The sequence below is a fragment of the Chitinophaga filiformis genome, assembly GCF_021646545.1.
Classification (GTDB): domain Bacteria; phylum Bacteroidota; class Bacteroidia; order Chitinophagales; family Chitinophagaceae; genus Chitinophaga; species Chitinophaga filiformis_A.
The window spans coordinates 173,014-230,684 of the sequence record NZ_JAKIRP010000003.1 but is presented as its reverse complement, the minus strand read 5'-3'; the positions used below and the strand labels follow the sequence as shown (position 1 = coordinate 230,684).

Here is a 57,671-nt window from a genome sequence, read left to right as displayed (position 1 = left end):
GCGATAAATGACGGTAAGCCTGGTGCCCCCATGCGAGCCGCTGTTCAACGTCAGCCTCCGTATGAGAGGCATATTCAGCTATTGTTTCCTGATTATATGGATTGATACTTCTGAAGGTGCTCATATAAAACAATTTACACTATTGCAGACAACATACATGCCGTCTGCAACAGTGTAAATGTAACGTTTATAAAGTATCTCCGGCCGAATGGATGATGTGTGGAAATTATAATGGATAACGGAACAGAAAGGGACTGCAATTGAAGTACTTTGTGAAAGCGGCAGCAAAGGATTTAAAGCTTTTGTAACCGACCAGCGGCGGAATATCGTTCAGCGGTATGTCCTGAATGGCCAGAAAGCCGGCTGCGCTTTCCATACGGTAAAGATGTATGAAATGATTGACGGAAATACCATTCAGCTGGAGGAAGCTTTTCGCAAGAAGGTCAGCGCTGATGTTAAATCGCTGAGCAAGGAATTGCAAAGTAAGCGGTCTGTCTACATATAGTTTGATATATTTTTTTACACTGTCCAGCAAAATAACATCATCAGCCGTCACTTCAATCCTGTTCTTCTTTTGAGGCAGCAGCTGCCGCATAAAATGTTCGAGCATCAGCATCGACTTTTTCTCGCGGTAAAAGATAGTAGCCAGCTCGTTAAAACAGCAACTCCGGATGTCCTGTATGAGCATCATGAAATATGCGTCCAGCACTACCTGGCGGGGAGCGTTGATCATGCCGCCTTTGTTCTTCTGTGCCTCCTCTACCTTCTGCCTGATATCGGCATGCAGCTTCCTGAATCGCGATTGTTTTAACACATAGAACAATGTGTCATTGTTGAAGCTAATGTGGAAAAAGCAATGCTTGCCTTTCGGAATAATGGCAACATTAACCGCTTCCAGGTAAAAGAGGTTCAGTTCCTCCTTTTTCAGCTCCACGTTGTCTGTACCGTTCACAAATGCATCCACATTGGTTTTGTCAAGGGAAATGTGCAGATGAAACGAGGGTTTCGACGGGGTAGGTAATACATCTAATTCGCGCGCTTTACATATTACCTGGTGTTCGAATACTTCAAACAAGCCCGCCTCCATTTTCTGCTGGAAAACAGTTTTCTGAGCAAAGCCATGAAGGACCATGGTCGAGTGTTCGATAACAGCGCCGGAAAATCTCCGGGGAACATCTGTAACAGAGAATATACCTTTAAAAAATTCAAAAGACGCCGAAAGCAGAAACATGTCAAGATTGGTTTTTGGATGATAAAATAATATAGAGGCATTCATCCCGCATGACACAGGTATGAACGTCGTCGGGATCTGCACAACGTGGTATCAGTTGTAGTGCTAACAACCATCTTGCGATGAAAAGGCGGCGGTAACCTTAGGATAACAAGACAGGGATATCGTTATTTAGGTTTAGTAATTTTCACAGTGACAAAAACTAGCATTCACATGATAGTTCTAATGGCTATCTGATCATAAAATTATTCTTTTGTTTATTGTTAAAAGTTAATAGCTCGTTAATGATAGCTGATCCATTTACCAGTTATTTTGTTTCAAAACGATCATCGTACCCGGGGTTTGTGTTAAACAAGTTTCGGGAGATAAGCGTTAATACTCATAGGCAATATGTTAATAGATGAGATATAAATGTTATAACTCTCAGTAATGAATACTTGAGTATAACAAGGTGATTTTATCTATATGCCTGAAATAGGTTATATTTAACAATAACCCAAACCAAACAAATAATGATGTCAACCAGGAGTCTAATTCGTATCGTAGTGTTATTACTATGCCTCTATGTATCAGTAGCAGCCGCATATGCTCAGAAACAAAGAATAACCGGTAAAGTCACAGATGCCACCACAGGAGTGCCGCTCGAAGGAATCACTGTGAGGGTGAAAGAAGCCAGTTCTGGTACGCTGACCGCGAAGGATGGTACCTTTTCTATTGAAGCAAAGTCAGATGACGTGCTGGAGCTCAGTGCGATTGGTTTCAGACCCTTATCTGTGCCTATAAACGGCCGTACAACGGTGGATATCCAGCTGGTTTCCACGGTGTCGGAACTTAGTCAGGTGGTGTTGGTGGGTACCCGGTCAGGCGGACGGGCAAAGATCGAAACACCCGTTCCGGTTGATGTCATTTCCCTGAGCCAGGCGGCTTATCCTACTGCCAAGATGGACCTGACAGCCCTGCTCAACGTGTCTGCACCTTCCTTTAACTACAACAAGCAAAGCGGCAGTGATGGTGCTGACCAGGTAGACCTCGCCACCCTCCGTGGCCTGGGACCAGATCAGACCCTCGTACTTGTGAATGGCAAACGCCGTCACCAGACAGCTTTCGTTGCCGTATACGGTACCCGTGGCCGTGGTAATTCCGGTACAGACCTGAACGCCATTCCGGAAGCGGCGATCGACCGGGTGGAGATACTTCGTGACGGTGCTTCCGCCCAGTATGGTTCAGATGCTATCGCTGGTGTGATCAATATCATTCTTAAGAAAGAGGTGAATCACCTCTATGTAAATGCCGGTTATGCCGGTTACTATGACCATAAATACAACACCTATTTCGGTAAGGAATTAAATCAATACAAAAATAACGGAGCAATTGATGGTAATGCAGTTTCCGTGGGATTAAGCTATGGCGTGCCTTTGGGCAAGAACGGCGGCTTCCTGAACTTCTCAGGCAATTTCCTGAAACAGGGCAAGACCTTCCGCCAGGTGCTGGATACCAATCTGGCCCACGAAGATGCTTTGCCTATCAACGTAGTAAGAAGGTCTTACGGGGATGCCTCCAAAACTACAGGTGGCGGTATGCTGAACCTCGAGCTGCCTTTCGCTGACGGACGTACTACTTTTTATGCCTTCGGCGGATATAACCATAAATTTTCCGACACATATGCCTATACCAGGCATTTTAACGGGAATAACCCTAATTCCAGTGCGCATTCCGATCGTTTCCCTACAGATGCGAACGGAAATCTGATCTTCTATCCGGATATCATGTATCCGGTTACATCTCCCGGAGGTTTACCTAACGATACCGTATTTGATCCACACATTCAGAACAAGATCAACGACTGGTCTGCGGCAGCCGGTATCAAAGGCGAATTCGGTAATGGCTGGACCTGGGACCTGAGCAATGTGCTGGGGCGTAACGATTTTCATTTCTATGGCGATAAAACCTTCAACGCCTCTATGGGCGCTAACACGCCTACCCATTTTGACGATGGAGGATTCTCCTTCCTGCAGAATACAGCCAATCTGACCCTGGGTAAGGACCTGCCTAACGTAGCCGCAGGCCTGCACCTGGCGTTCGGTGCGGAATACAGGTATGAGAACTACAAGATCTATGCGGGAGAAGAGGCGTCTTACAGAAACTATGATCCTACCTTCTTCAAAGCCACCGGTGCACAAGGTTTCCCGGGGTACCGTCCTTCCGATGAAGTGGATGCCAACCGTTCCAATGTTGCCGGTTTTGTGGATGCAGAGCTGGATGTAACAAAGAAATGGTTGATCGGGGCTGCTGTACGTGCAGAGAACTATAGCGATTTTGGGTTCACCAGCAATTATAAGTTTGCAACACGTTACAAAGTAACGCCCAACTTTAACATCCGCGGTTCTGTGAGCACTGGTTTCCGCGCTCCTTCGTTGCAGCAGATCAATTTCAGCTCCCAGTATACTAACGTACAGGGAGGCACGATCACTGAGGTGAAGATCGCTCCTAATACCAACAGTATTACCAGGGCTGCCGGCATCCCTGACCTGAAACAGGAAAAATCAGTGAACGCAAGCCTGGGCTTCACCTGGAAACCGGTTAGCGCACTGTCGGTAACTGTGGACGGTTATCTTGTGAAAGTAAAAGACAGGATCGTATTATCAGGTCAGTTCAGCGCCAGCGATACTACGCTGTCTCAGGAACTGTACAATACTTTGAACGAACTGCATATAGACAATGCGCAGTTCTTCGCCAATGCGGTAAATACCACCAACACTGGTATCGATGTGGTGATCGACTATAACAAACGTTGGGCGAACCAGCGCTTCAGGGCATTGCTGGCAGCTAACTTCCAGCACATGGAGATCGACAAGATCAATGTACCGGAAAGACTTAACGACAGCTATCTGCATAGAAAATCTTTCTTCAGCGACCGTGAGGAGCGCTTTGTATTGGCTTCTGCACCTCCGATGAAGATTGGCCTGAACCTGGACTATGGTATCAATAAATTTGGCGTAAGTGCGCACGTCACCTATTTCGGTAAAGTGGAACTGTATGGTTATGGCTGGAGCGGAGACCTGGCCGGTACAGGTATTAATCCGGTAGTAGGCCTGGATAACGATCCTAACAAACTGGTGCCTGAGCTATTTAAATATAAAGGCAAGGCTGTAACAGACCTGGCTGTAAATTATAAATTCACCAAACAGCTGAACTGGTTTATCGGTGCTGATAACATCTTCAATGTACACCCTTCACTGGGAGTTGCGGATGGAGCAAGGTTATCGGCTTACGACAGTGAGAGTGGTGGCGCATGGGATGCTGTGCAGATGGGCTTTAATGGTATCCGTCTCTTTACACGTTTTGTGCTGACACTATAATGGATGATGTAAGTATAAATAAAAAGGTCTCGTATTAAACGAGACCTTTTTATTTATACTATAATGTTGTTCCGTTCATGCTTATTCAACAACGGTAGAGATCTTGATCGTGTTGGTAGGCAGGTGTTCTGCTACTGGTGTGCTGCCGGTGTTTACTACAACATCCGCTGGTTTCACGAAACCTCTTTCTTTCAGGATGTTGATCTGGTCGGAGATGATCTCGTCCAGGCTTTCTTCACCATCATAGAAGAAGGCGCGTACACCCCAGCTCAGGCTCAGCTGATTAACCAGTGTTTTCTCCTTAGTGAAGATAAACAGTGGAGAGCGTGGACGGTAGCTGCTCAGCATGAAGCCGGTGTAACCGCTCTGGGTCATACCGATCAGCGCATCTGCATCCAGGTCTTCTGCCATCTTACAGGCATTGTAACACAGTGCATCGCTCAGGAAGGTAGGAGAGTGACGGTGAGGGATCAGGTTACGGTTGTAGATGATGTCTTCTTTCTCTACTTCACCAATGATCTTTCTCATGGTCTGGATCACCAGCTCAGGGAACTGACCTGTTGCGGTCTCACCACTCAGCATTACCGCGTCAGCGCCTTCCAGTACCGCGTTCGCTACGTCAGTGATCTCACTACGGTTAGGACGGGTGCGGTCTATCATGCTTTCCATCATCTGCGTAGCCACGATTACAGGCTTGGCACGGTGGATACATTTACGGATGATATCTTTCTGGATCATTGGGATCTGCTCAACCGGCAGTTCCACACCCAGGTCACCACGGGCAATCATTACGCCATCGCTTTCCCAGATGATTTCCTTCAGGTTCGCAATTGCTTCAGGTTTCTCGATCTTGGAGATCACCTTCATTTTGGAATTGCGCTCTTTCAGGCGTTTGCGGATCAGCTGGAGGTCATCTACGTGTCTAACGAAGGACAGGGCAACCCAGTCACATTCCTGATCGATGATGAATTCCAGGTCCACGATATCTTTTTCGGTCAGTGCTGGCAGGGAAACTTTAGTGTCTGGCAGGTTGAAGCCTTTCTTGGAAGACAGTACACCTGGCAGGGTCACTTCAGCTTTGATCTCGCCATCGGCAGTGATCTCTCTTACTACTGTTTCAATTTTACCGTCATCCAGGAGGATTTTCTGGCCTGGTTTAACGTCTTTATGCAGGTCTGCGTAGGAAACATAGATCTTTACAGCGTTACCCACCACTTTCTCATTCACGAAGGTCAGGATCTGACCAGCTACCAGTGGTAATGCATTGTTCTCGATCTCACCAACGCGCAGTTTAGGGCCTTGCAGGTCAGCCAGGATGGCTACATTGTAAGGCTCGGTTTTGTTGATCTGACGGATATATTGGATAATACGCAGTTTATCCTCGTGAGAGCCATGTGAAAAGTTCAGACGGAACACGTTAACGCCGGCTCTTACTAATGCCAGTAAGCCTTCATAGGTATCGCAGGCCGGGCCGACAGTTGCTACGATTTTGGTTTTGTGCTGGGAATGTGCACGTGAAGCTTCATGATCCATCTGTTTGTGTACGTATTTTGATAAATCTTTTGTACTCATAGCTCTATTTTTTAACTCGCAAGTATTTTAACCATCTTTAACCATTCCGGATCGAGGTGCTCTTTGGCTTTGATAGCCTGTTCCAGAGGGGTATATTGGATTTTGTTGTTTACAATGCCTACCATAACATTAGAAGTACCGTTCAACAGTGCTTCTACTGCTGCATAACCCATACGGCTGGCCAGGATGCGGTCCTGACAGGAGGGAGAGCCACCACGCTGTATGTGCCCGAGGATACATACACGTGTATCCAGCTGCGGACAGCTGGCTTTTACCTGGCGGGCTACTTCTTCAGCGCCGCCGGCGATGGAACCTTCAGCAACCACAATGATATTCACCAGCTTCCTGCGGCGCTCGTTGGTCTGCAGGTCTTCAATGATATCCTGTACATCGATCAGGTGTTCCGGGGTCATGATGTGCTCAGCACCAGTGGAAATACCACTGTGCAGGGCAATATAACCTGCATCACGTCCCATTACTTCTATAACAAATAAACGGTCGTGCGCATCAGCTGTATCGCGGATCTTGTCAATAGCATCCACAGCTGTGTTCACTGCCGTATCAAAACCAATGGTAAAATCAGTACCCGCAATATCCTTATCGATAGTGCCGGGTAAACCGATACATGGAATGTCGAATTCCTGGCTCATCTTATAAGCTCCGTTGAATGAACCGTCTCCCCCAATAACTACGATACCATCAATATTGTGTTTCTTGAGATTTTCGTAGGCTTTCTGTCTGCCTTCTGCTTCGTAAAACTCTTTGCAACGTGCGGTCTTTAGAATGGTACCTCCGCGCTGAATGATATTGGCCACAGATTTGGACTCCAAGGGAAATATTTCATTCTTCAGCATTCCCCTGTAGCCATACATAACACCATACACATTTAACTGATGGTAAATTCCGGTCCTTACAACTGCACGAACGGCGGCATTCATGCCCGGCGCGTCTCCACCTGATGTAAGGACTGCGATGTTAGAAACTTTTTTCATAGTTATGTTTATTTCCCTCTCTACGTTTTTATGTTGGATTCAGGGAATCCGGTGTCTTTTTAGCTTCCTATACCTCTAAATACCCCTAACGTGTGATATTGCATCCCCTGTTTTCCAACCCCCTGCTTTTATCTTTTTTCCTGAAAATCACGCTGCTTATGCATAAATTGCCAGGAAAATATCTAAGTGGCGCACAAAAATAACATTTTGCGTATTCTTTCTAATAGTATTCTGATGAATTACACGAAATTTTCATTTTTAATTAATCAACCAGATAATTTTTTTAAAAAATATACATAGATATAATTTAAATGTAAACCCAAACAATTCAAATGGAAGCAAGTAAACTCAGACGCCCTATCTTTACTTTTTTGTACTTATTTATGATAACAGGACCTGCCATTGCGCAACAGACGGGAATTATTTATCCGCAAACTAATAAAACAGACGTTACCGACAACTACCATGGTACCATCGTTGCTGATCCGTATCGCTGGCTGGAAGATGATAACAGTCCTGAAACAAAGGCATGGGTGAAGGCAGAGAATGCCGTTACCAGCGCTTATCTCGACAAGATCCCTTTTCGCGGAGCTGTTAAAAAGAGGCTCGAAGAATTGTGGAACTACCCCAAGATGGGTACACCATTCAAAAGAGGAGAATATTACTACCTCTTCAAAAATGATGGTCTGCAGAACCAGGCCGTGCTGTACCGCCAGCGATCGCTGACAGGCACTCCCGAGGTCTTTATCGATCCCAACAAGTTCTCGGAAGCTGGTACTGTAGCGCTTGGAAGCCTCTCATTTTCAAAAGATGCTAAATATGTGGCCTATCAGATCGCCAAGGCGGGTTCTGACTGGCAACAGGCTTTTGTAATGGACGTGGAAAGCAAGCAGCTGCTGAAAGACTCGATTGACTGGATCAAGTTCAGCAATATCTCCTGGAGGAAGGACGGCTTCTACTATAGCCGGTACGATAAACCTACAGAAGAGAACAAATTATCTAAAAAGAACGAATTCCATAAAGTATACTATCACCGCCTGGGTACCTCCCAGGACCAGGATGAGCTGATCTACCAGGACAAAGAACATCCGCTGCGTAACCTCGGCGTAGAGGCTACAGAAGATGAGCGCTTCCTCATTCTGCACGAGTCTGAAGGAACCTCCGGCAACCAGTTGTCTTACTGGGACCTGCAGGACCCAACCCAGAAAGAATTCAGATTGCTGGTGAAAGGCTTCGAGTTCGAGCCTAATGTGATCGACAATGATGGCGACAAGTTGCTGTTGCTCACCAACGAGGGCGCGCCAAATTATAAGGTAGAGCTTGTAGATCCGAAGAACCCTTCCAGTCGCAAGCTGATCATCCCTGAGCAGAAAGAGGTATTGAAGGAAGTAAGCACTGGTGGCAGGAGATTGTTCGCCACCTACCTGAAGGACGCTTCTTCCAGGGTCGCACAATATAGCTATGACGGTAAACTTGACTGGCAGATCGGTCTGCCAGGTATCGGTACCACCGGCGGTTTTGCCGCGACCGCTAAGGATAAGGAATTATTCTATTCCTTTACGTCTTTCGTTGCCCCGGCAACTATATATAAATATGACATAGCTACGGGTAAGTCAAATCTCTTCGCTAAAACGGAAGTGAAATTCCGCCAGGAAGACTATGAGACCAAACAGCTTTTCTTTGCCAGCAAGGATGGAACGAAAGTGCCTGTCTTCCTCTCTTATAAGAAAGGGCTTCAACTGAACGGTCAGAATCCCGTGCTGTTGTACGGCTATGGTGGTTTCAACATTCCCATGACGCCCGCGTTTAGTGTCTCAAACCTCTTGTTCATGGAGCAGGGAGGTATTTACGCTGTAGTATCTCTGAGAGGTGGTAATGAATATGGTGAAGCATGGCATAAGGCAGGTATGCTGGAAAAAAAGCAGAACGTATTTGACGACTTCATCTCGGCTGCCGAATTTCTGGTGAAATCTAAATATACCAGTCCTTCGAAACTGGCTATCCGTGGTGGCTCCAACGGAGGCTTGCTGGTAGGCGCCTGTATGACACAGCGCCCTGACCTGTTCAAGGTGGCATTGCCTGCAGTAGGGGTGATGGACATGCTGCGTTTCCAGAACTTCACGATTGGCTGGGCATGGGTGACCGAGTTTGGTACAAGCGCGAAGGCAGATCAATTCCCTTACCTGTACAAATATTCTCCGCTGCATAACCTGAAAGCGGGTACGCAGTATCCGGCTACCCTTATCACAACAGCTGATCATGACGACCGTGTAGTACCAGCGCACTCATTTAAATTTGCAGCTGCCCTGCAGGCCGCCAACGCCGGTACTAACCCAACGCTTATACGTATTGAAACCCAGGCGGGCCACGGAGCGGGTAAACCGACATCTAAAATGATCGAGGAAGCCGCCGATGTATGGGCATTCACGATGTATAATCTGGGTATGAGCTTTAAGTAAAATATATTAGATCATTAACGTCAATGGCCGTATCAAACCGATACGGCCTTTTTTATTCAGCTTACTTCCCTTGCCGTAGCCTTTTAACTGTTGACCATCAGCAATATTATGATCCCGACAGCTTGTATCTGGTTCACAGTAGTGTCGTCTTGCAGATGATACAATTCCTGGAAACGCTGGTATTGTCTTGCCAGGTGCTTTCCTGTCCGGCATTTATATGACTATTTTTAATAATTTTACATCAATACTAACCAAGAATTCCTATACATGACACACTTATACCTATGTGCTTTGACAGCAACCATGCTGTTAGCAACCGCCTGCAGTAAAGACGGCGGTTCTGAAACTCCTACCCCGGAACCGGCCCCCGACAAAACCCAGGTTACCTTTAATTATAACCAGATCGGAGCATTCGAGCTTTCTACTATGATCAACGGACCTGGCATCTATGCAACAATCAGCAATGGTGTATCTGGCCGGGCATTTACATATGAACTGGTTGGCAGCAATGGTCTGGAAAAGGCAACAGATACACTGGTGAAAGGCAGCGGTAAGCTGAATGCAAGTGGTGGCGCTACACTTGGATTAAATGGGTTGATACGTTACCGTGATGGTGAAATGACCCTGAAGGTAACACTTAGCGGCCCCGATACAACAATACAGGTAAAAACCGAGAAGGCTGAATACAAGATCAGGGATTACCGTGATTTCATTAATATGTACGCCATGCGTAATCCTGATGCATCAGATCATTATGTGCAGGTGCAAGATTTCGCTTTCCCCGATACAATGTTCAACAGGGCGCCTTGCTTTCGCAGCCTGAAAGGCACTTATGACGGCCAGGGGCATAAGATCACCAACCTGAAGATCAACGCACCACATAAAGAAAATCAGTCTTCATACATAGGCCTGTTCGCTGATGCAGACAGCGGCAGCACAATAAAGAATATCAGACTCGAACTTGCTCCGGAGGGTTTTGCAGGCGTAGAGGGACAATATGGAGGTATAGTAGGTTTTTCCTGGCATGCAAATATTATTGCCTGTTCGGTGAAAGGTGACATTGTGGTAGATAAGAGCGTATTTTCTTACGCGGGCGGCATTTCGGGATTTAACTACAATACCAATATGACAGGTTGTTCTTTCAGGGGACATCTGAAAGCAAGTAACGTGGGGGGCCTGATGGGCAGTTTTGGAGGGTGCAACATCAACATGTGTTACGCTTATTTCTCCTTCGATGCTTATGGTGCTGGCGGACTCGCCGGTGTGCCGGCAGGAGATGGCCATATCTCCAATAGTTATGCTATTGTACATGATTACAACGCAGATGTATCCCGCTTCCTTTCTATGGGGCCTTTAACGCCCACGAGCACTACTATTATCACCAATTGTTTCGCAACGGCAGGTACTCCCGAACCAGGCGTAAGAATGGCCACTAACATCTCAGAACTTGGTATACAGGCGGCTACGCTGGAAGTAGTGGAATGGCCGGCCGGTACTACTGCCCCCGCAGGTAAACGACCATTCAGACTGGATACAGATTTTGACCATCCGTTAAAATTATGGTGGGAATAAATCTGCTGCTTATCTGAGCCATGGATATTCAAAAAAACAAGGCTGACCGGTAGGTCAGCCTTGTTTTTTTGACCAGATATCTTTAACAATAATCGTATGTCCGTGTAAGCGATCTTCTTGTTTTGAGCTGATTTATATGCTTGCAGGCTTTCAAACCCGCTGCCCTCCATGCTTTCTTCCTTCCTGTCTGGCTGCAATCTGCCTGCTGCGCCGGTGTCCTTCATTGCAGAAGGAATCGATAATCCTGTTGTTCCGCAGTAATTGGTAATTCGGAATTGAAACTGAATTCGTAATTTTAGTAAAAGGCATAGAAATGAAGGTATTAATCACAGGAAGCAACGGATTATTGGGCCAGCACCTAATTCCAGTTTTTTTGGAGGATGGCCGGTATCAGGTAATAGCCAGCGGGCGAGGTCCTAACCGTTTGCCGATGCAGACGGGATATACCTACGAAGCTACCAATCTGCGGGATGCCACCAGCGTGCGGCACCTGCTGGAAAAGCATCAGCCGGATATACTGATCCATGCTGCGGCTATGACCCAGGTAGATGATTGTGAACGCAATAAAGACCTCTGCTGGGATACCAATGTAGCGGCAACGCGTTATTTATTGCAGGCTGCAGAAAAGCATAACACCTTCTTCATTTTCCTGTCTACCGATTTTGTATTTGATGGTTTACAGGGACCCTATGCAGAAGAAGATGCAGTCAACCCCATCAGCTATTATGGTTCCAGCAAGGTAGCGGCAGAAAGTATGGTCCGCAACAGTAAGCTTCCCTGGGCTATCGTACGTACGGTACTGGTATATGGCGTTGCGGCAGATCCCAAACGCAGTAATATTATTACCTGGGTAAAGAACAACCTGGAGCAGGGTAAGAAACTGAAGGTGGTGGACGACCAGTGGCGTACCCCAACGCTCGTACAGGACCTCGCCGTAGGATGTAAACTGGTAGCAGACAAGAAAGCCACCGGTATATTCCACATCTCAGGAAAGGAAACGCTGACCCCTTATCAGATGGCAGTACAAACTGCCGGTTATTTCAAACTGAACACACAGCTTCTTGAAAAGGTAGACGCCAAAAGCTTCACACAACCTGCCAAACGCCCCGCTAAAACAGGTTTTGTTATAGACAAGGCCGTGAAAGAGCTGGGTTTTGCTCCCCATAGTTTTGAAGAAGGACTGGAAATCGTTGCAAAAGAAATTTAGTGTATCTATAGCTCCAGGGTACACGTTTCCCCAATGTAATTCAGGATCAGAGCTGGCTGTAGTTCCCATCGAAAGGTATCTTGCCTTTGGGAGTGCCGTTGCCTGTTGGCAGGGAGATGTCCTGGGCAAGCACCTTGTCTCAGAGGCTTCTTGTCTCTCATGTATTTGTTGTGGACATCGGAGGTAGGCCTATGGGCCCGGGCATTCCATCCAAAGTGTTTCGCCAGGGCCACCACATGTAAGACGGCCGTATTTCAGGCTGCAGTTTGTATAAAAAGAGGCGGGGTAGTACTTCTTGTTTGGAAGTACTACCCCGCCTGGTATTATTTATCCGCCTGGGATAATCTATGATTACTTTTTGGGTGAATTCACCAGAAAGACTTTAGTAACCCCGTACTTTTTGGCTACTGAATCCTTCATCACAGCAGTATCGGCTGGAAGAGTATTGAAGTGTTCGCCCAGCATAAGCAATGTAGAATCATTATTGGTGTCCAGTACCACCGGTTGCCCCCATACATTTTTTCGCGTCTTGTACTTGGCCAATCCCGCCTTTTTGTTTTTAAATGTTTCAAAAACAACATCATATTCCAGCGTCGCCGGGTCTGCAGGTGTGGCGGCAGCTGCCTGAGATGAACTGTCCTCCGCTGGTGGCTGAGGTGCTGGCACTGCCTCAACAGGGGACGGATTAAGGGCGCTTTCCGCTCTTGTGATCTGTGGTCTGTTCTTGTTGACAGAATACCATACAATAACGGCCGTCGCTACTGAGGCTACCGGGATGGCAATCCACAGCCAGCGCAATTTGGAAGGTATTTCCCTGGTATATCCTTCATATTCATAGTCCTCCGTTGCAGCAGCAGTCGTCGCAGGCGGTTTAATTCCCTGATCCGAAGACGCTGCCGGCGGGATGGAAGATGCGGATGAGGTTGATGAAGGTGTGGAAGCCGGAGATGCAGCAGCAGAGGAAGAAGATGATGACGACGGTGATGCCGTCAGGTGATCCACCACCTGCTTATTCACTACCTCTTTCGTACCTACCGTTACCTTGTGACTCGCATCCTGCCTGATCACCGGGCTCACATGCAGTACATCCCTTGTGATGACCGGTGGTTCCTGTTCAAAGGAGATCCTGCCCACCGCATTGGCGAGCAGCTTTCCGACACCAGGTATCACCACAGGCTCGCCCTTTTTCAGCAGCTGCCTGAAATCATCTATGTACTTTTCCATCTTCAGCTGTGCGATGGCAGGCACCAGAAGCTCTTTCTGGGAGATCCACTCTACCAGACCTCCGTCGTTAGTCAATGTTTCCTCAAATGTGATAATCTCTCCCGGAGGGGATATTGTTTTATTGGTGACATCGTAACGTGCGGGGGTATGCGTCAGTTTGAATACGCCTAGTTGGGGCAGACAGCAGGTATGCTGCCTGAACAAAATTTCCTGTATGTATTGCTGTAGTACCAATTACGTAGATATTCCTATTATTATAAAATGACTCTCTCGAACGGAATCAGGAGCTAAGGATCAGGAATGGGGCAATATATTATGTTAATTCCTGATCCTTAAACCTTGATTATGACTGCAATTTTACGATTTTAAAATTTAATCATCACGCCTCCCAGTACATTCAGCCCGTAGGTGGGGTATCCGTACCAGCGCTGGTATTTGGTGTTAAACAGGTTATTGGCATTTACCCAGATGTTGAAATTCCTGCCAATATCGTAGTTCGCGCCAGCGCTCAGGTCCCATTTACCTTTGGTTTTATCGAAATCCTGCGTAGCAAATACCTGGTAGTAAGTACCGCCCAGATAATACAGGTTCGCATTCAGATGCAGCTTTTTAGCAATAGTGTATTGCGCGAAGGCGTCTGCCTGGAAAGGGATCAGGCCCCATGGCTTGATCTCGGTCTTCTGTTTGTTATAGTTGAACCAGTCGAAAGCTAACCTCATCTGGAACTTTTCCTCCTGTATATAGCCCACTTCTGCATGCAGGTTAAAGGCTTTCAGCTCCTCCTCATTTTTGGTGTAGAAGGTTTTACCGTCAATGCTGTCATTCACGAACAGCGGCAGGTTATGCCAGGTCACAGCGGCAAACTTGGTATTGTAGTTAAAATGGCTGCCGATCGTTCCTTTGATACCGGTGTATTTCTCTTCTACTCTCGTATTCAGGATCCCCGGGCCATAGCTGCCGATGAACGGATTCTGGTTAGCCAGGTTGCGGTAACTGTTCTTGTTAACGTAAGAGATCCATCCACTGCTCAGGATCACTTTCTTGTAGATAATATGCGACTCGTTCACGATGTCTGGCAGCAGGTAGAACTTACTGTTGGTCCAGGTAGGGTTCACACCTGCATGCAATACAAAGCGTGGCTTGATGATCTCCAATGCCGGATGAATGGCCACCACATTATTGTTGATCTGCTCATGATCGTCTTCTTTGAATGAAGACAGGTCAAAGATGCCCTCTGCTCTCAGGTAAATATCCTCAAACAGTTGCTTGGATACCGGGATCTTGAAGATAGCGGTAGGCTCTTTACGTTTATAGGAATCGCTGAAGTAAATGAATTTTGCAGAAGGCTCGAATTTAAATGCCCAGTCGTTCAGTGTCCTGTTCTTCGCGCCTACTTGTGCGGTGAACTGGTTAAAGGTCTGTCTGATATCATTTTTGGCGAACTCCAGTGTGGCATGATCATACCCATAATAATGCACCTGGTTGCGGTCGTACCCGATACTACCGTTTACTTCCCACAGGGGAGTGAAGTAGGTACCTGAACCCAGTACATTGAGCGCACTATAGTCCTGGTTCTTGATATCTCCTTTGGAGGAGGTATAGTTTACATACAATCCGAAGTTATATTTTTCCTGTCTGCCGGTACCAAAACCTGCCTGTACCAGGGGCGTGCTCAGATTACCATAACCGACCTTGATGAAGTTGTTCTGTAACCGGCTCAGTGAATCCTTACCCAGCGCCAGTGGCTTTAGCGGAATGGGCTGGTACATGAAATAAAGGTTCAGGGCCGGTACCTGGTACTGCAACCGCGGACGGGTAGTATCAAAACCGGGCAGGGAAGCTGTCAGGTTCAGTTTGGCTGCATCCCGCAGTTTGGGCCGGTAGTTGGAAATGATATCGATAGTTTCTTCCTTCAGGTTCTCCTGTGCGTAAGCCTGCTGATGCATCATGATACCTGCTGCACTGCAACCTGCTACTGCCAGAAACCGGTGAATATGTTTGATATAAGCGTTCATGCTAACGTAATTCGGAATTATTTATTGGATTTGATTTTAGAGGCAGACTTTTCTTCTGCTTCTACTTTCGCCAGTTTGTCCTTTGCTTCCTGTTTCAGCTCAGGTATCGGACAGTTCTCTGCAATGCTCTGGAAGGTAGCCTTTGCATTGAAGTAGTCTTTCTGACGCGCATATACATCACCCAGGAGGATGTAGGATTTAGCCACCCACACTTCGTATCCCGGTGTATTCTTTATTACATCAAAACCGGCTTTCTCTGCACCTGCCAGGTCGTTCTTCTGCAACAGGCAGTATGCCAGGTTATAACGGGCCTCAGCGCCTATTTCAGACTTGGTAAGGCCTGCAGCTATCTTATATTCTTTGATCGCTTCATCGTAGTTGCCCTGTTCCTGTTCTGCACGGCCCAGGTAAGCATGACCGATGATCTGATCGTCGGTACTGATATTGCTGCTGGACAACAGGATCTCAGCATAGCTGTTCACTTCATCCCAGTGTTTCAACTGATAATTACTACGCAATAGTCCGCGGGTAGCGGCGAAGGTGTTCTCTTTGGTGGTGGAAAGGTCCTGCAGCTGCAGATAGTAGGTGCGGGCCTTCTCATAATTTTTCACCTGGTAGAAGTTGATATTCGCAGCCTGCAAAGCGGCACGCTCTGCATACAGGCTATTGTTCTTTGTCAGTACGAACTCGTAACCGGGTAACGCACCGGTGTAATCCTTCGCATTGTAAGCACATTCTGATTTATAGAAGCTGGCCGGTAATACAAATGCGCCGTTCGGGAACCGTTGCAGGTAGCTGTTGAAAGCGATGGTAGCGCCGGCACAGTCCCCGTTGCTGAACTTCGTTTCTGCTGCTGCATAGCTCAGGGAGTCTTCCGCAGATGCACTTACCGACTGGCCTGTAGATCTCAGCAGGGCGATATAGGCATCAGTTTTACCCTGGCTCACGTAGATGTCTTTTACGGCTGCCAGTGCTTCATTTGCCTCGGGAGAGTTGGGATATTTCTCTACCACCTGGCGGTAATAGGAGATAGCCTTGTCATCATTATCCTTGTTGAAATAGCAGAGACCCAGTTTCAGCAGTGCACGGGGTGCATTCGGTCCGTTGGGCTGTTTCTGCAATACGTTTTCCAGGTAGGGGATGGCCTCATTGTATTTTTCTTCTGCCAGGTAAGTATTGGCTATTTCCAGGTCAGCATCGTTGCCGAAACCAGAAGAAGGGAATTTGCTGCCCAGCTGTTTCAGGAGGGCCACCTTTTCATTTGTTTTACCCTGGATACCGAGGATGATACTTTTCTGGTAGGTAGCGTAGTCAGATCCCGGCTGATTGTTGGCGATGATCTTATCATACATTCCCAGTGCCTTCCCATAATCTTTCAGCATATAATAACAGTCAGCAGCGCGGAGGGCAGCATCGGTCGTGATACGTGCTGCATTCGGGCCAGTGGTGCGCTGAGCTGCTTCAAAGTGCTGGAGGGCGCGGGTATAGTCCTCTTTCTTCAGGAGGCTGTAACCCATGTTATAGCTGGCCGTCTGCGCATTAGCTTCGCCGGAGGCAGGTACGCCGCCGGTGAGGTAAGCGTTCAGGTGACCAATAGCGGCATCTGTTTTATTCTGTCGCATGGCAATTTCGGCTTTCCAGAAATGTGCCAGTTGCACCAGGTTCTTATCGTAAGGATTCTTCAGTGAAACATCCAGCAGGCGGTCAGCTTCTGCCAGTTGCTGGTCGTTGATCAGTTCTGTGGCGCGGCCGTAGGCCACTTTCTGATAAGCCTTCAGTACCGTCGGTGACTTGTCCGGCGTAGCCTCAATGATGGTCAGTGCATCATTGTAGTTGTTGGTGTTCAGGAACAGGTTCACCAGTATCTCACGGGCTTCTTTGTTGTACGCAGATTGTGGATAACTGTTTACGAAACTGGTGAGTTCAGTGATGGCGGCATCCTGGTAGCCAAGTTCGTAAGACAGTTTGCCGTAGTTGAACCGCGAGATCTCCTGTTGCTGTGCATTGGTGCTGTTACGGGCGCAGAACGCAAATGCATTGCGGGCATTGGCTTTCTGGTTGGTACGCAGGTAGCAGTCGCCCAACAGGTACATAGAGTTCTGTCCCAGGGAATCCTGCTCACTGCTCAACTGCTTGAAACCATTGATAGCTTTATTGTAGTTGCCCGTCTGGTAGTAGCTGTATGACAGCTGGTAGATATCTTCTTTCCTTACTTCCTCGGCATTGTCCTGGAATTCCTGCAGATAAGGCAATGCTTTCTGGTAGTCTCTTCTTTCGAAATATGTCTGACCCAGTAATTGTTTCAGTTCTGCTTCATAATAAAGTCCGCCTTTTTTAACAAGCGGTTCTGCATAACTGATCAACTGGTCTTTTTTATTCTGGAAGTAATAGATCTCTGCGATGTAATAAGGAACGATAGTGCTGTATTTAGGATCGTTCACCACGCGCTGGAAGCTGGTGAGCGCGTCGTTGTACTGCCGGTTGTAGTAGGCGATGAAGCCATAGTAGTAGTTGGCAGGCAGGTAGTATTTGCCCTGCACCTCCCTGATGGAGCCAAACAGGGGTTGTGCCTTCTGAAAGTCTTTTACATTGAAATAGCAATAAGCCAGTTCAAACTTGGCTTCTGCGATCTCGCTGTTGGAAAGGTTTTCGATGTTGGCTTTTTCATACAGGGGAATGGCCTCTTTCAGCTTATTCTGATGGAAGTAGTACTTCGCCAGCTGGTAACTGACAAGCTGTTCCCTCGCGCTGTTGTTATAGAAGGCCAGGAAGTCCAGCGCCAGTTTCTCCGCGTTGGCCTGCCCCAGTTTCAGTGCACAAACGGTATAATAATACTGGGCGTCTGTTTTTACCAGGCTACGGCTGGTTTCCTGGAAATAGCTGATATTATCAATCGTTTGCCGGAACAATTGCATGGCCACTGCATATTTTTCCTGCTGGAAAAGTTGCTGGGCATCTTTGAAAACTTTATCCGGCTCGGTATAGACGCGCGTTTGCTGTGCTTTTGACACAGGCGCAGCCAGTATACAGAAAGACGCCAGGAATAAGTACCAATGTCCGGGAACAAGAAACTTTCTTATGAATTGCATGCTTTTAACCTGTTATATCTTAAATATGCGTTTAAAACGGATCCCGAACAGAAATTATTTTCTATTCAGAATCAATAATATATTGCTTTGAGGGAGACAAAAACAGCAACAAATATAGCTATTGCATTTAATTAAGCTATACGCCGCCCCGGAGGGACATGGCGGGAACCGGATGACCGGTACCTGGTACGCGGAACCTGCTTTCGGATTTGCCTTGCTGATCTGAAATTAAGGTGTTGACTTGCAAGAATTAAACCAACTTATCCAGGCAGCTGGAGATCGCAGTACCTCTTGTACCGGAGGCCTGGTTCTCAGGGCGCTTTACGCTGAAAAAATAATTGCCGGGGTCAATTACCGGAAGGGATGCTAACTAATAGAGAGTGTCTGTATATAACGGGGTTTTAATTGTTTATTATTAATCATATTTTTGGCGCAATCTGTAAACTGTTCATTAAAATTTAAAAACGCGCCTGCATGGTTCCTGTCGGCAAAACAGGAGGTAAACAGATCTGCAGGACTAAACCATTTTCTCTATGAGTAAACTATTTACATCACGTGTGAACACTGGCGCTGTCAACCTTGCGCTGCTGGTATTACGTGTAGTTTTTGGTGGATTGATGTTCACGCACGGCCTGTCAAAACTGAAGGGTTTTTCCCAGATGGTAGACAAATTCCCTGATCCGCTGCATGTTGGACAAACAGTATCCCTGTCCCTGACCATTTTTGCAGAAGCCCTCTGTGCGGCATTGGTTGTTGTCGGCTTGCTGACCCGTCTTGCTGCTATTCCACTGGTGTTTTGTATGGTCATCGTGGTTTTCGTAGTAATGAAAAATGCACCTTTGTCACAGATGGAAATGGGCATCCTGTTCCTGGCTGCTTTTACTGCAATATTATTCGCCGGACCTGGCAAATACAGCCTGGACCACCTGATTGGAAAATAATTTAAACAGCCGGGTGCCTGTATCTGCCATAAAACGCGGAATGCATTTTGCGGTGAATGCAGGCACCCAGGCTTATAAGACTGATATTATGTTCACACAGACGACACAGATACGCGTACGCTATGGAGAAACGGACCAGATGGGATACCTTTACTACGGCAATTATGCATTATACTACGAAGTAGGACGTGCAGAAGCCATCCGGACGCTGGGTTTTACCTATGCCGAACTGGAAAAACAGGGGATCATTATGCCAGTGGCAGAGTTGAATTCAAAATACCTGCGCCCGGCCTATTACGATGACCTTATAACAGTGAAGACTATATTGAAGGAGTTGCCGGTCGATCATAAGATCCGCTTCCACTCTGAACTATATAATGAAAAGGGCGAGTTACTGAACGTAGGCGTCACCACCCTGGTATTCCTGCATGCAGATACCAAACAGCGGTACGGGATGCCCCCGATCATGATGGAATGCCTGGCTCCTTTTTTTGAGAAAAGCCTGTAAATCATGACAATGCAAGCGGATAAGGTAGTAGCAAGTATCATCACGATCGGAGATGAACTACTGATAGGACAAACTATAGATACCAATTCAGCCTGGATGGCCCAGCACCTGAATGCGATGGGAATATGGGTACACCGTCGTGTAGCCATCGGAGATGTCAGGGAAGCTATCCTGGAGGCTTTGGAGAAGGAGGGAGCGGTCTCGGACATCGTATTGATCACCGGAGGACTGGGGCCTACGGCAGATGATATTACCAAACCCGTATTGTGTGAGTATTTTGGCGGAAAGCTGGTAAGAGACGAAGCGACCTATGCGCAGGTAATGGAATTCTTTGAAAGCAGGGGCCTGCCCACCCTCCAGCGTAATGTAGACCAGGCGCTGGTACCCGATGTAGCCACTGTGCTGCACAATACCCGGGGTACTGCACCGGGCATGTGGTTCGAAAAGAACGGAAAGATCTATGTCTCTATGCCGGGAGTACCGCACGAAATGAAAGGATTGATGTCCGATCATGTGTTGCCACGCTTACAGGAATATTTCCAGACGCCGGCAATTGTGCATCAGACATTACTGACCTCCGGCATGGGAGAGTCCTTTATAGCAGAACGGCTGGCGCATTTTGAAGCGGCCTTGCCTCCACATATCAAGCTGGCCTACCTGCCTTCTTATGGCTTGCTGAAACTGCGGCTGACCGCTTTCGGCACAGATAAATTATCCACGGCGGCGGCCCTGTCCATCTATTTTCACCAGATGAAAGAACTACTGGCAGATATTGCCGTAGGGGACGAGGATCTGTCCATTGGAGAAGTGCTGGGCAAGCTGCTGAAGGAAAAAGGTAAGACCGTAGGCACGGCGGAAAGCTGCACAGGAGGGTTTATTGCACACAATATTACCCTGGTGCCGGGAAGTTCTGCCTGGTATAAAGGCAGCATTGTTAGTTATGCCAACGAAATTAAAAGCGGTCTGCTGGGGGTAAAACAGGAAACATTACAGGCCAATGGTGCGGTGAGTGAGGCAGTGGTAAGAGAGATGGCCAGAGGCGCCCTGCAGCAGCTAAAAACCGATTATGTCATAGCGGTATCCGGTATTATGGGGCCTGATGGCGGCACTCCGGAAAAGCCGGTCGGCACCGTATGGATAGCTGCCGGCAGCGCCAGAGAGCTGGTGACGGTGAAGCACCAGTTGCGTTATGACCGCCTGAATAACATACAGATGACAGCAACTTATGCTATGAATGAATTGAGGAAGTTGATAGTATAAACCTTACTTTTGTTTCCGTACCAAAACGCTAAACACAATTTTATGGCCATTGTAGAACTGGTAATGCCCAAAATGGGGGAAAGTATTATGGAAGCCACCATATTACGCTGGCATAAGAAGCCGGGAGATCATGTAAAAACTGATGAAACCGTGCTTGAAATTGCGACGGATAAGGTGGATAGTGAAGTACCTTCTATCGCTGATGGGGAGATTACTGAGATACTCTACGCGGAAAATGATGTAGTACCGGTGGGTACTGTCATTGCACGTATCAATACCGCTGCTGATGCTGGTTTTGCGACTACTGCTCCTGTTGCTCCCGTAGCAGCACAGGAAGCGCCTGCCGCTGTAAGGGAAGAAGCAGCTGTCCCGCAACATGAAACGGTGAGTGCTCCTTACGAGGCGCAGTTTGTGACCAGTGGGGCCCGTTTTTATTCTCCGCTTGTGCTCACCATTGCACAGCAGGAGGGTATCAGTTTTGCTGAACTGGAAAAAATACCTGGTACCGGCAATGAAGGCCGTGTGACTAAAAAAGATATACTGATGTTTGTGGAGGCGAAGAGCAAGGGGCTTACTCCTGCAGCCGCGCCTGCGCCACAGAGAGCAGAAGCGCCTGCGCCTGCAGCAGAACAACCGGTAAGTCGTCCGGCAGCAGCCGTGACGCCAACCGCAGCTCCGGTTAGCAACGGTGTTGGCTCACAGCCTGCACCTGCTGCTGTTAGCAATGGCAACTACGGCAACAATGTTGAGATCATCGAAATGGACCGTATGCGTAAGCTCATTGCAGAGCATATGGTGCGTAGCAAACATACCAGTCCGCATGTGACCAGCTTCGCTGAGGCAGATGTGACTAATATGGTGAAATGGCGTGACCAGGTGAAAGGCGCTTTTGAGAAGAGGGAAGGAGAGAAGATCACCTTTACCCCGCTCTTCATCGAAGCAATGATAAAATGTATCAAGAGGTTCCCGCTGTTAAACAGTTCGCTGGACGGCGATAAGATCATCATCAAGAAAGATATCAATATCGGTATGGCAACAGCTTTGCCTACAGGTAACCTGATCGTTCCGGTGATCCGCAATGCTGACATGCTGAACCTGGTTGGCCTGACCCGTCAGGTGAATCAGCTGGCCAATGCAGCCCGTCAGAACAAGCTGAAACCTGATGACACACAGAATGGCACCATTACCCTGACCAACGTTGGTACCTTTGGCAGCCTGGCTGGTACACCCATCATCAATCAGCCGCAGGTGGCTATCCTGGCGGTAGGTGCTATCAAAAAACGTCCTGTTGTGATAGAAACGCCTCATGGCGATACGATCGCTATCCGTCATATGATGTACCTGTCTCTGTCTTACGATCACCGTATCGTTGATGGCGCATTAGGCTCTACTTTCTTAAGTGCAGTAGCGCAGGAGCTGGAGAATTTCGATGTGAACAGGGGATATTAACTGAGAAGAGGGCTACACAGGCTCTCTGCTGAAACGCCGCCGGGCTGCATGCCACAGCATATTTTCAGCCGCCCCGCTTAGGCAATAAGCACATTTGAATCATATTTATAACGAATGATGAATACAGTGATGATCTCTCTGATCTGTATTCATCATTTGTGTTTTTGGAAATAAGTGTCACTTCATCAGCATAAAAAAAGCTCCTTTGCAGGAGCTTTTTCAATTTCTTGACCGAGATAAGCTTAGGCCAACAGAATTAATAACGACCACGACCGCCGCCGCCGCCGTATCCGCCGCCGCCACCGCGATTAAATCCACCACCTCTTGAGTTATTATTCGGTTGTTTAGGTCTTGCTTCGTTTACCATCAGTTGCTTGCCTTCGATTTCAGTACCGTTCAAACTATCCATAGCCTTGCTACCTTCTTCCTGGTTGGGCATTTCCACGAATCCGAAACCGCGTGAACGGCCAGTCTCGTGGTCCTTGATAATTTTAGCGGAAGTAACCTCTCCAAATTCGCTAAATATCTGGTGAAGGTCTTCATCGTTCAACCTGTAGTGCAGGTTGGCTACGTAAATGTTCATGACTAAAAAATTAAAAAAATGAAAAATAATATTGAAGATAAAGAAATAAGTTCAATAAATACACCGCGTCCGGAAATAATTTAATAAAGTAAATATACCGGTAATACTGGCCCGAATTACCACTTCCGTTTTATGGATAGTTGGCTGATTTTTTGTAAATTAATACATAGAATCCATTAAAATATTTTGGTATGAGTGGCCTAAGCGAGACATGGTTTGCGGACGGTTATATCGATTTTGAGCAGAAAAAGTATACATTACTGGCTTATCTGCAGCAGATAACCCGCTATTTCAATCAAAACAAGCTGTACCCGCAGCTGGGAGACGTTATCTTCCATTACAACAACCTGGTAGCTTTCAGAGAAAACAAACAGTTCCTGCAACAGCAGTTCCCAAAACGCCTGACTGCCGTGAATATGGAGCGCCTGCAATTACTTTATGAACAGATGATCGCAGATGATGAACTGATGCAGGAGCTGGAAACCATTATCCAGTACGCGATCCAGAAGATGAACGGCGCTATCCGCGAAGGCACGGAGATCTATGAATTCGTGGAAGAAAGCCTGAACATATCACCGGTAGGACTGATACCACTGGACTCGCAGGAAGGGTATTTCTTCCTGTGTGATGGCCGTTATCAGGACGTCATAGTGTATGAATACAGACTGAGTATTTTTGAGCGCCATGACGAAAAATACCGCGGTATTCATACACAATACCTCGATACCTACACAAAAGACCTCGTGCATACCTGCGAGCATATTAAGACCAGCCTGATCCGGCAGCGCAAACAACTGCCTACTCCAGCCGTTTACCGCATTGATACGAACCTGGTATTTCCGGTACCGGAGACTTTACTGCCTGTTGCCAAGCGCTCTCTGGTGAAGTATATCGCTAATAATGCAGCGTAGATAATGTCCGCATCTGTGGAACGGCAGGTACAGCTATCAGCAATGGCTGATACAGAGATCTATTGCCCGAAAGATGCAACAGCAGCGCTGGCTTTTACTTTATCGGCCGTGAAACGGTGATCAGTTCAGTAACACAGGCGCACTATTGCCAAAGGTGATCTCCAGTTCATGATCATGAAGAAAAGGCTCGTAGTATTGCCTGATGATCTTAGTGAGTTTCTCTTTTGACTGGTTAATGTACAGGTTGTTATTCTCCAGCTGCCCGCGGGAGGTCTGGTAGAGCTTTTTCTGCACATCGGTATAGGTCTCATCATCCTGGAACAGGAACCATCCTTTCCTGTTGGAAGTTTCCATTTTGTCAACTTTCAGCTCGTAGCTGAGCAGTTTTGGCTGTGGGAGATTGATAGTGATCTTCTTATCTGATACCGTTATCCGGAAATTCTTCTCATCTGCATTGATGCCATATTTGGCCAGGTAAGGGATAGATACCCAGATAGTATTCTCCAGGAATGCCTTTTTCAGATTGGTGGTCCACTCTCCGTCGTCAGCAATGTTACTGCGCTTGATAGTGGCATTACCCTGTACTTCAAGGCTGGCCAGTTCAGCGATCTCGCGCACGATCTGACTATTGGAAAGAATGCTCTGATTTACACTTTTACTGCCGAATTGCTTGCCTAACCAAAACAGCAGAACAGCCAGGGACAGAAAGAAAACGAAACGGAAAAATCTTTTCATAACGGAAGAGATAGTAGCTGTGGACCGCAGTCCATAGCGGAACAAAGGTCCATAGTGATCTTGTTTTTTGTTTGTTAGTAATGTATGCAAAAGTCTACAAACGCCGGACCGCAGCCCCGTTATACAGTTGTAGCTTGTTGTGCTTTTTAATATATAAGTTGTAACTCCTAAAAGAGTACCCGACAATACATATCCGACGACTTCAGCGAATATAATATTTATGGCTGATAGTCCATAATGATCCTGATCAGTGTGTAGGATCAGTGTACCAGAGAGGCAATCAGTTCACTATGCTGCGGGTATACTGCCTGCAGACTATCTTTCCCTGCCAGCTCAAAATCAGCAAAATCGAAGCCCGGTGCAACAGTGCAGCCTACAAGGGCAAAACCGCCGGGCACCTCTGTACGGGAGGCAAACCAGTGGCCGGCTTTGATCACCAGCTGCGGTTGTTCGCCATCTTCGATGTTGAGCCCCAGTTTGTGGACTGTCAGCCCCCCATCGGGAGCAATATCGTAGATAGCAAGGGAGTGGCCATCATAGAAATGCCATATCTCATCAGATGCAATACGGTGAAAAGCGGAAAACTGTCCTTCCTCCAGCAGGAAATAGATAGCGGTAGAAGCACTGCGCTTGCCGTTCATAGCCGGGGGCAGCTCGGATTGGTTAAACTCCCAGGAAGAACGGTAGGTTTCCCGGAATGATCCTCCCTCTACATGGGACTGTAAGTTGAGATGTTCCCGCCAGTAGGCGGCATTGTGTCTTGGTTTTTGCATGATAATACAAAAGAAAGGAAAATAGATTAAAATGAAAAAGCCGTCCCGTGAACGAGGCGGCTCTCTTATTTTTCATTTTCTTAGTCTGAAACTTGTTACGCCACGGCTACAGGACGTGCTACCGGCATTTGCGCAATAGCTGTTTCCTGGTTCAGTACCGGCGGTTCTCCCTTGAAGAAGAGGAAATCCTGTATGAATAAAGCCTGGTTGTAATAATCGTTGTTAGTGATGAAGGTCTGCCACTCTTCCACGTTCATCTGCTGCATATTACGCATAGCATCCCTGAAACGGAGCATACGGGCAAACAACTGTGGCGTCAGCCCGATCACCTCCATGAACTTCCTTTCCAGCGTGTGACGGGACATCTTAAACTTCTTCGTCAACCGCTCCACATTCGTATAGCCCTGGTGGTCAATGATGTAATCTGCAATGACATCTACCTGTTTCAGGTTGTGTACATGTGAGCACATCATGTTGGTAAATGCGTCGTCCAGCACAGCATCCAGTTTGGTGACATCTGTCGCGGAAGCAATTTTATCAGCCAGATCTTTCCAGCATTCACGGTCCTGCTTCAGTAAGTCACGGAAGTAGTTGTTGAAGGCTGACATGTCCAGACCCGCCAGCCTGTAACAGCCATAGGCGTTCAGCTGGATCACGGTCATCTTTACCGGACCTTTTACCCTGATCTGATGATGACAGGTAAAATGACCTACAACGGAGGCCTCCGGTAAAGTAAAAGAAGCATGCTGAGTAGGTTGGAAGATCACCTCTCCTTCCTGCAGAAATACCATGTACAGATCTCCCAGGGAGAACAGGTTCTGCGGCAGGTTGATCAATCCGTTATTAGAGGTTTGTAAATGATAATACTGCTTAACATACGGTGCCAGCGAAGTTGCCGGTTGATAGATACGGAAATTCATAGGAACATGTATAAGGTTATCAGATATTCAAAACATCCACAGATCTGAATCAGGTCTTCATTTTCTACTACAAACTTATAGGTTTGTAAGTATATAAAAAAAAATAATTTGAGTAGCTTGAAAGACAAATGGTTGCAGCAGCTAAAATGGATGAAGCCCTGCTGAGTAATGGTTTCGGGGAAATGTTGGGGAATTTACCTGCTCACAGGGATTACTTAAACGAGTATCTGCTGGTATGGACTGAAACTAAGCAAGGGATGACATCTGTTTGAAGGTATCAAGTCCACCTAGGATCCTCTGCTTGTCCTCTCTTTGTTCTCTGCGTCTTCTCTGCTTCTTCTCTGCTTGTTCTCTCGTTTTGTTTACGACGATGTCCAGGAAACAAACAAGCATTCTGAGAATCGCTTATATGGCTTCCGGACTTCATCAGCTACAGCTTAGAAAAGAGAGGATGTATCAAACATACATGAATGTCCTGAGATTCGTGTAAATGACTATCTGACTCCATCAGGTGCCCGAATAAAAAGAGCCAGTATCATACTTTTGATACTGGCTCTCGTGTTTTTATCAGTTGAATGTTATTGTGCGTTGCCTACTGTTTCCCAACCCCAGTTCTTTCCTTTTTCTGTTGCCGGTACGCCTTTCTCCATCCACTCCGGCGCAGGGGCATTCTTCAGGAAATGGTCGAAGAACTGCTGCTCGCGGCGCTGGATATCCTTACGGTTCTGGCGCTGCACGAGGTTATGTGCCTCATTGTTGTAGTTGAGCAGCCATACTTTTTTACCCAGGCGGCGCAAACCGGTGAACAGTTCAATGCCCTGGTACCAGGGTACCGCACCATCTGCATCATTGCTCATGATAGCCAGTGGCGTTGTTACCTTAGGCAGGTAGAACAGCGGTGAGTTCTCTATGTAGAGCTCCGGTTTTTCCCACAAAGTAGCGCCGATACGGCTTTGAGAACGCTCGTACTGGAACTGGCGGTTCATACCCGTTTCCCAGCGGATGCCGCCATAGGCGCTGGTCATATTGGCCACAGGTGCGCCAGCCCACGCCGCTTTGAACAGGTTGGTGCGGGTGATCAGGTAAGCTACCTGGTAACCGCCCCAGCTTTGTCCCTGGATGCCCATATTCAGGCTGTCTGCCCAGGGATGTGCTGCCAGTGCACGGGCGCCGCTGACAACATAATTGTAAGCTCCCTGTCCCGGATAACCGTTTTCGTAGGTAATATCCGGCGCCAGCACCAGGTAACCACGACTCACAAAGAACGGAATATTCAACCTGGAAGGGGTAGGGGACGGTGGCTGATAATTATACAGGCCATCTGTCAGCTTCTCGTAGAAATACAGTAACACAGGATACTTCTTTGTGCTGTCGAAGTCTTCCGGTTTATACAGGATGCCCTCCGCCGGCTTGCCATTGTAGGCCGTCCATTTGAAAAGCTCTGCCGTACCCCAGTTGTATTGCTGCTGCTGTGGATTGATGTGACTGATCTGTGTGGCATTAGCGAATGAGGTACCGGTGTACACATCGGGCGACTGTACATAACTCGCTTTTGTAAAAATGTAATTTCCGGCGTTTTCGGCCTTTACAGGGTCGCCGAAGGAGTAAGGTCCCATGACAAGCAGTTCGGGCCTTAAAGGGGCCTTTTTGAACGTACAGGAGGCCATATAGAAACCATTCTCCTTACTCGTCTCGTTGAAGGTTTCCAGCAGCAGTTGCTGGCCCGGTTTAAAGAACCGTTCTTCCTGCACCACTTTGGTATAACGGAAACGCAGCTTCTGCTGGCGCCCGTAACCTGCTGTGATCATCTGCGGAGGGGTTTTCCCGGTAGGGTCAACCTGCCAGATGTCATACCTGTCGTAAATGTACACGGCCTTGTCGTCTTCCAGCCATCCGGCCATGCCATAAGGACCGGGTAACTCCGGATGATCATCATCTTCTTCAGAAAGTGAAACCGGTATTTTCTCTGTTATGTTCCGGGTGATGCCTGTCGTTGTTTCATAAGCAAACCAATGTTTCTGCTGCAGGTTGTACCAGGTGATGTAGCGGCCGGCAGGAGAGATGCGGGCAATACTGTCCATGTTTTGCTGTAACAGTTTGCGGTTGCCGTTTTCCAGGTTCACCAGGTAAGCGGTTTTCAGGGAATGCCCGGTCCACTGTATCGGTACACGTTGTCCTTTGTCGGTATATCCTACGGCATACGGACTGTTACCCTCTTTGGCAAAGGCTATGCTTTCCATGTCCATATCTGCCAGCTGTACAATCTGTTTGTTACCCGGGTAGTACACGGCCTGGTAGCTTCTTTTCAACTCTCTGTCTGCATTTTTCAGCTGCATGGGCTGCAGGTAATCATCCTGGTAGTTCCAGATATCCACTTTCGCCACTTCAAAGTCTACGATGTTGGTATCTTTCGGAGGCCTGATGGGAGCCGTGCCGAAGAACAGCCGTTGTCCGTTCTGGCTGAACCATACTTTGCCATCGGCGCTGACAGACCAGTTGGCGGGGAATGCCCGCGTATTCCTGTCGGCGGTAATTACACCGCTGTCCTGTCCCGGGCGGTAATAATACAGGGAGTAAAACTGCTGAAGGGCTTTGGCACTATCGCGGGAGCTACACCAGGCAGCCTGTTCGCCTGCCTCATCGAAGGCAAACTGACTGCGGAGGGCGGTACCACGGCTCAGGGTATCCGCTTTGCGGCCGGCTACATCCCACAGCAATACGGCGGCTTTTGAGAGAGAATCTTTCTTATCGGTCAGTACTTCTGCCAGCAAGCGGTTGCCCGGTTTGCTGAAAACATAGTCCTGTACATTCCGGATAGTATCTGCGGATTTTTTATCGGGATAATAGATGACCAGATGGCCGCTTGCGGTGTCCGTTTGTGGCTTTTCTTTCAGATAGGCCACAACGCCGCTGCCTTTTTCAGGTGTTCTGAAAGATCGTACTGCCGGGACTTTGTACACATCGCTGCTGCCCAGGGTAACGATACCCAGGGAATCTTTTGGCATGTCTGCCGGCTTCTTCTTTTTGATCTTCGCCTGTCGCACTACTGCAAAGGGCGCCTTGATAGAGAAGATGGCATAGCGGCTGTCTTCCGTGATCACCGGATTGCTGCCACGGGGCACTTCCAGTCTTTGTCCACTCTGGTTGTTATAGATAACGAGGGATGCGTCGCCTTCCTGTGGCGTGACGGTATAGACGGTCCACTGACCGTTATTACTGATAGCTTTACTACCGATGCTCTGCCAGCTGTCGTACACTGAATGATCAAGTGGCTTTTTTGCAGGCTGTTGCGCATAAGATAGTAAGGAGATGCCGGTAAATGCGGCTGCACACATGATTTGCTTCATGTGGCCTAAAATATAAAAATCGGTATTACTTACACGCGAATTGCGGATAGACGGTCGAAATCAGGCATGAGTTTGCCTTATGTTTCGCGTGACCCTGGTCATTTGCAGCGCTACTGACAATACAATGCAGGCAAGGCCAATGTAAAATGCGTAAGTCAGCTCCCGGTTCTCATGGAAGAGAATGAAGGCCATCACAATACTGTACACCGGCTCCAGGTTGAAGGAGAGGTTCACCGTAAAAGGAGAGATCTTCGTCAGGGCATTCATCAGCAGCATATACATGCACACCGTGCAGGCCCAGGCCAGGATCAACAGGTAGCTGAAATCTGCAAACGAAGGCAGGCTTAAAGGCTGCGGGAAGAAGTACAGGTAAGCAGGCATGAGCAGGGAAAGGCCCACCCAGCCCACCGACAGCTCATAAAAAGTAATGGTCGGCGTGTCGTATTTAGCGATCAGGCGTTTGTTGAAGATAGTGAACAGGGCTGCAAAGAGGGCAGAAATGATACCCAGGATGATGCCTGTGCGGTACTGTACGTCGAAATGGAAGATGAGGAAAATGCCGCAGAGTGTGATACCGCTTAGCAGCAGCTCTATCTTATCAACCCGGTACCGGTTTATCAGCGGATCGAGCGCTGCCGTGAACAGGCTGGTGAGCGCAAAACAAACCACACCAATAGAAACATTCGAATATTTGATACTGGCATAGAAAAACAGCCAGTGCAATACGACTACCATGCCGGTAAGGCCAATAGGAACGATCTGTTTAAAGGAGAGTTTTGTAAGCATCTTTTTCCACCGGAAAATGACGTAGAGCGTGATGATGGTGAACAGGAGCCTGTACCAGACAAGCATTCCTTCATTGAGGGTGATGAGTTTTCCCAATATACCCGTAAAACCCGCCAGAAATACCGACAGGTGTAATTGTATCAGTGCTTTTTTCATTTCCGCTTATTCGCTGTTTCTTACGCGTCTTTCATACTTGCGGAACAGGCTTTCCCATTGAATTTTGAGTACTCCCAGTATCCCTTCTTTAATAATCCCCTTACTCATTTTGGAATATCCTTCTTTACGGTCCTTAAAGGTGATCGGTACTTCCTTTATTTTGAAGCCCAATTTCCAGGCCGTGAATTTCATTTCTATCTGGAAGGCGTATCCTACGAAACGGATCGCATCCAGGTTAATTGCTTCCAGTACCTGCCTTTTGTAACATACAAAGCCGGCAGTGGCATCTTTTACCCTGATCCAGGTGACCAGGCGTACGTAGATGGAAGCGCCATAGGAGAGGATTGCCCTATCCCAGGGCCAGTTCTCCGTTCTGCCGCCTTTTACATAGCGGGAGCCTACGGAAACATCGCCACCTTCCTTTGCACAGGCGTTATACAATCGCACAAGATCAGCCGGGCTGTGGGAAAAGTCAGCATCCATCTCGAAGATGTACTGGTATCCTTTCTCCAGCGCCCATTTGAAGCCGAAGATATAGGCCGTACCTAATCCCTGCTTACCGCTTCTTTCCACCAGGAACAACTCGCCGGAGTGGGATTGCTGCATATTCCTTACAATATTACCGGTACCGTCGGGCGAACCATCGTCCACGATCAGTACATGAAAATCTTGTTGCAGGGCAAATACCGCGTCAATGATGTTACGGATGTTATCCTTCTCATTGTACGTGGGAATTATGACGAGCTTTTCCAATCTAGCAAATGTTGTTTAGGAGTGCGAAATTAGTGTAATCGCTAAATAAAGGAAGGGTTTTATAAATATTAAATCTTTTTTAACATCATACTATGGTATATTTCTGTGAGTTTCTGCTTGGTATTCAGCGGAAAATCAGCTTTCATCATCCAATCATAGTATTGAGGTTCTATTTTCAGCACTTCTCTTACAGGTCTGCCCTTATATTTACCAAAATTGAATACTTCCAGGCCATTCTGCATCACCATCCGCCTTGCAAAGTCAACGTAGTCGTCTTCTTTCGTGAATTCTGCCAGCGGGGCCACTTCGGCCTGCAGCTGCTCGTAGCGGGACAGCTGTGCTTCCAGTATCTCGTAGGTAGCGAGGGCATCTGCTTCAGCGCTGTGTGCATTCTCCAGGTTTTTGTCGCAATAGAACTTATAAGCAGCGCTGAGCGTACGTTTTTCCATCAGATGAAAAATCTTCTGCACGTCGATGAATTTGCGGTCTTTCACGTCAAATTCAAGGCCTGCACGAAGGAATTCCTCTACCAGCAATGGTATATCGAAACGGTTGGAATTATAACCCGCCAGGTCGCAATTGTCCAGGTACTGGCGCAGTTCATTCGCACATTGTTTAAAATTCGGACAATCCTTCACGTCCTCATCGCTGATACCGTGAATAGCGGTAGAGGACGCAGGAATAGGCATGCCGGGGTGAATTCTTTTCACCTTGGATTGGGTAGTCTTGTCAGGGAATACCTTGATGATAGCAATTTCAATTATACGGTCCGTAGCCACATTGGTGCCGGTCGTCTCCAGATCAATTACGGCCAGGGGCCTTTTCAGTTGCAAAGAGGGCATGACTAATTTTTATAGATACTTTTTCAGCGAATTTACATCCAATCCTTCATAATCACCCGAACTCATCATGAGCAGGTTAGCGTTGTGGTAGTCCTGCTTGTCGAGGAATGCCTGCAGGTGCTCCCTGTTGGTGAATATCTCCAGGTCGTTGCGGCCAAAGCCCTGTGCCACCAGGTCGGGGGCCAGGTCCGGCATGCGTTTGATCTCCAGTGCATGTTTACTGTAGAACACGACAGGCACATCTGCTTTATCCATCACACCCTGGTACTGCACCATGAACTCGGCGTTCAGGCTGCTGTACGTATGCAATTCCAGTACGGCTATCAGCCTGCGATGTGGATATTGGGACTGCAGGGCATTGATGGTGGCCATTACTTTGGACGGTGCATGGGCAAAGTCGCGGTAAATAGCGCAATGATCATTTTTGCCTACCAGTTCCAGCCTTTTGGCAGCACCTTTGAAGGTGGCGATAGCTTTCAGGAAGGTTTCGTCGCTGATACCCAGTTCATTACAAACAAGGCGCGCAGCATGCATGTTCAACAGGTTATGATCGCCGAATACTTCGAGTACGGTTTGTCCGCTGCCGAAAGTGACGGTTGTGGTGCCGTTGACGATCTTGTGTTGTGGTATATCGTAAGGGACCAGTTTCAGGTGCAGACCTTCTGTCTTTACCAGTTTTACCAGTTCCGGATCTGTACTGTTGTAGATCAGCGTATGGCCGGCCTTCATGGTACGCAGGAAAATGGCAAACTGTTCCAGGTAATTATCGAAAGTGGGGAACACATTGATGTGATCCCAGGCAATGCCGGTCAATACAGCAATATGCGGATGGAGGAAATGGAATTTTGGCCGCTTTTCGATAACGGAAGCAGGGTATTCATCTCCTTCACAAACGATGACAGGGGCATCAGTGATATTGACAGACTGTGCAAAGCCGGCCAGGCGTGCACCAACCAGGTAATCAAAAGCCTGTCCTGACTGCTGCAGTACATGCATGATCATGGCAGTGGTAGTGGTTTTACCGTGGCTGCCGCCTACAACAACCCTTTTCTTCTGCTGGCTTTCCTGGTAAATATATTCCGGGAAAGAGTAGATCTTAAGGCCCAGTTCTTTGGCTTTGATCAGCTCAGGATTATCACCACGGGCATGCATACCCAGGATAACCGCATCAAGATCGGCCGTAATACGGCTATCATCCCAACCCATTGTTGCCGGAGCAATACCGGCCTGCCGCAGATTGCCCAGTGCAGGTTCATAAATTTCATCGTCACTGCCGGTTACCTGGTAACCCTTGTTTTTCAATGCGATAGCTAACTGATGCATCACACTGCCGCCCACAGCAATAAAATGTACTTTCGCCATATAATTTTAAGGCAGTTACCTGCGTTTTATCGTTATATTTATACCTAGGGAAAAAGGAACGATATTATATCTAAAATCTTTAATATAAATTTTATATTTGCAAAGTAACGTCAAAAATTGGCGATTAAAAAAGTGATATCACCATTCCCTATGAAATTTCATTATTCAACTAAATATCCCTTTATGCAGTCATCTTATCTGAAAGTTTTGGGCGGCGCCTGTCTTATCCTTATCTTTGCGGCTTTCTTAACTTCCTGTGCGTCACAGAACAAATTAGGTTGTCCGATGAAAATTGGTAAAGCAACGCACGGAGTAAATGCGAAGGATTGTTAATGAACTGGATACCACTTACTACAGAGCAACAGTTAACAGAGATCAGGGAGGCATCGGCAGCGAAGCCGGTAGTAATTTTCAAACACAGCACACGTTGTTCCATCAGCGCTGTAGCTAAATCCAGGCTCGAAAGAGGAGCCGCTCCGCAGGAGATCTCATTTTACTATCTGGACCTGATAAGATTCAGGGACATTTCGAACAGGATTGCAGCGGATTTTGACGTACCGCATGAATCGCCACAGGTTTTGCTGATCCGTAACGGGGAATGCATTTACGATGAAAGTCACAGCGGGATCACCATGGATGACCTTGTGAGCAAGTCAAACTGAGGAAGTAATTATTCTATTTATCCAAAGAATTTAGTACCGGCCTATGGCCGGTATTTTTTTTGCCCTAGCTTTGTACTCTATTAATTGAGCGAATGAAACATCGTATAGTTGTAGCGGTTACAGGTGCCAGCGGTTCCATTTATGCCAGGCAGTTACTGAACAAACTGCAGGCGGCTTCCGCACAGACAGACCAGATAGCCCTGGTAATGACCACCAATGCACGTACCGTCTGGGAAACAGAGCTGGGCACTGACGATTACAAGCAATTACCTTTCAAAACATACACACAGCAGGACTTCCACGCACCTTTTGCCTCAGGTTCCGGCAGGTTTGACACCATGATCATCTGCCCCTGTTCAATGGGTACACTGGGACGAATTGCCACCGGTATTTCCAATGATCTGATCACCCGTGCGGCAGATGTGGTGCTGAAGGAGAGAAGAAAGCTGATATGCGTGGTGAGGGAGACGCCCTATAACCTGATGCATATCAAAAATATGCTGGCGGTGACAGAAGCGGGGGGCATTATCTGTCCTGCCACACCGTCCTTTTACAGCGTTCCCAAAACACTGGAAGATGTAGCTGCTACCGTTGTAGACAGAGTACTTGATCTTGCAGGGATAGAGCAGGATACTTTCCGTTGGGGAAGTGAGGAAAAATAAGCATACACAGACGTCTTTACAGCCACAATAATACCAACAATCATATGCAGATAGCGATCATCAACGGCCCTAACTTAAATCTCCTGGGAAAGCGGGAGCCAGGTATCTATGGAAATGAGTCTTTTGAGTCTTATTTCGAGAAACTGAAAGCACAGTATCCGAATGTGCAGCTGACCTATTTCCAGAGCAATGTTGAAGGGGAAATGATCAATCATCTGCATGAAATAGGATTCTCCTACGACGGTATTCTTCTGAATGCCGGCGGTTATACTCACACCTCCGTTGCGCTGCGCGACGCTATTTCCGCTATCAAAACCCCTGTATTGGAAATACATATCAGTAATATCCATGCACGCGAAGAATTCAGGCATAAAAGCATGATCGCTCCTGCCTGCGTAGGCAGCATCTGTGGCCTGGGCATGAAGGGATATGCGCTGGGAGTAGCGTACTTCCTGTAACAGGCTTCCCTTCATTGCTGAAGGTCCATATGTCAAAGAACCTGGGGCAATATTAGGAAAGATGTAAATGCGGTTTGGGGGAATGTCCACAGGACGCAAAATCATGTGCATAGGGCGCCAAAACGTGGGGACGAAATGCAAGGGGGGATAGCCGAGGTTTGAAATAGGTAGCCTCATCGGGGTCTTGTGAATATTTCCGGTTCGATTAAGCCTCGATTTGTCTTTGCTTTGACAAGGTTCAAACAATGCTTCTCCTATGCTCAACTTACGTTCATCTTACGTCTTTGAACGTAAGATGAACGTAAGTTGAGCATAGGAGAAGCATTGTTTGAACCTGATTAAATTGAAGTCAGGACATATTCTTAGTACAGAAAAACTTTACAGTTTTAATCTGGTAGGTTCAGGATTGACTTTACAGCTGAATATAGTACATGCAACCTATATAAAAAAAAGGGTGCCCCACCTGTTTGGCTGGCACCCTTTTCTTATTTTCAGATGATATTAGTTCAATGTTTCAGCTTCAACTGGCTGATCTTTGAAAGCCTCTCTTGGTTTCAGACCTAACAGTTCGAACATCATGTGATCTTCTTCAAAGGAAGGATTGTCGGTTGTCAGCAGTTTCTCACCGGTGAAGATGGAGTTGGCGCCTGCCATAAAGCAGAGAGCCTGCTCGGAAATGCTCATTTCAGCACGGCCGGCACTGAGACGTACCATCGCCTTAGGTATTACGATACGGGTGGTAGCGATCATACGCACCATATCCCAGAACGCAACTTTAGGCATGTGTTCCAGCGGAGTTCCTTTTACACGGGTCAGGGCGTTGATAGGAACGGAATCAGGATGGGTCGGCATATTGCTCAGGGTGTGCAGCATACCGATACGGTCTTCGTGAGACTCGCCCAGGCCGATGATACCACCGCAGCAAACGCTCACACCTGCTTTGCGGACGTTGTCCAGGGTACGCAGACGGTCGTCGTAAGTACGGGTAGTGATGATAGACTCATAGTACTCGCTGGAAGTGTCCAGGTTGTGGTTGTAGGCATACAAGCCTGCATCCGCCAGTTTCTGGGCCTGTTCTTCGGTCAGCATACCCAGGGTAGTACAAACCTCCATACCCAGCTCGTTCACGCCTTTTACCATATCCAATACACGGTCAAAGTCGCGGTTATCTCTCACTTCTCTCCAGGCTGCACCCATACAGAAGCGGGTAGAACCAGCCTCTTTTGCTTTCTGGGCGTATGCCAGCACTTCTTCTTTCTTCAGAAGGCCATGTACTTTGATATCGGTATTATAACGGGCAGCCTGAGGGCAATAAGAACAGTCTTCCGAGCAACCGCCTGTTTTAATGGACAGCAGCGTACAAACCTGTACTTCTGCAGTATCCTGCGTTTGTCTGTGTATGGAAGCAGCACGGAAAACCAGTTCCAGCAAGGGAGTATTATAGATCTCTTTTATTTCTTCAATAGACCAGTCGTGACGGATCTGCACATCTTGCATAATAATCTAATTTGAGAGCAAACCTACAAATTAAAATTGAATTAGAAATTAGGAATTAAGAATGTGGAATTATGCTCAATTGCGACTAATTCTTAATTCTTATGTCCTGATTTCCAGTTGGTTTACAGGTATTTAAAATTGGTTTTCGGTGTAATGTTCAGGAGTGTCTGATAAATCAGCTGAATGGTGTTTTCCACGTCATCTTTCTTGATCATTTCCACGGTTGTGTGCATATAACGCAGTGGGATACTGATCAGTGCTGACGGGGTACCGTCATTGGAATAGGCAAAAGCGTCCGTGTCCGTACCGGTGCTACGGCTTACCGCATGCAGCTGGTGAGGGATCTCGTTCTTTTTGGCTGTTTTGATGATCAGGTCGCGGAGGATATTGTGCACTGCAGGGCCATAGGTGATGCTTGGGCCGTTACCGCAGCGGATCTCACCTTCAATGTTCTTGTTGATCATCGGGGTGGTGGTATCGTGCGTTACGTCGGTAATAATAGCTACATCCGGCTTGATCCTTTTAGCTATCATTTCCGCTCCGCGAAGCCCTACTTCTTCCTGTACGGCATTTACAATGTACAGGCCGAAAGGCAGCTGCTGTTTCTTTTCTTTCAGCATGCGGGCTACTTCAGCGATCATAAAGCCACCGATACGGTTATCAAAGGCACGGCAGATGTAGTAGTCGTAGTTCAGTTCCTCAAAACCATCTTCAAAGGTTACGACACAGCCTACATGAATGCCGAGGTCTTCCACTTCTTTACGGCTGCGGGCGCCGCAATCCAGGAAAATGTTCTCCACCTTCGGCTGCGGGTCTTTTCCTTCTGTGCTGCGCAGGCGGGTATGAATGGCAGGCCACCCGAACACGGCCTTTACAATACCGTTCTCAGTATGGATGTTTACACGTTTGGAAGGCGCGATCTGCTGATCAGAGCCACCATTACGGATCACGTATATCAGTCCTTCGGGAGAGATGTAATTGACAAACCACGATATTTCATCAGCATGTGCTTCAATCACCACTTTAAACGGGGCCTTCGGGTTGATAACACCGACTGCCGAGCCGTATGCGTCCACAAAATACTCGTCTATAAACGGCTGCAGATATTCCAGCCACAATTTCTGTCCTTCTTTCTCAAACCCGGTAGGGGAGGGATTGTTGAGATATTTACGCAGGAACGTAAGCGCCTCTTTACTGAGTATGGATTTTTGCTTTTTAGACATCGCTGTTAAGTTAGCTGTTAAGTTAATTGCTGCAAAAGTAAGTGTTTGCCAGCTTACGGCAAGCCCGGTGTTAGTTATGCCAATGTTGCTATTATAAAATGGAGCAGGGCGGAAAGCATTACCATGCCATCCAGCACAAAATAGTAGAAATGATCTGAGCGGTTACGGATAGCGTATCGTGTAAGCAGCGCTGTTATCACTACCGGGGCCAGCAGGATGATGGTCAGCATCCAGCCGTCCACAGGGAAAAGCGCCAGCGCAAAGATAGTCGCGAGCACCAGAGAGCCGATATATAGTTTTTTAAGGCCTGGTGCGCTCAGATAGGTAATCAGAGAGCGGATGCCTTCTTTTTTATCTGACTCCAGGTCCCGGTAATCGAACAGGATGCAGATGGCGTACACCAGGAAGAAGCGGTGTAAGGTCAGGAATAATATAGTGGGCGAATAAGGCTGTTTTTCTATAAATACGGGCAGCAATGTGGTGACATAGATCCAGACAGCGGTCAGGAATAAGGTTTTGCCGATGGCGATCTTCCGGAGCCATACAAACGCCCTCTGTGGTAATTTAGGCGCGGAATACAGGAAAGTGAGCACGGCAGCGCCTGCGAGTGGTAACCAGTGTTCCTTCAGCAACCAGAAACCATAGGCAGCGCCCACTGCGCCCAACGCACAAAGCGTTAGCTGCAAGGTCTTATGACGGGCGCCCCACAGAATGCGTTCAGAGGTGGAATAATCTGCCGGCGTCAGGTACCAGTGGAAATTATAGCTGCAGATGGTAGAGCAGAAGACGAAAAAGTAATAAGCCTCGTTAATGTCCCCGATGTGCAGCAGCGTATTTGTCTGCCATATCATGAGTATGGCGCAGCAGGCTACGTAAAGAGACGAGAAGATGATAAAATTAAAGAGACCGCGAAGCATTAACAATCGGCATTAGGAAATTAAGAATCAGAAATTGGAATGCGAAATTAGGAATTATAGGTCCGAAGATGGCATTAATTCCTGATTCTTATGCGCAATTAAAGCGGGATATTACCATGCTTCTTCCTCGGCATTGTCACTACTTTGTTCTCCAGCATGGCGTATCCTTTAATCAATTTTATACGGGCCTGGTCCGGAACGATCACTTCATCGATATATCCCTTTTCTGCGGCCAGGTAAGGATTGGCGAAACGTTCGGTATATTCTGCCACCAGCTCGTTGGTACGGGCTTCAGGATCAGCGGCAGCATCTATTTCTTTTTTGTAGATGATCTCTACGGCGCCTTTAGGTCCCATTACGGCTATCTCTGCCTGCGGGAAAGCGAAGTTGAGATCTGCACCGATGTGTTTTGAGTTCATCACACAATAAGCGCCGCCGTAGGCTTTGCGGGTGGTAACGGTGATCTTCGGAACGGTGGCTTCGCTCAATGCAAAAAGCAGTTTAGCCCCATTGGTGATGATACCATTCCATTCCTGGTCGGTACCCGGAAGGAAGCCTGGTACGTCCACCAGTACCAGCAGCGGGATGTTGAACGCATCGCAGAAGCGGGTAAAGCGGGCGCCTTTTACAGAGGCGTGGATATCGAGTACCCCAGCCAGGTGGGCCGGCTGATTGGCCACAATGCCTATACTCCTGCCGGCAATACGGGCAAAGCCTACAATGATATTTTCAGCAAAGTCCTTATGTACTTCAAAGAAACTCTCCGGATCCGTCAGTTCGCTGATCACATCCTTCATATCATAAGGCTGATTAGAGCTGGCTGGTATGATCGTATTCAGTCCGGGGCGGATCTCATCGGCAGGTTCGTATGGATAGACAGGTGCATCTTCTTCACAGTTCTGCGGCACATAACTGAGCAGCTGCCGGATGTTATTGATACATTCCACCTCGTTGGTACAGGAGAAATGGGTTACACCACTTTTCACAGCATGGGTGTGTGCACCTCCCAGTTCTTCTGCTGTCACTTCTTCATGTGTAACTGTCTTAACAACGTTAGGTCCGGTTACGAACATGTAGGAAGTTTCTTCCACCATTAATATAAAATCGGTGATGGCGGGAGAGTATACAGCACCGCCGGCGCAGGGCCCCATAATAGCGGAGATCTGCGGGATGACGCCGGAAGCGCGGGTATTGCGGTAAAATATATCCGCATAACCACCCAGGCTTACCACGCCTTCCTGTATACGGGCGCCGCCGCTGTCGTTCAGACCAATAACAGGCGCGCCGTTCTGCATGGCCAGGTCCATGATCTTGCAGATCTTACGGGCATGGGGCTCCGAAAGACTACCACCGTACACGGTAAAGTCCTGCGAAAAGACATAGGTCAAACGGCCGTTGATAGTCCCATAGCCAGTTACGACGCCATCGCCGGGAAATTGTTCCTGGTCGGTGGTCATACCACGGTTACGGTTATGTACGAACATGTCCAGCTCTTCGAATGAACCTTCGTCCATCAGGAGTTGTAATCGTTCCCTTGCTGTAAGTTTTCCTTTTTTATGTTGGGAGGAGATGCGTGCTTCGCCGCCACCAAGGATGGCTGTAGCGATCTTGTTCCGGAGTTCGTGGAATTTGTCCATGGAACAAATATAATCAGGAATCAGGAATTGAACATGTCTGTATACACATTCCTGATCCCTGACGTGTATTTATTGGTAGATGATCTCTACTTTGGGTGTAGCGATGGTATCGCTGATATTACCGGCATTATCGGTTATATAAGCGACAAAATGCACGCTGTCCTTCTGAATACCGGTGTTGGGGAAGTCTATGGGCTCGAGGTGCAATATTACTTCTGCCGTCAGGTTCGTTCCGTTATGGGCATCCAGATTCGGCATATCACGGTGGGTAAACGCCGTATCGGGTTCTGGCTGGAGATCGTAAATAGCCGCGAAGCTGAGCGTATTTTCAACATCTCCGTCACCATCCTTGATCTGGAAGTGAACATCCAGTCCGATGGAAGGTATTACAGGGTCGGAAGAGTAGGAGAGGAAACTGATCATCGGCTTGGTGCCTATAGTGTCCTTTCCGCAGCCAGACCCGGATATAACTGCCAATGCAAACAGGGATAAAACGAGTATTTTCTTCATATAACAAACCTACATTATTTTTTTTACTATAGCTAATGCGCACGGATAAGCGGCCCACTGCCGGTATAACGTAAAATCTGGGTTGATTGTTACGTATCCCCTAAATTTGTGCGTTTAAAGCAAGCGACATGAGTGGCATTAATACGGCAGCGTTATTTACATTGCGGGAGCAGGATATGGAAGCGGCAGCCCTGGAGCTGTTCCATTACCAGTACAGGGAAAATGCCCTTTACCGGGCTTATACGGATGCCCTGCGCAGACGGCCGTCGGATGTACGCTCATTGGAACAGATCCCTTTTCTGCCTATCCAGTTCTTTAAAACGCATACCGTTACCTGCGGCAGCTTCGAGCCGGAACTGGTTTTTGAAAGCAGTGGTACCACCCAGACCATTAACAGCCGTCACCTGGTAAAGGAAGCCGCTCTCTATGAACGCAGTTTCCTGGCCGGGTTTGAACGGTTTTATGGCCCTGTTTCCGATTTTGTGGTACTGGGACTGTTGCCTTCCTACCTGGAGCGTCAGCATTCTTCGCTGGTATATATGGTGCAGGATATGGTGAAAAGAAGCGGGCATGCCGCCAGCGGGTTCTATCTCTATGAGCATGATAAATTGGCCGACCGGCTCCGGGAGCTGGAAGCCAGTGGTCAGAAAACCCTGCTGATCGGCGTTACCTTCGGTTTGCTCGATTTTGCAGAAAATCATTCCCTGCAACTGCAAAATACCATTGTGATGGAAACCGGGGGGATGAAAGGACGTCGTGAGGAATGGACCAGACAGCAGGTGCATGCTTACCTCAGGGAAAGATTAGGTTGTGAACATATCCATGCCGAATATGGCATGACGGAATTATTATCCCAGGCATATTCTCGTGGAAATGGATTATTTACAACGCCGCCGTGGATGAAGGTGCTGGTAAGGGATGAAAATGACCCTTTTCAGTTGTCAAAGGCAAATGCTTCAGGGGTGATCAATGTGGTAGATCTCGCCAATGTTTATTCCTGTGCGTTCATCGCCACGGAAGATATCGGGAGATTGCATGATGAGGGGAGTTTTGAAGTGTTGGGGAGGTTGGATAATTCGGCGCTGAGAGGGTGTAGTTTGATGGTGAGCTAGGAGGAGAAAATCACATCCTCGCCTTCTTCAACAACACTTCCATTCTCTCCGGATGTCCGCTCATCTCCATGAGATCGGCCATGTAAGGAAAACTCAAATGGTCCATACCAAATTTATTCATCAGGTAAGAATCCAGTGCTTCAATGTGCTGCGGTTGTTCTAAAAAGCTACGCAGGAAATAAAGAAAAAGTTGTTGTTCTTTTTCTATCAGCAATGTCAATGCGATCTTTTCTTTTAAGGGATTTTGCCCTTCTTGTTTAAACAGCTGCAAAGCCTTTGTAAACTGTTGCTCCGTCAGTTCTTCGTGATAGGCAGGCAGAAAATCGAGGCAGAAATATTCCACGGCAAAATCATCCATAATACCTGCACTGAGCTGGTCTTCTTCAATGGTGTACCAGGTGGCCCAGTCGAGCAGTTCCTGTACAGTGATCTCTTCTTTCAGCAGCGCTTCAAGATGATGGATGAGGCCTTTACGGGTAGGAACAGTACCGGAAGTATGTTGAATGCTGTCTACGATATCAGCATAAAAAGCGTCATTCATCTGATGCGCAGCAGCCGTAAGCAGCTGGCTGACTTCGTTGTGAGCAGAAGGAGGAAGCAGGTCGGCAGTTTCCGCAAGTATTTCGGGCTTTGTTTTATGACCCTGAAGATATGCTTTTATCAGGGAGACAAAATAGGTTGAAGTGATATAAGGCAACTTGTCCTTCATACTTACAGGTTTTTTCTTTGTTGACTAAGACAGCGTTCGTTTAGCTGTATTAGCAGCGTCTAGGTATGGGCAACGTAAACGATCTGTAGTTACAAGTTACCACTAAAATCCCGGAAAAATAGTTAAACGAGCGGAAATGATCAATCTGGTGTTAAATTTTAAGAGATTTTTCACATATAAAAATTGCTGAGTACTATAGCTGCGCTTGCTGCTACTGGCATGGTTTTGGGGCCTGTAGTTAGTGTAAGTATATTTCATTTTTAATCGTCAAAAATGTAGAACTATGGCAGTCAGGGATAGATCGATCGGTAGTACCGGTCTGGAACAGGGAGGTCCAAACATGGGGAATGACTACAGTCGTAACATTACCCGTGAAAAAACTGCAGATGACACCATCAAAGTGATCTTACCAAAAGATAAAAAACATCCGGCGAAGAAAGATAAAAACAAGCGCGAACCACAAAGGCGCAACAGTGAAAACAGGTGACGATGAGTTAAACTATGATCTGCTTGTTCCATAAAAAAGGATAGTTTAAACCATGCACAACAAGTCATCTGTACTTAAATAAAGGCATAGAAGGTTCTATGCCTTTATTCATGCAGTAGAGAGCGCTACTTTATTGAGTATTAATTTACTAGATGTAATAAAAATTTATAGCGGACGTTATATTAATGAAAAACATATTGTATCTTTAGCATAATATCTTTATTGAAACCGGAATTGCAAAATAATAGCAAGCCAATTTAATTAACGGGGGATCCCCGATGTCCTCCTCACCGTACCTGTGAATTAAATCCGACACAAATGCCGGGCTGGCTACTCACGTCCATTGGGATTGCTAATCACAAAAAAAGACAAATGATTTATTGACCGAACGACCTAACTATTAAGTCCTATGTTGCTAACTATCGCGGCCGCCCACACACGGCTGAGGGGAATGCCATGTTGTTATCTCACATGTTCTGCGATACGGATATGTGTATTTATGATGATCCTGTTGCCATGCTGTTTCCTGGTTAACGTAGCATTTGCACAGAATGTCACTTTACAGAATTCTTCACTTGAAGGTAAACCGGGAGTGAAAGTTGCGCCGCCGGGATGGCGCGTGGCTATTAACACGCCTGACATATTACCAGGTGTATATGGTGTCCACAAAACAGCCAAAGCTGGCAAGACCTTTATTGGTCTTCAGGCCGGACCTGTTTACAGGGAAGGAATAGAGCAGGAACTATCGTCTCCTTTACAGAAAGGGAGGCTTTATAATCTGTCTTTTGACCTAGCTTTCAGCAGGGTGTATGGCCACGAACACTGTTATGGCAACCTCGCTATTTTTGCCGGCGATACACCTGGTGATACATCGGAACTGCTATGGACATCCGGAAGTTTTACGGATACGATGTGGCACAAATGGACGGCGGAATTCAAGCCCCGTGCATCACATAAATTCATTTCCTTTTATGCTTATCCGGAGGACAAATGTTCACTGAATAGTTATGGCGTAGTGGTGTTCATGGATAATCTGTCAATGATCCGGCAGATACTGAAAACAGAGCTGACAGCTACTGCTTCCTGTAACAATACATCTTCCGGTAGCGTAAGCGTAAACGTAACCGGAGGTGCAGCGCCTTATACCTATCTGTGGACGCCGGGTAATTATCGGACGCCGCAGGTTTCCAATCTGCCGGGAGGGCTTTATGAAGTACAGGTAACTTCAGCTGATGGCGTCACTGCTAAAGGTTCGGTGACAGTAGGGGAGTCTGACCTGGCTACCAGCACAGACGTTACGGTGTCAAATTGCGCCGGTGATAATAAAAACGCAATATCGCTGAACATCACAGGCGGTGTGCCACCGTATAACCTGACTGTAAATGGGATCGAAAGAGAAGGGAGCAAGTTTGATAACCTGGTGCCAGGCGATTATGCATTTATTGTAAAAGACAAACAGGCTTGTTCAGATACGTTCAGTGTGCTTATAAAAGAGCCGGATCCTTTAGTTATAAGGGAGGTCAATATAGCACCCTGTAGCTGTAGTGAGGTGAGTGACGGCAGTATCAGGTGGGTAGTAGAAGGAGGAACACGTCCATACAAGTATCGCGTGGATGGAGATATGTGGCAGCCCGATAGTTTGTACCGGAATCTGAAAGCGGGTAAATACCGTTACGAAATAGAAGACGCCAACGGATGTAGTGAGACAGGAACAGCAGCTGTTGTTTCTCCCTGGCAGAATTGTCTTGTTGTAATGCCATCTGCATTTAGTCCAAATGGTGATGGTAATAATGATGTTTTCCGTCCCAGAGTGTATGACGCAGTAACGAATTATCAGCTGAAGGTATTTAATCGCTGGGGAAATCTCGTTTTTCAGACGAATGATCCAAAGAGGGGATGGGATGGTAATTACAGCGGCATGCCACTGGGGTCACAGGCATTGGTGTATGTGTGCTCTTTTAATACCAGTAAGAATGAGTTGAAAGAATACAGGGGGACGGTGATGCTTGTGAAGTAGGATCATTGTTGTTTTTTTTTCAATGCCTTTTTTATTTGTTCATGCAGGTGTGCAAATACAAAGGGTTTGATGAGGTATCCTGCCGCGCCTTTCTGCATGGCAGTGGTAATTTCATCGTCTTCTTTTTTGGCGCTGGTAATGAGCACGGGAATTTTGTGGAGTAGTGGATGTTCGCGGAATTGATCCAGCAATGCATAGCCACTAACGACAGGCATATAAATATCGCTGATCACAAGATCGGGCAGGTGCCGGATGGCCATTGCGATGCCTTCCTCTCCATTTCTGGCAGTGATAACGGAATAGTCGTGCAGTTCTAGCAGACTTTTAAGTGTATCCAGAAGACCGGCTTTGTCTTCAATTAAAAGAATTCTGGCGTTCATGTCTATATTTTACTGGCAGGTATCAGGGTACCTGAAAACCAGTGTAAAAACCGTGCCCTTATCGGGCTCGCTGCTCACGGTAATTTCGCCGTCGTTCGCAGTAACAAATGTTTTAACAATAGTAAGACCTAATCCGGTTCCGGCAATGCCACCCGTATTACTTCCTCTGTAATAGGGCTGGAATAAATGTGGCAGATCTTCGGCCGGGATGCCTATTCCATCGTCGGAAACAGTGATTACGAGCGCTTTTTCTTCGTATGACAAATGAACGACAGGCGGGTTTTCACGGGAAAATTTAAAGGCATTGCTAACAAGATTTGTAAAAATTCTTGTCAGCTGACCAGAATTGGCCAGTATTTTGCAGGGCGTACCGGACAAATTGATTTGTAATGTTCTATTGTCATCTGTGAGTGAACGGAATTGCTCCTTTAAAGGTAACAGTTGTTCTTCTGCATACAGTAGTTCTTTCGTCGCTTCAAAGCTGCCAGACAGGATGTTGTTGATAGTCAGCATCTCATCGAGCATGTTATTCAGAGAAAAGATCTCTGAGGTGATCCTGGAAAGCTGTTGTTCGTAAAACGGATTCATATAACGATCTACCCGGAGCTTGGCGGAAACTAAATCAACGATAGACGTAATGGTGGTCAGTGGTGTCTTAAACTCATGAGCAGTAATGGCCAGTACATTACTGGCATTGTTCAGTAATGTGCTGCTCTCTGAAGTATGTGTGGAGTCCATTGTTCTAACTTTTAATGATTGGCGGCTCAATTGTCTCCAACTAATTGAAGAACAACCTGTAGAGAAAGACCACATGTGTTGACTATCCGATTCGCTGCCAATTGAAAAGCAAAATACTTAATAAAGGAGTAATTATCTAGTGAGTATTTAATTTTAAAATGTATTTTTACATCAGCATTGAAAATGGTTGTGAATATTCGGAAAAGTTAACCAAAAGATCATATATAAAATAGTGTTATAAGTAGAGGATGCGGACAAGGTGAACATGGCTTTATCTTTATTGTTTTAATATTCAATTAGTTACAATTTTGCCTTATAAATTCTCGATTTTGGAACTATTTTTGCAACTATAAGTAACTTTTATATGCCATATTTTTTTATTGAACCGATTATGAACCTTGCTAACTTTTTGCCCCTATGATCAATATTGGAATTATAGAAGACAATTATTTCCAGTTGAACAATTACAAGGAGTTTTTAGAAGATTTTCAGGAGTGTAAGGTCGTATTTGCTTGTAAGTCAATGGAGGAGTTCAGAGCCCTACCATTTAAGGAGACTGAGGTAAACGTAATATTACTGGACATTTCATTACCAGGGGAATCAGGCATACAAGGTATGCAGGAATTAAAAAGGGTTTACCCTGAAGCGAAACTTATTGTACTGTCGGGGCATGATGGGAAACATTATGTAATTGAATCGATCCGCCAGGGAGCGAATGGTTATATTATTAAGACCAGCCGTTTGATGGAGATCTACCATTCAATTATGGATGCTGTGAGCGAAGGAGGGACACTTTCTCCCAAAGCCGCCCATCTACTCATTAATTATATTGCCAAGGACCCCCTTGAAGATATAAAGCATAAACTTACCAAAAGAGAGTATGAGTTGCTCGCTCTGTTAAAGGAAGGCTACTCATATAAGGAAATGGCGGAGAAGCTTTTTGTGACTGTTTTCACTGTGAACCAACATCTGAAGAAAATTTACCAAAAACTTAATGTTGCCACAAAATCAGAACTAATTTCAAAAATCTGGTCAAATAGTTTGTATTCTTTCTTTTTAATTACGAATTCTTGGATTTTTTTTCAAATGCTTTCGTTTAAAGATATGACGCTATTTTTGTAACAGAGTATACTATAATCAGTAGGCACGTTCGTGTTATATGGGCGTTTTTTACTGCATTGAGTAGTGGTTGTGACGGCCTCGATAAACTAATATTGTAGTACGGAAAGCGCGGAAGAAAAACCTTTAAATATTTTAAAACGGAGAGATGATTCTAAAGAAGGATTACTTACGTTATATCTTTGTTGTTCCGGTCCTTATCTGCTGTTTCTTTACAAGTTGTGTCAGTACACAGAAATCAGTGTATTTTAAGAATCTTCCTGATACTGTTATTGCCCCCGTGAAAGGAAATTTTGAGCCGGTAATTCAAAAAAATGACGTTTTACAAATTATTGTGAGTAGCATGAACCCCGAGGATGTTGTTGTATTTAACACCCCAAGTATGGCATCCCCCGGTACCGCGGGAGGTGGTCCCCAGGTCACAGGTTATCTGGTTAGTGAACAGGGATTTATTGAGTATCCGGTACTTGGACAGGTAAAAGCTGCCGGACTTACAAAAGAACAACTTACCACATATCTGAGAGATGAGTTGAACAACAGAAAACTCATGAGAGATCCGGTGGTAAGTGTAAGGTTCCTCAATTACCGTGTAACAGTTCTTGGCGAAGTAAGCCGGCCAGGTGTTTTCGCCATCAATAACGAGAGAATGTCGATAATGGAGGCTTTGGGCATCGCAGGCGATATTACTATCTATGGTAAGAAAGACAATGTACTGTTAATCAGAGAAGTAGACGGGCAAAGAACGATCAAACGCCTCAACCTGAATGATGATGACATCTTATCATCTCCTTATTATTACCTGCAGTCTAATGATGTAGTGTATGTTGAACCAACTAAAGCAAGAGTAGCTAATGCAAGTGGCAACCGTCAGACGATCTCAATTATTCTGAGCAGTATTTCACTGTTTGTAATTATTCTGGACCGGTTGATATTGAACTAAGCTGATGTTATTCTTTTAATTCATCCTACAAATTTGTGTTGAGAGCCATGCAACAGAAAGTAATAAATACGCGCACAAAACGAGAGGAACACACGGGCCTCCTGGAAATGATCAGGCATAAATATCAGCCTTACTGGCCTTTATTTGTGATTGCGTCAATAATTTCTTTCTCTATAGCATATGTTTATCTGAAATATGCAACTCCGCTCTATAAGATGTCTTCTTCTTTACTGATAAAGGAAGATGCCAGAGCTGTAGAAAGCTCTATCATAGAAATGATGGACCCTCTGGGATCAGGAAAGAAAATAGAAAATGAAATTGAAATACTGAAGTCCCGTACAATCGCTAAAGCTGTTGTAAGGCATCTCAATCTATATGGAGAGATCTTTGAAAGAGGTACTATCAGGGATGTGTCTATGTATAAAAGAGCCCCGGTACAGATCACCTTTCTCGATCCGGACCAGATCGATCCTATGGAGGGTTCCATCCTGGACCTGAAGTACGATTATAATGGCCGTAAGCTTACCATGGGAGACAAAACGTATCCGCTGAACGATACGGTGACCACCACCCGCTGGGGACGTATATTAATTACGCCCACTCCTGGTTTTAATCCGGCAAGCCTGCAGAATAAGCAGCTCTATATACGTATTGCAGGTGAAAAAGCACTGGCGGGCGCATTTCTCGGTAATCTGAAAATTGCAGCTGCCAATAAACAATCAAACGTACTGCGACTGGAATATGTTGATGCAGTTCCTCAGAAGGGCATGGATATGCTGAATGAACTGATGAGGACATATGATGCAGAATCTATCGAGGATAAGAACAAGACGGCGTCAAAGACAATGTCGTTTGTAGAGGACAGGTTACGTATCATTACTGCAGAACTGAGCCAGGTGGAAGGCCAGATAGAACGTTATAAAACAAGTGAAGGAATTGTTGATATCGGCGAGCAGGGTAAAATGTTCCTGGCATCCGTACAGGATAATGACGTGAAACTGAGTGAAGCTGATATGCAATTGTCAACACTGGAAGCTGTTGAACAATATGTAAGGAATAAACATTCCGAAGAAAATGTGGTGCCTGCTACCATCGGTATTGCAGACCAGACATTACTGACATTACTGGGCAAGTTGCAGGACATTGAATTACAGCAGGATAAGCTGCGTAAGACGACAGGAGAGAACAGCCCCGCACTGGAAAGCCTGGCAGCACAGGAAGAGCGGATAAGACCGGCTATCATGGATAATATCCGCAGCTTACGCGCCAACCTCGAAGCAGGAAGGGCAAAGCTGGCCGCTCAGAATACACGCTTTATGGCGCTGCTGAAGGGGGTTCCGAATAAAGAAAGAACATTGCTGGAAGTAAGCAGGCAACAGGCTATCAAAAACAATATCTATACTTTCCTGCTGGAGAAACGTGAAGAAACAGCATTGCAATATGCTGCTGCTATCTCTGACAGCCGTATCGTAGATCTGGCTGAAGCAGATACCTTCCCTTTCAGCCCGAAGAAATCTATGGTGATGGCACTGGCTATCATAGCTGGTCTGGCCGCTGTAGCAGGCTTCATTGCAGTGAAAGATATGATGAACCATAAAGTAATGTTCCGGTCAGATATCGAAAAAGGTACTTCTGCACCGATCATTGCCGAGATCATGTTCGACAAAAGTGGTGGTATTGCCATCACAGAAGGAAGACGTACCCCTGTTGCAGAGCAGTTCAGGGCACTCCGTACTACCTTGTCTTATATCGGTATCAATGGAGATAATAAAACCATCCTGGTTACTTCTTCTATCTCTGGTGAAGGAAAGAGCTTCATTGCAGTAAACCTTGGACTGAGCCTTTCATTAACCAAGAAGAAAGTAGTGTTGTTGGAGTTTGACCTTCGTAAACCGAAAGTAAGTAAGATCCTGAATGTGCCACATCACCCGGGTATCAGTAATTACCTGGCGGGCCATTCTTCACTGAACGATATTTTAAAGCAGCCAATAGAGAATAACGAGTACATGTACCTGCTTTCTGCAGGTGTGATACCACCAAATCCAACCGAGTTGATTTTGAATGGCAGACTTGAGCATCTGCTGGCCACTTTAAGGGCTTCTTTTGATTACATCATTATAGATACAGCTCCGGTAGGACCTGTTACTGACGCACGTTTGCTGGCGCCATATGCTGACGCTACGCTGTACGTGGTACGTCATGAACGGACACCGAAGTTCAATCTGAAAATGATAGAAGACCTATATGAACAAGGGGATCTCGGCAAGTTGAATATTGTATTCAATGGCCTTAAAATGCGTGGGGTGCCTGGTTACGCATATGGCTATGGCGGAGGCTATGGTTATGGCAGCGGCCAGGGTTACGGATATGGATATACAGATGACCATAAAAATGGCGCTGTAAAAAAGGGACGTTTTACTAAAATTTTCAAATAACACAATGTAGCCCGCCGGTCTACCAAACTGACGGAACTCATTGAAAACTATTACTATTGAAAACTACTCATGTGACTGAGGAGGCGAAGCTATGCCAATTTTTGTCCTCCTCGTTTCCCGCCTTTATAGTTTCCACCTTATCTGATAACCAGTCATGCTTTATTAACTTTTAAACCCACTGAAATGGAACAGAAGACACACACGTGGTATGCAGTCTACACTAAACCAAGATGGGAGAAAAAAGTGGCGGATGCACTTGTTCGGAAACAGATCGAAACTTACTGTCCACTGAACAGGGTAACGCATCAGTGGAGTGACAGAAAGAAGATCGTAGAAGAGCCCCTTTTTAAATCGTATGTGTTTGTGCGTATCCCAGAAGACAAAAAGACACTCGTGCGCGAAACAAGTGGTATTGTAAACTTCGTTTACTGGCTGGGCAAACCTGCCAGTATTCCTGATCATGAGATCGATCTGATCAAACGCTTCCTGCGTGAATACCAGGATGTGGAAGTTGAACGTTTCCCGATCCACGAGGATGATCTTATCCGCATCACCGCAGGTCCTTTGATGCATCAGCATGGAAGGGTAGTGGAAGCAGGCAAGAATACTGTTAAAGCTGTATTGTACAGCATGGGATTCTCGCTCATCGCTACCGTGAAAACAAGTGATCTGATGGTGCTCAGTAACAACAGTAAAGAGTATGCCGGCGCCGGGAAACTAGGCGTTGGAAATCCTATTTAAAATATTAACGCTGAACACTATGCTACACGTATTATTATGTGGAGGGTCAGGAACCCGTCTCTGGCCGCTATCCAATAAACAGACGCCAAAGCAACTGCTGCCCTTATTTGACGGACAGAGTTTATTACAGCTCACCTGGGTGCGTAACAGCACCTTCTGTGATAGTGTGATGGCTGTCGTAAATGAACAGCAGTCAGAAATGGTGTCTAAGCAACTGGGTGAAGCAGGTGCTCAGCATGTACAGATGATGGAAGAGCCGGTAGGACGTAATACCGCTGCTGCTATCGCATTGGCGGCCTTCTCCGCAACACCGGAAACTATCCTGCTTATTACGCCGGCAGACCATCTGATAGGTACGCCTGACCTCTATGCAGAAACGATTAAGAAAGCTGCGGAACTGGCTGCAGAAGGACATCTGGTAACGATAGGACTGCAACCTGCATATCCTGAAACAGGATATGGGTACATCCAGTATACCGGCTATGATGTAGTACGTTTCACAGAAAAGCCAAATAAAGTTACTGCTGAAGCGATGCTGAAAAGTGGTGACTACCTGTGGAACAGCGGTATCTTCTGTGGTAAGGCAGGCGTATTGTTACAGCAATTGCTGGAACATGCACCTGAGATCTATGCAGCGGCATCAGAAGCAGCGCTCATCTGGAAAGAGACAGGTACTATTCCACTGGCAGCGATGGAAGCCATTCCATCAGACAGTATAGATTATGCTGTGCTGGAGAAAAGCAATATTGTAAAGGTGGTGCCCAGTGCTATGCAATGGAGTGATGTAGGCGGGTATGAGGCCCTGGCAGAAGCCCTGGCAAGTCATTACCGCTATAGTAATCACCAGGCCGTGTTTATAGAGAGCGATCCTGTAAACAGTATGGTGATAGGAAAAGATAAACTGGTAGCATTGGTAGGTGTGGAAAATGTGGTGGTGGTAAATACCCCGGAAGTGCTGCTGATATTACAGAAAGGAAAAGGACAGGAAGTAAAACAATTGCATCAGTGGGTAAAGGAGAACAGGCCTGAACTGCTATAAACAACATTGAACCGTATGCAACTTAACGATAAGATCTATATAGCCGGCCACCGTGGTATGGTGGGTGGTGCGATCAGCAGAAGACTGAAAACGCTGGGATATGAGAACCTGGTAACGAGAAGCTCCGCAGAACTGGACCTTCGCTCGCAGGCAGATGTGAATGAATTCTTCAGTAAAGAGAAACCTGATTATGTGTTCCTGGCTGCTGCTAAAGTAGGCGGCATCCATGCCAACAATACTTATCGTGCAGAATTCCTGTACGATAACCTCATGATGGAAACCAACATCATCCACGCTGCCTGGAAACATGGCGTTAAAAAGCTGATGTTTCTTGGCAGTTCCTGTATTTATCCTAAAATGGCCCCTCAGCCATTGCAGGAAAGCAGCCTGCTGACAGGTCCGCTGGAACCAACCAACGAGCCTTATGCTATTGCCAAAATAGCGGGTATTAAATTATGTGAAGCATACCGCGACCAGTATGGTTGTAATTATATCAGTGTGATGCCGACTAACCTGTATGGTATCGGCGATAATTATCACCCTGAAAACTCACATGTGCTGCCGGCACTGATCCGCCGCTTTCATGAAGCGAAGGAAGCCGGTGCGCCCAGTGTTACCGTGTGGGGAAGTGGTACGCCAAAACGTGAGTTCCTCTTTGCAGACGACCTGGCGGCTGCCTGTGTATTCCTGATGCTCCATTATGATGAGAAAGAACTGGTGAACATCGGTACAGGGGAAGACCTGAGTATACGTGAGCTCGCAGAGACCGTGAAAGAAGTAGTATGTTATGAAGGTGATATTGTGTTTGATACTTCCAAACCCGATGGTACGCCACGGAAACTGATGGATGTATCGAAGCTGCACAAACTCGGATGGAAACACAGCGTAGAGCTGAAAGAAGGACTGGTGCAGGCTTATGCCGATTTCCTTCATAAAAAGCACATGGTGGCATTGTAAACAAAGTTTTAAAACAGCGTCTCAATCTTAATAGACATGAAAGCAATCGTAATTGGAACAGGATATGTAGGGCTGGTTACCGGCGCCTGTCTCGCAGAAGTAGGCACGCAGGTAGTTTGTGTGGATGTTAATGCAGAAAAGATCAATAACCTCCAGAAAGGTATTTTACCTATTTATGAACCGGGCCTCGAAGAGATCGTTACCCGCAACTATAATAATGGCCGTCTCTCTTTCAGCACCAGTCTTGCTGACGTGATCCCCGGTGCAGACATCGCCTTCATTGCTGTAGGTACACCTCCGGGTGAAGATGGCAGCGCCGATCTGCAATATGTATTGCAGGTAGCCAAAGAGATCGGTACTTACATGACCGACTACCTGGTAGTGGTAACAAAGAGCACAGTACCGGTAGGTACCGCTGTAAAGGTGAACAGGGAGATCAAACAGGCAATGCTGAACAGAAATGCACTGATCGACTATGATGTAGCATCTAACCCTGAGTTCCTGAAGGAAGGCGCTGCCGTACAGGATTTCCTGAAACCTGACCGTATTGTGGTGGGTGTGAATACAGACAAGGCAAAAGAAGTGCTGGAGCGTCTGTATCATCCTTTCCTGCTGAACGGCCGTCCTATTATTTTCATGGACATCGCTTCTGCAGAAATGACCAAGTATGCGGCAAACGCTATGCTGGCAACAAAAATTTCCTTCATCAATGATATTGCCAACCTGTGCGAACTGGTAGGCGCTGATGTAAATAAAGTACGTAAAGGTATCGGTAGTGACGCCAGGATCGGTAACGCCTTTATCTACCCGGGTATTGGTTACGGTGGTTCCTGCTTTCCTAAAGATGTAAAGGCACTGGTGCAGACTGGTAAGGAATACGGGCACGGCTTGCGTATCCTGGAAGCTGTAGAAGCAGTGAACAATGATCAGAAAAAAGTACTGTTCGGCAAGATCAACAGGCACTTCGATGGCATGCTGAAAGGCCGGACCTTCGCAGTATGGGGCCTGTCTTTCAAACCTGCTACAGACGATATGCGTGAAGCATCCAGCCTGGTGCTGATTGAAGCCCTGCTGGAAGCCGGCGCTAAAGTACAGGTGTTTGACCCTGTAGCGATGCATGAAGCGAAGAAAACACTGGGCGATACCGTTAAATGGTGTAACGATATGTACGCTGCTGCAGAAGGTGCAGACGCGGTATTGCTGGTAACAGAATGGAACGAATTCCGTTTACCTGACTGGACACGTGTAAAACAATTATTGAAAGCTCCTGTTGTATTTGACGGCAGGAATATATATGATAACGCATATCTTGAGAAGAACGGGTTCACCTGCTACAGCATTGGTGTGTCTCAGCCTGCGGTAAGCGTGCTCTCCGGAAGTTAATCATATTCCCCACTTATCTTAACTAAATTATTTTTTTTGTATGAAAGTTGCTTTAATCACCGGTGTAAATGGACAGGACGGCGCATACCTGTCAGAATTGCTGCTCGAAAAGGGGTATATGGTACACGGTGTAAAACGTCGTGCCTCATTGTTGAATACTGACAGGATCGATCACCTGTATCAGGATCCTCATAGCGAAAATGTACGTTTCAAACTGCATTATGGCGATATGACCGACAGTACTAACCTGATCCGCATCATACAGGAAACGCAGCCTGATGAGATCTACAATCTCGCAGCGATGAGCCATGTAAAAGTGAGTTTTGATACACCGGAATATACTGCTAATGCAGATGGTATAGGTACGCTGCGTATACTGGAAGCATTACGTATTTTAAAGCTGGAGAAAAAGACAAGGGTATACCAGGCAAGTACTTCAGAACTATATGGTCTGGTGCAGGAAGTACCACAGAGAGAAACTACTCCTTTCTACCCGCGTAGCCCTTATGCTGTAGCAAAATTGTATGCATACTGGATCACGGTGAACTATAGGGAAGCATATGGTATGTATGCCTGCAATGGTATCCTGTTCAACCACGAAAGCCCGCTGCGTGGAGAGACTTTCGTAACCCGCAAGATCACCCGTGCTGTTGCTGCAATCGCATTAGGTTTGCAGGATAAACTGTACCTGGGTAACCTGGATGCCCGCCGTGACTGGGGACATGCAAAAGATTATGTTGAGGCGATGTGGAGAATTCTGCAGCAGGATACACCGGAAGATTATGTGATCGCTACAGGTATCACTACGCCGGTACGTGAATTTGTACGTATGGCGTTCAACGAACTGGGTATTGAACTGAAATTTGAAGGCAAAGGTGTGGATGAAGTGGCGTATGTAAGTGCCTGCCGCAATAAAGAATATGTGCTGCCAATAGGCAAACAGGTATTGGCTGTAGATCCTGCTTACTTCCGTCCTACTGAGGTAGAACTGCTGATAGGCGATCCGACGAAATCAAAGACGAAATTAGGCTGGGAACCGAAATATGATCTGCAGGAGCTGGTAAGTGAGATGGTAACCTGCGATGTGGAGTTATTCAGAAAGGACAGTAAAACACAGTGGGAACAACTGGCAGGATAAGGGCTTGCTTTGCCGAAATGCGTTATGCGAGTAAAAGTTTTTAATCAGCTATCTAGCAATCCGAAGTACACCAAAACCTTAGAGTGGATCAAACTGGTTACCATGACCGGTTTCGCCCAGGTGTTCGTACAGGGTATCAGTCTTGTGAGCGGTATCCTGGTGATACGCATGCTGGAACCCGAAGAGTACGCGTTGTATACCCTTGGCAATACCATGCTGGGTACAATGACGGTACTGGCTGACGGAGGCATCTCTACCGGGGTAATGTCGCAGGGAGGAAAGGTCTGGCTCGACCGTGTCAAATTAGGCACTGTTATGGCCACAGGAATGGACCTGAGAAGGAAATTTGCTGTCGGCAGTTTACTGGTATCTGTACCGGTACTGCTGTACCTGATGCGGCACCACGATGCCAGCTGGCTGATGTCGGTGCTGATCATCCTCTCGCTTATACCATCCTTCTTTATGGCATTATCAGGCACATTGCTGCAGGTAGCGCCTAAGCTGAGACAGGACATTGCTCCCCTGCAAAGGAATGCGGTTATACTGAATGTTGGCAGGCTGTTATTACTGGCATTGACCATTTTTATTTTCCCATGGGCGTTTGTAGCTATCCTGGCTGCCGGTCTTCCGCAGATATGGGGCAACTTCAATCTCCGGAAGATCTCTGCGGGTTATGCAGACTGGCATCAAAAGCCGGATCCGGAGGTCCGTAATGAGATCCTGAAGATGGTAAGGCGCTTACTGCCGATGGGAATTTATACATGTCTTTCGGGACAGATCACCATCTGGCTGATCTCCATCTTTGGAACGACAAGGGGAGTAGCCCAACTGGGGGCGCTGGACAGGTTGTCTATGGCGCTCAGC

At 46.8% G+C, this 57,671-nt stretch carries 48 protein-coding genes (2 of these 48 only partly in view); 24 read left to right on the top strand and 24 right to left on the bottom strand.

Features of this window, described 5'->3' with window-relative positions:
- Both L3C95_RS10750 and L3C95_RS10745 read right to left on the bottom strand, forming a co-directional pair.
- Positions 1 to 124: the 5' end (the start) of an NAD-dependent succinate-semialdehyde dehydrogenase gene (locus L3C95_RS10750; RefSeq protein WP_236386330.1), read on the bottom strand. The gene continues 1,235 nt to the left of window position 1, outside the view; the window shows 124 of its 1,359 coding nt (coding positions 1-124); the start codon lies at positions 122 to 124; the stop codon falls past the left edge of the window.
- A 102-nt stretch (positions 125 to 226) separates the two neighbouring features.
- Complete coding sequence (locus tag L3C95_RS10745) at positions 227 to 1,231, bottom strand: helix-turn-helix transcriptional regulator (protein WP_236386332.1); 1,005 nt, start codon at positions 1,229 to 1,231, stop codon at positions 227 to 229.
- A 512-nt stretch (positions 1,232 to 1,743) separates the two neighbouring features.
- Here L3C95_RS10745 and L3C95_RS10740 point away from each other — a divergent pair.
- Positions 1,744 to 4,590, top strand: coding sequence for a TonB-dependent receptor domain-containing protein (locus L3C95_RS10740; RefSeq protein ID WP_236386334.1), 2,847 nt, complete (start codon positions 1,744 to 1,746; stop codon positions 4,588 to 4,590).
- Between the two features lie 81 nt (positions 4,591 to 4,671).
- On the opposite strand, the gene pyk is transcribed toward L3C95_RS10740, so the two are convergent.
- Positions 4,672 to 6,162 carry a pyruvate kinase gene (gene pyk / locus L3C95_RS10735; RefSeq protein WP_236386336.1) on the bottom strand — a complete coding sequence of 497 codons (1,491 nt, stop codon included), beginning with the start codon at positions 6,160 to 6,162 and terminating at the stop codon, positions 4,672 to 4,674.
- Positions 6,163 to 6,173: 11 nt separating this feature from the next.
- The gene (gene pfkA, locus L3C95_RS10730; RefSeq protein ID WP_089832908.1) at positions 6,174 to 7,154 is read right to left on the bottom strand and encodes a 6-phosphofructokinase; all 981 of its coding nucleotides are present in this window, start codon (positions 7,152 to 7,154) and stop codon (positions 6,174 to 6,176) included.
- A gap of 383 nt (positions 7,155 to 7,537) precedes the next feature.
- Between pfkA and L3C95_RS10725 the strand changes: the two genes are divergently transcribed.
- From L3C95_RS10725 to L3C95_RS10715, 3 genes are all read left to right on the top strand, one after another.
- Positions 7,538 to 9,613, top strand: coding sequence for a prolyl oligopeptidase family serine peptidase (locus L3C95_RS10725; protein WP_236386338.1), 2,076 nt, complete (start codon positions 7,538 to 7,540; stop codon positions 9,611 to 9,613).
- 267 nt (positions 9,614 to 9,880) lie between these two features.
- Positions 9,881 to 11,185, top strand: a complete 1,305-nt coding sequence (locus L3C95_RS10720; protein ID WP_236386339.1) for a hypothetical protein — start codon at positions 9,881 to 9,883, stop codon at positions 11,183 to 11,185.
- A 313-nt stretch (positions 11,186 to 11,498) separates the two neighbouring features.
- A complete protein-coding gene (locus L3C95_RS10715; protein WP_236386342.1) occupies positions 11,499 to 12,392 on the top strand; it encodes an SDR family oxidoreductase in 894 nt (297 codons plus the stop codon).
- 351 nt (positions 12,393 to 12,743) lie between these two features.
- Here the strand turns inward: L3C95_RS10715 and L3C95_RS10710 are convergent, their stop codons facing one another.
- The 3 genes from L3C95_RS10710 to L3C95_RS10700 all read right to left on the bottom strand — a co-directional run bounded on the left by L3C95_RS10710 (position 12,744) and on the right by L3C95_RS10700 (position 18,720).
- Positions 12,744 to 13,850, bottom strand: coding sequence for a hypothetical protein (locus L3C95_RS10710; protein WP_236386343.1), 1,107 nt, complete (start codon positions 13,848 to 13,850; stop codon positions 12,744 to 12,746).
- A gap of 131 nt (positions 13,851 to 13,981) precedes the next feature.
- A complete protein-coding gene (locus L3C95_RS10705) occupies positions 13,982 to 15,631 on the bottom strand; it encodes a hypothetical protein (protein WP_236386345.1) in 1,650 nt (549 codons plus the stop codon).
- Positions 15,632 to 15,648: 17 nt separating this feature from the next.
- Positions 15,649 to 18,720, bottom strand: a complete 3,072-nt coding sequence (locus L3C95_RS10700; protein ID WP_236386348.1) for a tetratricopeptide repeat protein — start codon at positions 18,718 to 18,720, stop codon at positions 15,649 to 15,651.
- Positions 18,721 to 19,253: 533 nt separating this feature from the next.
- On the opposite strand from L3C95_RS10700, the gene L3C95_RS10695 reads away from it, so the two are divergent.
- Genes L3C95_RS10695 through L3C95_RS10680 form a run of 4 tightly spaced genes read left to right on the top strand, consistent with a single transcriptional unit; the run spans position 19,254 to position 22,878 of the window.
- Complete coding sequence (locus L3C95_RS10695) at positions 19,254 to 19,661, top strand: DoxX family protein (protein ID WP_236386350.1); 408 nt, start codon at positions 19,254 to 19,256, stop codon at positions 19,659 to 19,661.
- Between the two features lie 40 nt (positions 19,662 to 19,701).
- Positions 19,702 to 20,169 (top strand): acyl-CoA thioesterase, encoded by a 468-nt coding sequence (locus L3C95_RS10690; RefSeq protein ID WP_236386352.1) that lies wholly within the window; start codon positions 19,702 to 19,704, stop codon positions 20,167 to 20,169.
- A gap of 3 nt (positions 20,170 to 20,172) precedes the next feature.
- Positions 20,173 to 21,429, top strand: a complete 1,257-nt coding sequence (locus tag L3C95_RS10685) for a CinA family nicotinamide mononucleotide deamidase-related protein (RefSeq protein WP_236386354.1) — start codon at positions 20,173 to 20,175, stop codon at positions 21,427 to 21,429.
- Positions 21,430 to 21,471: 42 nt separating this feature from the next.
- Complete coding sequence (locus L3C95_RS10680; RefSeq protein WP_236386356.1) at positions 21,472 to 22,878, top strand: dihydrolipoamide acetyltransferase family protein; 1,407 nt, start codon at positions 21,472 to 21,474, stop codon at positions 22,876 to 22,878.
- A gap of 256 nt (positions 22,879 to 23,134) precedes the next feature.
- Here the strand turns inward: L3C95_RS10680 and L3C95_RS10675 are convergent, their stop codons facing one another.
- Complete coding sequence (locus L3C95_RS10675; RefSeq protein ID WP_089832925.1) at positions 23,135 to 23,461, bottom strand: RNA recognition motif domain-containing protein; 327 nt, start codon at positions 23,459 to 23,461, stop codon at positions 23,135 to 23,137.
- A 191-nt stretch (positions 23,462 to 23,652) separates the two neighbouring features.
- Between L3C95_RS10675 and L3C95_RS10670 the strand changes: the two genes are divergently transcribed.
- Entirely contained in the window at positions 23,653 to 24,372 is a 720-nt protein-coding gene (locus tag L3C95_RS10670) for a hypothetical protein (protein WP_236386357.1), read from the top strand.
- Between the two features lie 120 nt (positions 24,373 to 24,492).
- Here the strand turns inward: L3C95_RS10670 and L3C95_RS10665 are convergent, their stop codons facing one another.
- From L3C95_RS10665 to L3C95_RS10630, 8 genes are all read right to left on the bottom strand, one after another.
- On the bottom strand, positions 24,493 to 25,107 hold the full coding sequence (locus L3C95_RS10665) for a DUF4230 domain-containing protein (protein ID WP_236386359.1): 615 nt from the start codon (positions 25,105 to 25,107) through the stop codon (positions 24,493 to 24,495).
- Between the two features lie 260 nt (positions 25,108 to 25,367).
- Positions 25,368 to 25,880: a cupin domain-containing protein gene (locus tag L3C95_RS10660; protein WP_236386361.1), complete on the bottom strand. Its 513-nt coding sequence runs from the start codon at positions 25,878 to 25,880 to the stop codon at positions 25,368 to 25,370.
- A gap of 95 nt (positions 25,881 to 25,975) precedes the next feature.
- Positions 25,976 to 26,800 carry a DUF6597 domain-containing transcriptional factor gene (locus tag L3C95_RS10655; RefSeq protein ID WP_236386363.1) on the bottom strand — a complete coding sequence of 275 codons (825 nt, stop codon included), beginning with the start codon at positions 26,798 to 26,800 and terminating at the stop codon, positions 25,976 to 25,978.
- A 578-nt stretch (positions 26,801 to 27,378) separates the two neighbouring features.
- Positions 27,379 to 30,147 (bottom strand): alpha/beta hydrolase family protein, encoded by a 2,769-nt coding sequence (locus tag L3C95_RS10650; RefSeq protein WP_236386365.1) that lies wholly within the window; start codon positions 30,145 to 30,147, stop codon positions 27,379 to 27,381.
- A gap of 60 nt (positions 30,148 to 30,207) precedes the next feature.
- Complete coding sequence (locus L3C95_RS10645; RefSeq protein ID WP_236386367.1) at positions 30,208 to 31,089, bottom strand: DMT family transporter; 882 nt, start codon at positions 31,087 to 31,089, stop codon at positions 30,208 to 30,210.
- Between the two features lie 6 nt (positions 31,090 to 31,095).
- Positions 31,096 to 31,842, bottom strand: coding sequence for a polyprenol monophosphomannose synthase (locus L3C95_RS10640; RefSeq protein ID WP_236386369.1), 747 nt, complete (start codon positions 31,840 to 31,842; stop codon positions 31,096 to 31,098).
- Positions 31,843 to 31,910: 68 nt separating this feature from the next.
- Entirely contained in the window at positions 31,911 to 32,684 is a 774-nt protein-coding gene (locus tag L3C95_RS10635; protein WP_236386371.1) for a 3'-5' exonuclease, read from the bottom strand.
- A gap of 9 nt (positions 32,685 to 32,693) precedes the next feature.
- Positions 32,694 to 34,046 carry a UDP-N-acetylmuramate--L-alanine ligase gene (locus L3C95_RS10630; protein ID WP_236386373.1) on the bottom strand — a complete coding sequence of 451 codons (1,353 nt, stop codon included), beginning with the start codon at positions 34,044 to 34,046 and terminating at the stop codon, positions 32,694 to 32,696.
- A gap of 332 nt (positions 34,047 to 34,378) precedes the next feature.
- Here L3C95_RS10630 and ytxJ point away from each other — a divergent pair, with 332 nt between their 5' ends.
- From ytxJ to aroQ, 3 genes are all read left to right on the top strand, one after another.
- Complete coding sequence (gene ytxJ, locus L3C95_RS10625; RefSeq protein WP_089832944.1) at positions 34,379 to 34,708, top strand: bacillithiol system redox-active protein YtxJ; 330 nt, start codon at positions 34,379 to 34,381, stop codon at positions 34,706 to 34,708.
- Positions 34,709 to 34,800: 92 nt separating this feature from the next.
- On the top strand, positions 34,801 to 35,370 hold the full coding sequence (locus L3C95_RS10620) for a UbiX family flavin prenyltransferase (RefSeq protein ID WP_106602662.1): 570 nt from the start codon (positions 34,801 to 34,803) through the stop codon (positions 35,368 to 35,370).
- Between the two features lie 44 nt (positions 35,371 to 35,414).
- Positions 35,415 to 35,828, top strand: a complete 414-nt coding sequence (aroQ, locus tag L3C95_RS10615; RefSeq protein WP_236386375.1) for a type II 3-dehydroquinate dehydratase — start codon at positions 35,415 to 35,417, stop codon at positions 35,826 to 35,828.
- 501 nt (positions 35,829 to 36,329) lie between these two features.
- Here the strand turns inward: aroQ and bioB are convergent.
- From bioB to L3C95_RS10590, 5 genes are all read right to left on the bottom strand, one after another.
- Complete coding sequence (bioB, locus tag L3C95_RS10610; RefSeq protein ID WP_236386377.1) at positions 36,330 to 37,325, bottom strand: biotin synthase BioB; 996 nt, start codon at positions 37,323 to 37,325, stop codon at positions 36,330 to 36,332.
- 122 nt (positions 37,326 to 37,447) lie between these two features.
- Positions 37,448 to 38,548 carry a M42 family metallopeptidase gene (locus L3C95_RS10605; RefSeq protein WP_236386379.1) on the bottom strand — a complete coding sequence of 367 codons (1,101 nt, stop codon included), beginning with the start codon at positions 38,546 to 38,548 and terminating at the stop codon, positions 37,448 to 37,450.
- Between the two features lie 74 nt (positions 38,549 to 38,622).
- The gene (locus L3C95_RS10600) at positions 38,623 to 39,465 is read right to left on the bottom strand and encodes a UbiA family prenyltransferase (protein ID WP_236386381.1); all 843 of its coding nucleotides are present in this window, start codon (positions 39,463 to 39,465) and stop codon (positions 38,623 to 38,625) included.
- Between the two features lie 98 nt (positions 39,466 to 39,563).
- A complete protein-coding gene (locus L3C95_RS10595) occupies positions 39,564 to 41,102 on the bottom strand; it encodes an acyl-CoA carboxylase subunit beta (RefSeq protein WP_236386383.1) in 1,539 nt (512 codons plus the stop codon).
- A 69-nt stretch (positions 41,103 to 41,171) separates the two neighbouring features.
- Positions 41,172 to 41,612 (bottom strand): hypothetical protein, encoded by a 441-nt coding sequence (locus L3C95_RS10590; protein ID WP_236386384.1) that lies wholly within the window; start codon positions 41,610 to 41,612, stop codon positions 41,172 to 41,174.
- Between the two features lie 128 nt (positions 41,613 to 41,740).
- Here L3C95_RS10590 and L3C95_RS10585 point away from each other — a divergent pair, with 128 nt between their 5' ends.
- On the top strand, positions 41,741 to 42,724 hold the full coding sequence (locus L3C95_RS10585; protein WP_236386386.1) for an acyl transferase: 984 nt from the start codon (positions 41,741 to 41,743) through the stop codon (positions 42,722 to 42,724).
- Positions 42,725 to 42,734: 10 nt separating this feature from the next.
- Here the strand turns inward: L3C95_RS10585 and L3C95_RS10580 are convergent, their stop codons facing one another.
- Positions 42,735 to 43,433 carry a hypothetical protein gene (locus L3C95_RS10580; protein WP_236386388.1) on the bottom strand — a complete coding sequence of 233 codons (699 nt, stop codon included), beginning with the start codon at positions 43,431 to 43,433 and terminating at the stop codon, positions 42,735 to 42,737.
- A gap of 283 nt (positions 43,434 to 43,716) precedes the next feature.
- Here L3C95_RS10580 and L3C95_RS10575 point away from each other — a divergent pair, with 283 nt between their 5' ends.
- Together L3C95_RS10575 and L3C95_RS10570 are read left to right on the top strand one after the other, a co-directional pair.
- Positions 43,717 to 43,920 carry a hypothetical protein gene (locus L3C95_RS10575; RefSeq protein ID WP_236386391.1) on the top strand — a complete coding sequence of 68 codons (204 nt, stop codon included), beginning with the start codon at positions 43,717 to 43,719 and terminating at the stop codon, positions 43,918 to 43,920.
- 499 nt (positions 43,921 to 44,419) lie between these two features.
- On the top strand, positions 44,420 to 45,937 hold the full coding sequence (locus L3C95_RS10570; RefSeq protein WP_236386393.1) for a gliding motility-associated C-terminal domain-containing protein: 1,518 nt from the start codon (positions 44,420 to 44,422) through the stop codon (positions 45,935 to 45,937).
- A gap of 2 nt (positions 45,938 to 45,939) precedes the next feature.
- Here L3C95_RS10570 and L3C95_RS10565 read toward each other — a convergent pair whose 3' ends face one another.
- Both L3C95_RS10565 and L3C95_RS10560 read right to left on the bottom strand, forming a co-directional pair.
- Positions 45,940 to 46,317 carry a response regulator gene (locus tag L3C95_RS10565; protein WP_236386395.1) on the bottom strand — a complete coding sequence of 126 codons (378 nt, stop codon included), beginning with the start codon at positions 46,315 to 46,317 and terminating at the stop codon, positions 45,940 to 45,942.
- A gap of 9 nt (positions 46,318 to 46,326) precedes the next feature.
- On the bottom strand, positions 46,327 to 47,055 hold the full coding sequence (locus tag L3C95_RS10560) for a sensor histidine kinase (protein WP_236386397.1): 729 nt from the start codon (positions 47,053 to 47,055) through the stop codon (positions 46,327 to 46,329).
- A gap of 417 nt (positions 47,056 to 47,472) precedes the next feature.
- On the opposite strand from L3C95_RS10560, the gene L3C95_RS10555 reads away from it, so the two are divergent.
- From L3C95_RS10555 to L3C95_RS10515, 9 genes are all read left to right on the top strand, one after another.
- Entirely contained in the window at positions 47,473 to 48,177 is a 705-nt protein-coding gene (locus L3C95_RS10555; protein WP_236386398.1) for a response regulator, read from the top strand.
- 145 nt (positions 48,178 to 48,322) lie between these two features.
- The gene (locus tag L3C95_RS10550) at positions 48,323 to 49,114 is read left to right on the top strand and encodes a polysaccharide biosynthesis/export family protein (protein WP_262915847.1); all 792 of its coding nucleotides are present in this window, start codon (positions 48,323 to 48,325) and stop codon (positions 49,112 to 49,114) included.
- A gap of 47 nt (positions 49,115 to 49,161) precedes the next feature.
- Positions 49,162 to 51,549 (top strand): GumC family protein, encoded by a 2,388-nt coding sequence (locus tag L3C95_RS10545; RefSeq protein WP_236386403.1) that lies wholly within the window; start codon positions 49,162 to 49,164, stop codon positions 51,547 to 51,549.
- A 183-nt stretch (positions 51,550 to 51,732) separates the two neighbouring features.
- Entirely contained in the window at positions 51,733 to 52,290 is a 558-nt protein-coding gene (locus L3C95_RS10540; RefSeq protein ID WP_236386405.1) for a UpxY family transcription antiterminator, read from the top strand.
- 19 nt (positions 52,291 to 52,309) lie between these two features.
- Positions 52,310 to 53,329, top strand: a complete 1,020-nt coding sequence (locus L3C95_RS10535; RefSeq protein WP_236386407.1) for a mannose-1-phosphate guanylyltransferase — start codon at positions 52,310 to 52,312, stop codon at positions 53,327 to 53,329.
- A 15-nt stretch (positions 53,330 to 53,344) separates the two neighbouring features.
- Positions 53,345 to 54,286 (top strand): GDP-L-fucose synthase family protein, encoded by a 942-nt coding sequence (locus L3C95_RS10530; protein ID WP_236386409.1) that lies wholly within the window; start codon positions 53,345 to 53,347, stop codon positions 54,284 to 54,286.
- A gap of 36 nt (positions 54,287 to 54,322) precedes the next feature.
- Positions 54,323 to 55,669, top strand: a complete 1,347-nt coding sequence (locus L3C95_RS10525; protein ID WP_236386412.1) for a UDP-glucose dehydrogenase family protein — start codon at positions 54,323 to 54,325, stop codon at positions 55,667 to 55,669.
- 40 nt (positions 55,670 to 55,709) lie between these two features.
- Complete coding sequence (gene gmd / locus L3C95_RS10520; protein ID WP_236386414.1) at positions 55,710 to 56,807, top strand: GDP-mannose 4,6-dehydratase; 1,098 nt, start codon at positions 55,710 to 55,712, stop codon at positions 56,805 to 56,807.
- Between the two features lie 102 nt (positions 56,808 to 56,909).
- Positions 56,910 to 57,671, top strand: partial view of a polysaccharide biosynthesis protein gene (locus tag L3C95_RS10515; protein ID WP_236386416.1) — the 5' portion only. The gene runs 477 nt beyond the window's last position; only the first 762 of its 1,239 coding nucleotides appear in the window; it begins with the start codon at positions 56,910 to 56,912; the stop codon falls past the right edge of the window.

Bases quoted from the DNA above. Each gene is read 5' to 3' on its own strand.
- L3C95_RS10660 (WP_236386361.1), bottom strand. From the start codon at position 25,880: ATGCAAAAACCAAGACACAATGCCGCCTACTGGCGGGAACATCTCAAC.
- L3C95_RS10705 (WP_236386345.1), bottom strand. From the start codon at position 15,631: ATGAACGCTTATATCAAACATATTCACCGGTTTCTGGCAGTAGCAGGT.
- L3C95_RS10720 (WP_236386339.1), top strand. From the start codon at position 9,881: ATGACACACTTATACCTATGTGCTTTGACAGCAACCATGCTGTTAGCA.
- ytxJ (WP_089832944.1), top strand. From the start codon at position 34,379: ATGAACTGGATACCACTTACTACAGAGCAACAGTTAACAGAGATCAGG.
- L3C95_RS10560 (WP_236386397.1), bottom strand. From the start codon at position 47,055: ATGGACTCCACACATACTTCAGAGAGCAGCACATTACTGAACAATGCC.
- L3C95_RS10525 (WP_236386412.1), top strand. From the start codon at position 54,323: ATGAAAGCAATCGTAATTGGAACAGGATATGTAGGGCTGGTTACCGGC.
- L3C95_RS10605 (WP_236386379.1), bottom strand. From the start codon at position 38,548: ATGTCTAAAAAGCAAAAATCCATACTCAGTAAAGAGGCGCTTACGTTC.
- L3C95_RS10545 (WP_236386403.1), top strand. From the start codon at position 49,162: ATGCAACAGAAAGTAATAAATACGCGCACAAAACGAGAGGAACACACG.
- L3C95_RS10740 (WP_236386334.1), top strand. From the start codon at position 1,744: ATGATGTCAACCAGGAGTCTAATTCGTATCGTAGTGTTATTACTATGC.
- L3C95_RS10680 (WP_236386356.1), top strand. From the start codon at position 21,472: ATGGCCATTGTAGAACTGGTAATGCCCAAAATGGGGGAAAGTATTATG.
- L3C95_RS10745 (WP_236386332.1), bottom strand. From the start codon at position 1,231: ATGTTTCTGCTTTCGGCGTCTTTTGAATTTTTTAAAGGTATATTCTCT.
- L3C95_RS10570 (WP_236386393.1), top strand. From the start codon at position 44,420: ATGATGATCCTGTTGCCATGCTGTTTCCTGGTTAACGTAGCATTTGCA.
- L3C95_RS10600 (WP_236386381.1), bottom strand. From the start codon at position 39,465: ATGCTTCGCGGTCTCTTTAATTTTATCATCTTCTCGTCTCTTTACGTA.
- pyk (WP_236386336.1), bottom strand. From the start codon at position 6,162: ATGAGTACAAAAGATTTATCAAAATACGTACACAAACAGATGGATCAT.
- gmd (WP_236386414.1), top strand. From the start codon at position 55,710: ATGAAAGTTGCTTTAATCACCGGTGTAAATGGACAGGACGGCGCATAC.
- L3C95_RS10695 (WP_236386350.1), top strand. From the start codon at position 19,254: ATGAGTAAACTATTTACATCACGTGTGAACACTGGCGCTGTCAACCTT.
- L3C95_RS10620 (WP_106602662.1), top strand. From the start codon at position 34,801: ATGAAACATCGTATAGTTGTAGCGGTTACAGGTGCCAGCGGTTCCATT.
- L3C95_RS10590 (WP_236386384.1), bottom strand. From the start codon at position 41,612: ATGAAGAAAATACTCGTTTTATCCCTGTTTGCATTGGCAGTTATATCC.
- L3C95_RS10725 (WP_236386338.1), top strand. From the start codon at position 7,538: ATGATAACAGGACCTGCCATTGCGCAACAGACGGGAATTATTTATCCG.
- L3C95_RS10550 (WP_262915847.1), top strand. From the start codon at position 48,323: ATGATTCTAAAGAAGGATTACTTACGTTATATCTTTGTTGTTCCGGTC.
- L3C95_RS10700 (WP_236386348.1), bottom strand. From the start codon at position 18,720: ATGCAATTCATAAGAAAGTTTCTTGTTCCCGGACATTGGTACTTATTC.
- L3C95_RS10650 (WP_236386365.1), bottom strand. From the start codon at position 30,147: ATGAAGCAAATCATGTGTGCAGCCGCATTTACCGGCATCTCCTTACTA.
- pfkA (WP_089832908.1), bottom strand. From the start codon at position 7,154: ATGAAAAAAGTTTCTAACATCGCAGTCCTTACATCAGGTGGAGACGCG.
- L3C95_RS10630 (WP_236386373.1), bottom strand. From the start codon at position 34,046: ATGGCGAAAGTACATTTTATTGCTGTGGGCGGCAGTGTGATGCATCAG.
- L3C95_RS10530 (WP_236386409.1), top strand. From the start codon at position 53,345: ATGCAACTTAACGATAAGATCTATATAGCCGGCCACCGTGGTATGGTG.
- L3C95_RS10595 (WP_236386383.1), bottom strand. From the start codon at position 41,102: ATGGACAAATTCCACGAACTCCGGAACAAGATCGCTACAGCCATCCTT.
- L3C95_RS10670 (WP_236386357.1), top strand. From the start codon at position 23,653: ATGAGTGGCCTAAGCGAGACATGGTTTGCGGACGGTTATATCGATTTT.
- L3C95_RS10555 (WP_236386398.1), top strand. From the start codon at position 47,473: ATGATCAATATTGGAATTATAGAAGACAATTATTTCCAGTTGAACAAT.
- L3C95_RS10715 (WP_236386342.1), top strand. From the start codon at position 11,499: ATGAAGGTATTAATCACAGGAAGCAACGGATTATTGGGCCAGCACCTA.
- L3C95_RS10540 (WP_236386405.1), top strand. From the start codon at position 51,733: ATGGAACAGAAGACACACACGTGGTATGCAGTCTACACTAAACCAAGA.
- L3C95_RS10655 (WP_236386363.1), bottom strand. From the start codon at position 26,800: ATGAATTTCCGTATCTATCAACCGGCAACTTCGCTGGCACCGTATGTT.
- L3C95_RS10675 (WP_089832925.1), bottom strand. From the start codon at position 23,461: ATGAACATTTACGTAGCCAACCTGCACTACAGGTTGAACGATGAAGAC.
- aroQ (WP_236386375.1), top strand. From the start codon at position 35,415: ATGCAGATAGCGATCATCAACGGCCCTAACTTAAATCTCCTGGGAAAG.
- L3C95_RS10685 (WP_236386354.1), top strand. From the start codon at position 20,173: ATGACAATGCAAGCGGATAAGGTAGTAGCAAGTATCATCACGATCGGA.
- L3C95_RS10645 (WP_236386367.1), bottom strand. From the start codon at position 31,089: ATGAAAAAAGCACTGATACAATTACACCTGTCGGTATTTCTGGCGGGT.
- L3C95_RS10565 (WP_236386395.1), bottom strand. From the start codon at position 46,317: ATGAACGCCAGAATTCTTTTAATTGAAGACAAAGCCGGTCTTCTGGAT.
- bioB (WP_236386377.1), bottom strand. From the start codon at position 37,325: ATGCAAGATGTGCAGATCCGTCACGACTGGTCTATTGAAGAAATAAAA.
- L3C95_RS10665 (WP_236386359.1), bottom strand. From the start codon at position 25,107: ATGAAAAGATTTTTCCGTTTCGTTTTCTTTCTGTCCCTGGCTGTTCTG.
- L3C95_RS10575 (WP_236386391.1), top strand. From the start codon at position 43,717: ATGGCAGTCAGGGATAGATCGATCGGTAGTACCGGTCTGGAACAGGGA.
- L3C95_RS10580 (WP_236386388.1), bottom strand. From the start codon at position 43,433: ATGAAGGACAAGTTGCCTTATATCACTTCAACCTATTTTGTCTCCCTG.
- L3C95_RS10635 (WP_236386371.1), bottom strand. From the start codon at position 32,684: ATGCCCTCTTTGCAACTGAAAAGGCCCCTGGCCGTAATTGATCTGGAG.
- L3C95_RS10585 (WP_236386386.1), top strand. From the start codon at position 41,741: ATGAGTGGCATTAATACGGCAGCGTTATTTACATTGCGGGAGCAGGAT.
- L3C95_RS10535 (WP_236386407.1), top strand. From the start codon at position 52,310: ATGCTACACGTATTATTATGTGGAGGGTCAGGAACCCGTCTCTGGCCG.
- L3C95_RS10690 (WP_236386352.1), top strand. From the start codon at position 19,702: ATGCATTTTGCGGTGAATGCAGGCACCCAGGCTTATAAGACTGATATT.